Annotated in this window: 50 protein-coding genes and 1 pseudogene (1 of these 51 only partly in view); 36 read left to right on the top strand and 15 right to left on the bottom strand. The window is 65.8% G+C overall.

What is annotated here, in order from left to right; all coding sequences use genetic code 11:
• The 3 genes from styD to U5768_RS25410 all read right to left on the bottom strand — a co-directional run.
• On the bottom strand, positions 1-266 hold the start of the coding sequence (styD, locus tag U5768_RS25420) for a phenylacetaldehyde dehydrogenase StyD (RefSeq protein WP_322033141.1). It extends 1213 nt beyond the left edge of the window; 266 of the gene's 1479 nt are visible here — the first part of the coding sequence; its start codon is at positions 264-266; the stop codon falls past the left edge of the window.
• 13 nt (positions 267-279) lie between these two features.
• Positions 280-1137: a hypothetical protein gene (locus tag U5768_RS25415; RefSeq protein WP_322033140.1), complete on the bottom strand. Its 858-nt coding sequence runs from the start codon at positions 1135-1137 to the stop codon at positions 280-282.
• Between the two features lie 109 nt (positions 1138-1246).
• A complete protein-coding gene (locus tag U5768_RS25410; protein WP_322033139.1) occupies positions 1247-3229 on the bottom strand; it encodes a primary-amine oxidase in 1983 nt (660 codons plus the stop codon).
• Positions 3230-3444: 215 nt separating this feature from the next.
• Between U5768_RS25410 and U5768_RS25405 the strand changes: the two genes are divergently transcribed.
• From U5768_RS25405 to U5768_RS25365, 9 genes and pseudogenes are all read left to right on the top strand, one after another.
• Entirely contained in the window at positions 3445-4461 is a 1017-nt protein-coding gene (locus tag U5768_RS25405) for an AraC family transcriptional regulator (RefSeq protein WP_322033138.1), read from the top strand.
• A 316-nt stretch (positions 4462-4777) separates the two neighbouring features.
• A complete protein-coding gene (locus U5768_RS25400) occupies positions 4778-6229 on the top strand; it encodes an APC family permease (RefSeq protein WP_322033137.1) in 1452 nt (483 codons plus the stop codon).
• A 97-nt stretch (positions 6230-6326) separates the two neighbouring features.
• Positions 6327-7547 carry a porin gene (locus U5768_RS25395; protein ID WP_322033136.1) on the top strand — a complete coding sequence of 407 codons (1221 nt, stop codon included), beginning with the start codon at positions 6327-6329 and terminating at the stop codon, positions 7545-7547.
• Between the two features lie 121 nt (positions 7548-7668).
• The gene (locus U5768_RS25390) at positions 7669-8412 is read left to right on the top strand and encodes a (Fe-S)-binding protein (RefSeq protein ID WP_322033135.1); all 744 of its coding nucleotides are present in this window, start codon (positions 7669-7671) and stop codon (positions 8410-8412) included.
• Positions 8409-9803 (top strand): lactate utilization protein B, encoded by a 1395-nt coding sequence (locus U5768_RS25385; protein WP_322033134.1) that lies wholly within the window; start codon positions 8409-8411, stop codon positions 9801-9803. Before U5768_RS25390 ends, U5768_RS25385 begins: the two co-directional genes overlap by 4 nt.
• On the top strand, positions 9790-10377 hold the full coding sequence (locus U5768_RS25380) for a LutC/YkgG family protein (protein WP_322033133.1): 588 nt from the start codon (positions 9790-9792) through the stop codon (positions 10375-10377). Before U5768_RS25385 ends, U5768_RS25380 begins: the two co-directional genes overlap by 14 nt.
• Positions 10378-10389: 12 nt before the next feature.
• Positions 10390-12525, top strand: coding sequence for a cation:proton antiporter (locus U5768_RS25375; protein WP_322033132.1), 2136 nt, complete (start codon positions 10390-10392; stop codon positions 12523-12525).
• Positions 12522-13328, top strand: a complete 807-nt coding sequence (locus U5768_RS25370) for a hypothetical protein (protein WP_322033131.1) — start codon at positions 12522-12524, stop codon at positions 13326-13328. The genes U5768_RS25375 and U5768_RS25370 overlap by 4 nt, the downstream gene beginning before the upstream one ends.
• A gap of 43 nt (positions 13329-13371) precedes the next feature.
• Positions 13372-13605, top strand: a pseudogene (locus U5768_RS25365) (hypothetical protein); the annotation flags it as partial.
• A gap of 268 nt (positions 13606-13873) precedes the next feature.
• On the opposite strand, the gene U5768_RS25360 reads toward U5768_RS25365, so the two are convergent.
• The gene (locus U5768_RS25360; protein WP_322033241.1) at positions 13874-15223 is read right to left on the bottom strand and encodes an NYN domain-containing protein; all 1350 of its coding nucleotides are present in this window, start codon (positions 15221-15223) and stop codon (positions 13874-13876) included.
• A 333-nt stretch (positions 15224-15556) separates the two neighbouring features.
• Here U5768_RS25360 and U5768_RS25355 point away from each other — a divergent pair, with 333 nt between their 5' ends.
• A complete protein-coding gene (locus U5768_RS25355) occupies positions 15557-16876 on the top strand; it encodes an alkaline phosphatase family protein (RefSeq protein WP_322033130.1) in 1320 nt (439 codons plus the stop codon).
• 4 nt (positions 16877-16880) lie between these two features.
• Positions 16881-18206, top strand: coding sequence for a cytochrome-c peroxidase (locus U5768_RS25350; RefSeq protein ID WP_322033129.1), 1326 nt, complete (start codon positions 16881-16883; stop codon positions 18204-18206).
• On the opposite strand, the gene U5768_RS25345 is transcribed toward U5768_RS25350, so the two are convergent.
• Complete coding sequence (locus tag U5768_RS25345) at positions 18203-19090, bottom strand: IclR family transcriptional regulator (RefSeq protein ID WP_322033128.1); 888 nt, start codon at positions 19088-19090, stop codon at positions 18203-18205. The two genes, U5768_RS25350 and U5768_RS25345, sit on opposite strands and share 4 nt — an antisense overlap.
• Positions 19091-19248: 158 nt before the next feature.
• Here U5768_RS25345 and U5768_RS25340 point away from each other — a divergent pair, with 158 nt between their 5' ends.
• The 4 genes from U5768_RS25340 (at position 19249) to U5768_RS25325 (ending at position 25927) form a co-directional block, all read left to right on the top strand.
• Complete coding sequence (locus U5768_RS25340; protein WP_322033127.1) at positions 19249-21576, top strand: cytochrome P450/oxidoreductase; 2328 nt, start codon at positions 19249-19251, stop codon at positions 21574-21576.
• Between the two features lie 47 nt (positions 21577-21623).
• Positions 21624-22997, top strand: a complete 1374-nt coding sequence (locus tag U5768_RS25335) for an MFS transporter (RefSeq protein ID WP_322033126.1) — start codon at positions 21624-21626, stop codon at positions 22995-22997.
• Between the two features lie 170 nt (positions 22998-23167).
• Positions 23168-24700: a class I adenylate-forming enzyme family protein gene (locus tag U5768_RS25330; RefSeq protein ID WP_322033125.1), complete on the top strand. Its 1533-nt coding sequence runs from the start codon at positions 23168-23170 to the stop codon at positions 24698-24700.
• A gap of 69 nt (positions 24701-24769) precedes the next feature.
• Positions 24770-25927: an acyl-CoA dehydrogenase family protein gene (locus U5768_RS25325; protein ID WP_322033124.1), complete on the top strand. Its 1158-nt coding sequence runs from the start codon at positions 24770-24772 to the stop codon at positions 25925-25927.
• Positions 25928-25980: 53 nt separating this feature from the next.
• Here the strand turns inward: U5768_RS25325 and U5768_RS25320 are convergent, their stop codons facing one another.
• Positions 25981-26883: a LysR substrate-binding domain-containing protein gene (locus U5768_RS25320; protein ID WP_322033123.1), complete on the bottom strand. Its 903-nt coding sequence runs from the start codon at positions 26881-26883 to the stop codon at positions 25981-25983.
• Positions 26884-27216: 333 nt separating this feature from the next.
• Here U5768_RS25320 and U5768_RS25315 point away from each other — a divergent pair, with 333 nt between their 5' ends.
• The 13 genes from U5768_RS25315 (at position 27217) to U5768_RS25255 (ending at position 41164) form a co-directional block, all read left to right on the top strand.
• Positions 27217-28122, top strand: a complete 906-nt coding sequence (locus tag U5768_RS25315) for an SDR family NAD(P)-dependent oxidoreductase (protein ID WP_322033240.1) — start codon at positions 27217-27219, stop codon at positions 28120-28122.
• Positions 28122-29414, top strand: a complete 1293-nt coding sequence (locus U5768_RS25310; protein ID WP_322033122.1) for an acetyl-CoA hydrolase/transferase family protein — start codon at positions 28122-28124, stop codon at positions 29412-29414. Before U5768_RS25315 ends, U5768_RS25310 begins: the two co-directional genes overlap by 1 nt.
• A gap of 59 nt (positions 29415-29473) precedes the next feature.
• The gene (locus U5768_RS25305; RefSeq protein WP_322033121.1) at positions 29474-30673 is read left to right on the top strand and encodes an acetyl-CoA C-acetyltransferase; all 1200 of its coding nucleotides are present in this window, start codon (positions 29474-29476) and stop codon (positions 30671-30673) included.
• Between the two features lie 44 nt (positions 30674-30717).
• Positions 30718-31893, top strand: coding sequence for a hypothetical protein (locus U5768_RS25300; protein WP_322033120.1), 1176 nt, complete (start codon positions 30718-30720; stop codon positions 31891-31893).
• A complete protein-coding gene (locus U5768_RS25295; RefSeq protein ID WP_322033119.1) occupies positions 31890-33026 on the top strand; it encodes a lipoyl protein ligase domain-containing protein in 1137 nt (378 codons plus the stop codon). Before U5768_RS25300 ends, U5768_RS25295 begins: the two co-directional genes overlap by 4 nt.
• Positions 33023-33820: an enoyl-CoA hydratase/isomerase family protein gene (locus U5768_RS25290; protein ID WP_322033118.1), complete on the top strand. Its 798-nt coding sequence runs from the start codon at positions 33023-33025 to the stop codon at positions 33818-33820. Before U5768_RS25295 ends, U5768_RS25290 begins: the two co-directional genes overlap by 4 nt.
• A 21-nt stretch (positions 33821-33841) precedes the next feature.
• Positions 33842-34711, top strand: a complete 870-nt coding sequence (locus U5768_RS25285; protein ID WP_322033117.1) for a MaoC/PaaZ C-terminal domain-containing protein — start codon at positions 33842-33844, stop codon at positions 34709-34711.
• A gap of 32 nt (positions 34712-34743) precedes the next feature.
• The gene (locus tag U5768_RS25280) at positions 34744-35532 is read left to right on the top strand and encodes a citryl-CoA lyase (protein WP_322033116.1); all 789 of its coding nucleotides are present in this window, start codon (positions 34744-34746) and stop codon (positions 35530-35532) included.
• Between the two features lie 160 nt (positions 35533-35692).
• A complete protein-coding gene (locus tag U5768_RS25275; protein WP_322033115.1) occupies positions 35693-36538 on the top strand; it encodes an FAS1-like dehydratase domain-containing protein in 846 nt (281 codons plus the stop codon).
• A gap of 45 nt (positions 36539-36583) precedes the next feature.
• Positions 36584-37747, top strand: coding sequence for an acyl-CoA dehydrogenase family protein (locus U5768_RS25270; RefSeq protein ID WP_322033114.1), 1164 nt, complete (start codon positions 36584-36586; stop codon positions 37745-37747).
• Between the two features lie 15 nt (positions 37748-37762).
• Positions 37763-38941: a CaiB/BaiF CoA-transferase family protein gene (locus U5768_RS25265; RefSeq protein ID WP_322033113.1), complete on the top strand. Its 1179-nt coding sequence runs from the start codon at positions 37763-37765 to the stop codon at positions 38939-38941.
• A 43-nt stretch (positions 38942-38984) separates the two neighbouring features.
• A complete protein-coding gene (locus tag U5768_RS25260; RefSeq protein ID WP_322033112.1) occupies positions 38985-40364 on the top strand; it encodes an MmgE/PrpD family protein in 1380 nt (459 codons plus the stop codon).
• Positions 40361-41164 (top strand): CoA ester lyase, encoded by an 804-nt coding sequence (locus U5768_RS25255; RefSeq protein WP_322033111.1) that lies wholly within the window; start codon positions 40361-40363, stop codon positions 41162-41164. The genes U5768_RS25260 and U5768_RS25255 overlap by 4 nt, the downstream gene beginning before the upstream one ends.
• A gap of 86 nt (positions 41165-41250) precedes the next feature.
• On the opposite strand, the gene U5768_RS25250 is transcribed toward U5768_RS25255, so the two are convergent.
• The 4 genes from U5768_RS25250 to U5768_RS25235 all read right to left on the bottom strand — a co-directional run bounded on the left by U5768_RS25250 (position 41251) and on the right by U5768_RS25235 (position 44930).
• Positions 41251-42186, bottom strand: a complete 936-nt coding sequence (locus U5768_RS25250; RefSeq protein WP_322033239.1) for an electron transfer flavoprotein subunit alpha/FixB family protein — start codon at positions 42184-42186, stop codon at positions 41251-41253.
• 24 nt (positions 42187-42210) lie between these two features.
• Positions 42211-42960, bottom strand: coding sequence for an electron transfer flavoprotein subunit beta/FixA family protein (locus tag U5768_RS25245; protein WP_322033110.1), 750 nt, complete (start codon positions 42958-42960; stop codon positions 42211-42213).
• A 201-nt stretch (positions 42961-43161) separates the two neighbouring features.
• Positions 43162-44154 carry a ferritin-like domain-containing protein gene (locus tag U5768_RS25240; RefSeq protein WP_322033109.1) on the bottom strand — a complete coding sequence of 331 codons (993 nt, stop codon included), beginning with the start codon at positions 44152-44154 and terminating at the stop codon, positions 43162-43164.
• 158 nt (positions 44155-44312) lie between these two features.
• Positions 44313-44930: a LysE/ArgO family amino acid transporter gene (locus U5768_RS25235; protein WP_322033238.1), complete on the bottom strand. Its 618-nt coding sequence runs from the start codon at positions 44928-44930 to the stop codon at positions 44313-44315.
• Between the two features lie 143 nt (positions 44931-45073).
• Between U5768_RS25235 and U5768_RS25230 the strand changes: the two genes are divergently transcribed.
• Together U5768_RS25230 and U5768_RS25225 are read left to right on the top strand one after the other, a co-directional pair.
• Positions 45074-45982, top strand: coding sequence for a LysR family transcriptional regulator ArgP (locus U5768_RS25230; protein ID WP_322033108.1), 909 nt, complete (start codon positions 45074-45076; stop codon positions 45980-45982).
• Between the two features lie 759 nt (positions 45983-46741).
• Positions 46742-47215, top strand: a complete 474-nt coding sequence (locus tag U5768_RS25225) for a DUF3331 domain-containing protein (protein WP_322033107.1) — start codon at positions 46742-46744, stop codon at positions 47213-47215.
• 202 nt (positions 47216-47417) lie between these two features.
• Here U5768_RS25225 and U5768_RS25220 read toward each other — a convergent pair whose 3' ends face one another.
• The gene (locus U5768_RS25220) at positions 47418-48671 is read right to left on the bottom strand and encodes an MFS transporter (protein ID WP_322033106.1); all 1254 of its coding nucleotides are present in this window, start codon (positions 48669-48671) and stop codon (positions 47418-47420) included.
• A gap of 11 nt (positions 48672-48682) precedes the next feature.
• Positions 48683-49702: a PRC-barrel domain-containing protein gene (locus U5768_RS25215; protein WP_322033105.1), complete on the bottom strand. Its 1020-nt coding sequence runs from the start codon at positions 49700-49702 to the stop codon at positions 48683-48685.
• 462 nt (positions 49703-50164) lie between these two features.
• Here U5768_RS25215 and U5768_RS25210 point away from each other — a divergent pair, with 462 nt between their 5' ends.
• Positions 50165-51565 (top strand): NCS2 family permease, encoded by a 1401-nt coding sequence (locus U5768_RS25210; protein WP_322033104.1) that lies wholly within the window; start codon positions 50165-50167, stop codon positions 51563-51565.
• 117 nt (positions 51566-51682) lie between these two features.
• On the opposite strand, the gene U5768_RS25205 is transcribed toward U5768_RS25210, so the two are convergent.
• A complete protein-coding gene (locus U5768_RS25205; protein WP_322033103.1) occupies positions 51683-52102 on the bottom strand; it encodes a hypothetical protein in 420 nt (139 codons plus the stop codon).
• A gap of 121 nt (positions 52103-52223) precedes the next feature.
• On the opposite strand from U5768_RS25205, the gene U5768_RS25200 reads away from it, so the two are divergent.
• The 3 genes from U5768_RS25200 to U5768_RS25190 are packed head-to-tail and all read left to right on the top strand — an operon-like array spanning position 52224 to position 53799.
• Positions 52224-52676 (top strand): metalloregulator ArsR/SmtB family transcription factor, encoded by a 453-nt coding sequence (locus U5768_RS25200; protein ID WP_322033102.1) that lies wholly within the window; start codon positions 52224-52226, stop codon positions 52674-52676.
• Positions 52676-53014 carry an SRPBCC domain-containing protein gene (locus U5768_RS25195; RefSeq protein WP_322033101.1) on the top strand — a complete coding sequence of 113 codons (339 nt, stop codon included), beginning with the start codon at positions 52676-52678 and terminating at the stop codon, positions 53012-53014. The genes U5768_RS25200 and U5768_RS25195 overlap by 1 nt, the downstream gene beginning before the upstream one ends.
• Positions 53015-53058: 44 nt before the next feature.
• Complete coding sequence (locus U5768_RS25190; RefSeq protein ID WP_322033100.1) at positions 53059-53799, top strand: thioredoxin family protein; 741 nt, start codon at positions 53059-53061, stop codon at positions 53797-53799.
• A gap of 29 nt (positions 53800-53828) precedes the next feature.
• Here the strand turns inward: U5768_RS25190 and U5768_RS25185 are convergent, their stop codons facing one another.
• Both U5768_RS25185 and U5768_RS25180 read right to left on the bottom strand, forming a co-directional pair.
• Positions 53829-54011: a hypothetical protein gene (locus tag U5768_RS25185; RefSeq protein WP_110388606.1), complete on the bottom strand. Its 183-nt coding sequence runs from the start codon at positions 54009-54011 to the stop codon at positions 53829-53831.
• Between the two features lie 108 nt (positions 54012-54119).
• Entirely contained in the window at positions 54120-55025 is a 906-nt protein-coding gene (locus U5768_RS25180) for an NAD-dependent epimerase/dehydratase family protein (RefSeq protein WP_322033099.1), read from the bottom strand.
• 115 nt (positions 55026-55140) lie between these two features.
• Here U5768_RS25180 and U5768_RS25175 point away from each other — a divergent pair, with 115 nt between their 5' ends.
• Together U5768_RS25175 and U5768_RS25170 are read left to right on the top strand one after the other, a co-directional pair.
• A complete protein-coding gene (locus U5768_RS25175; protein WP_322033098.1) occupies positions 55141-56070 on the top strand; it encodes a LysR family transcriptional regulator in 930 nt (309 codons plus the stop codon).
• A gap of 123 nt (positions 56071-56193) precedes the next feature.
• Positions 56194-57156: aromatic amino acid lyase (locus U5768_RS25170; protein WP_322033097.1), on the top strand; the 963-nt coding region annotated here is incomplete at its 3' end.

Raw genomic sequence — 57156 nt, 5'->3', positions numbered from 1 at the left:
TGCTGTTCGACGAGATCGGCGAGCTTGAGCAGCAGGCGCTCGCGCGCGGCCGGCGGCATACGGCGCCAGGTATCGGCTTCGAACGCGCGGCGCGCGGCCGCGACGGCGGCGTCGATGTCGGCGTCACTGGCGTCGGGCACCTGCGCGAACTCGGCGGCCGTGGCGGGATTGAATACGGCGAACGTGCGGCCATTGCCGCTTTCGCTGAAACGTCCGTCGATGAACATCTGCGTGCGGATCGTGTGCGTGAAGTCCTGGCGGTCCATACCGTCTCCTGATTTAAGTAGTAATGCGAATTTTTTTCGTCGATCGATCCAGCGTAAATCGATCGCGCTGGTCAGCGAATGCATATGCGCATGCGAGATTGAGCGTGCCGCCCGCGAGAAACAGCACATGGAACCCTTGTCCAAAGCCCCATGACGTGGTGGCGAGCGCCGCGCCTGCCAGCATGCCCGCGTGATGCGCGAGGCCTGGGCAGCTTGCGCCCGATGCGCGGGTCGCTTGCCCGCCGCGCATGAGCGTCGGGAGCGTCAGATAGTCGAGCACGGCGAATGCGGGCGCGGCAAGCGCGGCCCACGGCGCGAGCGAATCGAACGTGAGCGCGGTGAGCAGCGCGCCGCGCAAGACGAAGAGCACAAGTAGCGCGCGCCGGTAATCGACGCGATCGGCGACCCAGCCTGCCATGCCTACGGCGGCGAGCGATGCCCCGATCTGTGTGGTGGAAATCGCAGTGCCGCCACAGAGGGCGAAGAACTGGAAGCGCGCGAGCACGCCGCTCGATAGTCCCGCAAGCAGCGCGGGTGCGATGAGCAGCATGCAGTTGCGCCGCGTTGGCGCGATTGTGTGCGTGTGCAACGATCGTGCCGCGTTATCGGGCGCTCGCCGCAAGTGCAGGCACGCCCCTGCGATCAGTGCGACGCCGCCGAACAGGAGCGGCGTTGTCACGCCCGTTGCGCCTGCGCGAGCGCCTTCGCCCATCGCCGCCATCGTGAGTACAAGTGCGCTCGCGATCGGCACGGTGGGGCGCTGTGCGAAGCAGCGCACGAGCGCGCCGGGAATCGACGCCATCGCAAGCAGGGCCAGCGCGCTCGCGGCGAATGCCGCAAACGGCGCGCCGGCCTGCATCGCCGTGCTCATGATGCCTGCGGCAAGCGCGCTGGCGCCAACCGTCACCGCCGCCCAGATACTTAAGCGGCGTGCCGTGTACAACGAGGCAAGGCGGCGCTCGCGCGACGTCATCGCGTGCTCACTGCTTGCCGTGGCAGCACGACTTCGCCTCGGGCGCGTTCGCGCCGTCCTGCACGCTGTGCGGATCGCGCCCGCCGGGCAGGTCCATTGCCGGATTGCCGTAAAAGAAGTTATTGGGTTTGAGCATGAAGCCCGCATACTCCACCGGCATCACGGGGAAATCCTCGGGCTTGCATACGTGCGTATGCCCGAAGCTGTGCCACAGCACGATGTCCTCGTTCTCCACGTTGCGGTTCGCCTCGATATAGCGCGGCAGGCCGTCGCCGCCCGCGTGCTGGTTCGGGTAATCGCCGCTCGCGTAACGCTGTGTCGTGTCGTACGGCGTGACCCACACATGGCGCGTGGCGAAGCCGCCGCGCTGGCGCACCTTCGAATTGGGATCGGCGAGCAGGAGCGGCGAATCGTTGATGATGAGCTTGTAGCCCGGATTCGCGCCCACGCGATTTCTCACGTTCGGATTCACGACTTTCCAGAAACGCCCCGTTCGACCGTTGGCGTTGCGCGCCGCTTCCTGCTCGGTCTTGAGCACGCGCTTCGTCGTATCGAACACGTTGCCGTACGGATTCTCCGCACCCATCGCGCGCGGCACGAATTCATGTTCGGTGACGGAGTTCTTCTCGCCGTCCACCATCATGTGCAGGCGCGCGTTGAAGAAGTGCTGATGCGTCGGGCCGCCCAGGTTTTCGGTGACCATGCCGCCCCAGGGGTACGTGTCGCCATCGGCCACCGCCGAGGTCTGGATAATGCCCGTTAGCTTGCATTCGAGCTGGATCGTGCCGTCCTGATAGAAGTACCAGTAAAAGCCGTAATCGTAGTTGCCCACGGTCGCGAAGAACGAGATCACGAGGCGTCGCGAGCGGCGCATCTCGAACACGCCGGTACGAAATTCGTAGTGCTTCCAGAGCGTGCCGTAATCCTCTTCGTGCAGGCACACGGCGTTTTTCATCGTGAAGCCGTTGCCGAAGTCGTCGGCGGACGGAATGTCGAAATAGCGGATCGTGCCGAGGCAATCGCAGCCCAGTTCAAGCTGGTTCGCGAGTTTGCCGAGTCCGTATTCGCCCGCGTCGAATGCGCTTTTCCAGTAGTGGTTCGTGGTGGGGTCCGAGTAGGGCACGCACATCTCGGTCACGCTCGCGCGGTAGACGATCGGGCGCGGCGCGCTCTTGCCGTCGTCCCAGGTGATCTGGTGCAGCACGAGCCCTTCGCGTGGCGTGAAGCCCACGCGGAATGTCCAGTTCTGCCAACTAACCTGCCAGCCGTCGATCGTGAAGCTCGGACCTTCGGGCTGGCTGATGGAGAGCGGTTTGACGGTGTTGCGCGGCTCGCCCAGGCTCGGCGTGTCGTAGTTGTGCTTTGTGCGCGGAATGGGAATGATGCGACCGTCGTCGATCAGATCGATCACCTTGTGCGCGAGCAGGTCCACCACGGCAACGACGCCTTCGATAGGGTGCGCGTAGCCGTTGTCGGTCAGGGACTCGCGGTAATAGCTCACGCAACGCACGAGGCGGCGGCCGTTTTCGTTCGGGCGGTCGAACGCGCCGGCCGAAAACGGATCGACCTGCACGCGCTCGAGTTCGTCGTCGGTGAGGCCGCGCTTCTTCACGGCCTCGCGCCACGCAGCGTCTTCCTTCACGATGCGTTCCGCATTCATGAAGTCTTCGATCATCACGGGCGGCTGGCCGAAGGGCGCGCTTTGCAGTGCGAGCGCCTTGCGCGATTCGACTTTCTTTTCGCGCAGGTCCACGACGAATTCGAGCGTTTGGGTGCGAGTGCGGTCTATCGCGATGACGAAGGCGCGGCGCGAATAATAATCGCCGTGCCGGTAGGCGAGCACCTCGGCCTTGGGCGGCTCATGCAGTTCGGTGACGGGAAAGCGCCCATATTCATCGAGTTGCTCGGCGGCTTTCACGATGTCACAGGCAAGCTGCATTTCGGCGAGGCTCAACGGGTCGAGCGGATGCGCGTTCGGATTCGTGTTCATAAGCATTTCGTAAGGATGACGTGGGCGCAACGTTGCGTGGGACGGTATGAAGAATCCGCATGCGTTTCACGCAATGTCGATGGGTCAATCGTAGAAACGCCGTATTTTTTTCGCGCTTGCAAAACGCGCCAAAGGGGCGATAGAGTGCGCCAGAGACGATCGATAGTTAAAAAAGCTAAAAACCTTGGCGCATACAGGCCCCAACGGAGAGAGACATGAAAAGAGTGCCTGTCAACAGCGGTTTTCCGATGATTCGGGGCGCCGTGATGGGTCCCATCGTGCGTGCGCTCGACGCCGCTGGTGCGGACTGCGATGCATTGCTGGCCGAGTTCGGCCTGAGTCGCCGGCAGCTTTCGAATCCCTATGAAATCGTGCCGCTCGGGCGCTACGCAGGTGCGTTCGAGCGCGCCGCGCAGGTGCTCGACGAGCCCTTTCTGGGCCTGCGTTTAGGCGCCGAATTGCAACTCACGGAACTGGGGCCGGCTGGCCTCGTATTCATGTCGTCGCCCACGCTCGGCTCCGCCATTCGTAAGTTCACCGATACGCTTGGCTCGTGGCAAAGCGCGACGGCCGTGGATCTCGTGACCGACAATGCATGGCCGATGTGGAGCTATCGCATCGCGCATACGCAAATCTGGCCGCGCCGGCAGGACGCCGAGTACAGCGTGTCCGCCATGTGCCACATGATTCGCCAGGTGCGCGGCGCGGCATGGACGCCGTGCGAAATTCATTTCGAGCACGCGGCCCCCGAGGATCTCAAGCCCTACATGCGCCTCTTTCGGGTGCCGGTACGCTTCCAGCAGCCGGCAAACGGCGTGGTCGTGCACCCGCACGATCTCGACACGCCGCTCAAGAGCGCCGACGTGCAGATGGCCCGGATGATGGAACGCCACGCCACCGACCTCATTTCGCGCGACACGATTCCGCATACGCTCGTGGACCAGGTGCGCGATCTCGTGACGCGCCGGCTCGCGCGCGAGAAGCTCGTGGTCGGCGATATCGCGAAGGACCTCGGGCTCTCGGACCGCTCCTTGCAGCGGCACCTCGCCGATGCGGGCACTTCCGTGCGCCAGATCATTCGCGAGGAGCGCGAACGCAGCGTGGCGGTGCTGCGCGAGCAGGAGGGCATGACCAACGCGGCCGTGGCCCGCGCGGTGGGTTATGCCGACGCCACGGTGCTATGGCGTGCGACGCGCAACTGGGGCCGTGCGGGCGGCAGGCGCACCCGATAGCGATCCAGAACAGCGAAAGCGGATTGACGGCTTTCGGTAAGTTTGTGGACTGAATAAAGTACGAATGCCCAGCCCGTCATATTGATAAGGATACCGAAGGTAATATCGACCGCTCTGACGCGCTTAAGTGAAAACCCGCTCCATCCCTGGCGCACTTTATCGAGTAATTGGCGCGTTGCGCCAGGTCGGCGAATTTATTAGCTGCCTACCATGCGCTCAATCCGAATCGCGAAATTCGATTCGTCGAGCGCCACGGGCACGCGATTGTTCATCGTGTCGTATGGCGAACCCAGAACAGACACCAGCAGAGGCAACGATGAACGAACCGTTTTCTCCCGCTCACCTCGTTGGCAACAACGCGGCAGCGGACTCGCAGCGCAGCCTGCTCGGGCTTTGGCAGATCGTCTTTCTCGTCATTTCCGCGGCGGCGCCGCTCACCGGCATGCTGGGTGCGGTGCCTCCGGCCATCAGTCTCGGCAACGGCGCGGGCATTCCAGGCGCGTTCGTGATTGCGGGCGCGGTATTGCTCGTGTTTAGCGTGGGCTTCGCTTCGATGAGCCGGCACATCGTGCGCGCCGGCGCGTTCTACGCATACATCACGGCGGGCTTCGGCCGTCCTGTCGGCATGGCTGGCGCGCTAGTCGCGCTGCTCTCGTACACGAGCATCCAGATTGCGCTGTACGGTTTGTTCGGCTTCTTCTGCACGGTGGTGCTCAAGCCGTTGATGCATGGGTCGCTGCCTTGGTACGCGTACTCGTTTGCGTGCCTCGTCGTCGTGCAGTTCACCGGCATTCGCGGCATCGACCTGAACAGCCGTCTGCTCGGCGTACTGATGTGTCTCGAACTCGGCATTCTGCTGCTGCTGAGCCTCGCGATCGTGATTCATCATGGCGGACCCGACGGGCTCACGCTCGCGCCGTTTTCGCCGCGTCACGTGTTGAGCGGGCATCCCGGCATCGCGGTCATGTTCGCGCTCGCGTCGTTCATCGGCTTCGAGGCCACGGCGATCTACGGCAAGGAGTGCCGCGACCCGAAAGTCACGGTGCCGCGCGCGACCTATGTTTCCGTCACGCTGATTCTCGTGTTCTTCGCGTTTGTCACGTGGGCCATTGTTTGCGCGTATGGCCTCAGCAACGTCGCGGACGTGGCGACGAAACAGCCGGGCGACTTCTGGTTCATCCAGTCGACGAAGTATCTTGGCGGCGCGATGACCACGACGATGAGCTTCCTGCTGCTTTCCAGCATCTTCGCGAGCCTGCTGTCGTTCCATAACACGATCGTGCGCTACATCCACGCGCTCTCGGGTGAGGGGATTCTTCCGGCCGTGCTCGATCGGCTGCATCCGAAGTATGGCTCGCCGTATCTCGCGAGTTATCTGCAGACGCTTTCGGTCGCCGCGCCGCTGGGCCTTTTCGTGGCCGCGGGCAGCGATCCGTTCAATATCGTGTTCAGTTGGGGCTCGGCGCTCGGCACCATCGGCATCGTCATGCTGCAGGCGCTCACGAGTTTCTCGGTGGCGGCATTCTTTCGCGCCACGAGGAAGGACACGCGCGTTTGGCACGCATTTCTCGCGCCGGTGCTCGGTGGCTTCGGTCTGCTTACCATCGGCATCGTGCTGATCGGCAACCTCGACGCGCTCGCCGGCTCGGATAGCCCGGTCGTGCGTGCGTTCCCGTGGATCGTGCTCGCGGTCGCGCTGATCGGCGTGGCGGTTGCGTTCGTCCTCAGGCGCTCGCGCCCGGACATCTACGCGCGGTTCGGGCAATAGGACCCCTCTACGCCGTCGATTCACGCAGTTCCCAGCGGTTCCAGACAAGGGCGGCGCGCTACGCGCGCGGCCCGCCTCTTTTCGAAAAGACAACGACATGGCAAATACCGTCAAGCGCACGGCGCTGGCGCTGGCTTCCTGCGCCCTCGCGATGAGTGCGCACGCGCAATCTTCGGTCACGCTTTACGGCACCGTGGACGCCGGCCTCATTTACTCGACCAACCAGCAGACCACGCACGCCGACGGCACCACGAGCGGCCACGCAAACTGGCAACTGAGCGGCGGCAACCTCGTGCCTTCGCGCTGGGGCATGACGGGAAGCGAAGACATCGGCGGCGGCACGAGCGTCAATTTCACGCTGGAAAACAGCTTCTTTTCGCAGAACGGGGCGCTGCTGCAAGGCGGCACGCTCTTTAACCGCAACGCGTGGGCAGGCGTTGCGAATAGCCGTTACGGCACGCTCACGCTGGGCCGCCAGTACGATCCATTCTCCGACGATCTGGGGGCTTACGTGTCGAGCAACAACTGGGCAACGCTATATGGCGCGCACTTCGGCGACGTGGATAACCTCAACGAGGCGTTCAACTTCAACAACTCGATCAAATACGTGAGCCCGAGTTTTGGCGGTTTCACACTGGGCGGCCTATTCAGTTTTGGCGGCGTGGCGGGAAATTTTTCGCAGAACCGCGGCTGGTCGCTGGCGGCGAATTACGCCAACGGGCCGCTTTCGCTTTCCGCCGGTTACCTCGAGTTGCGTAATCCGCTGCAGGCAGCGCTGGGCGGCGAGACCGGCTATATCGGCGACTTCAGTTGCAGCAATCCGAATGCGTCGTACTGCGAACTACAAAACGCGCAACGTATAAGCATATTTGGGGCAGGCGGGTCGTACGCGTTCGACAAGGTTAGCGTGGCGCTTAGCTATACGCATACGCGTCTCTCGCAAAGCCTCTATTTCGCGAGCGCCGCGCGACCGCAGGGCGCGGACATCTCGTTCGACATTGCCGAACTGAATACGTCGTGGCAATACTCGCCCGCGCTGCAGTTCGGCTTCGCGTATATCTTCAACGACGCGCATCCGGAAGGCGGATCGTCCACGCGGCTTCACCAGATCAACCTGGGCGCGGTCTATAGCCTTTCCAAGCGGACAGCAGTGTATGCAGTGGCGATCGGGCAGAAGTCGTCGGGAGCCGGTCTTGCTGTCGACAATGGGGACGCCACCAGCGGCGCGACGCAGAACCTCGCGCAAATCCCGAACCTCGTGAATTCGAACACCGACAAGCAACTCGCGGTGATCGCGGGCATTCGGCATAACTTTTAAACGCGCCGCCGCGGCGCGCCATGATGCGCCGCGGCAACCGGGGAGCGCGTGCACGCTTCACGCGCCGCCCGCGCCGTTCGGCAGTAGAATGTTCGGGTCCGCTTTTCGTGTGAGCCCGCGCATGAAAGTTGCCTTGTTCGTCCCTTGCTTCATCGACGCGTTCTACCCCGAAGTGGCCATCGCCACACTGGAACTGCTGGAGCGCTTAGGCTGCGAGGTCGACTATCCGCTCGAGCAAACCTGTTGCGGCCAGCCCATGGCCAATAGCGGCGCGCAAGCCGAGGCGGCGGGCGCGGAGCGCGTGTTCGCGCGCGCCTTCGAAGGCTACGACTATATCGTCGGACCTTCGGCAAGCTGCGTGAATCACGTGCGCGACCACTTCACCGCGATCGAGCAGACCGACGCCGTGCGCAAGGTGCGCGAACGCACGTACGAACTCGTCGAGTTCCTGCACGACGTATTGGGCGCGCGCGAATTCCCCTGGGCCGAATTTCCCTGGCGCGTAGGTTTGCACAATAGCTGCAGCGCGTTGCGCCATTTGAAGGAAGCGTCCGTTTCCGAAATCGCGGGTCCGGCATTCTCGAAGCCGCTCGCGCTGCTCGAAAACGTGAAGGGCATCGAGTTCGTAAAGCCGGCGCGCCCCGACGAATGCTGCGGTTTTGGCGGCACGTTCGCCGTTACCGAAGAAGCGGTGTCGGTGCGCATGGGCCAGGACAAGGTGGTCGATCACGTGAGCGCGGGCGCGCAGTACATCGTTTCCGCCGACATGTCCTGCCTCATGCACCAGCAGGGCTGCGCGGAGCGCATGAGCGCGGACATCCGCTTCATCCATATTGCCCAGGTGCTCAACGGAGCGCGCGAATGAAGCGGGTCGAACACGCGAAGCTCGCCGGCGAATTCCTCTCGCGGCCCGAGCATGTGGCTTTCCACGACAAGCGCCTGTGGGACTTGCGCTCGAAGCGCGACGCGCAGGCCCGCGCCATCCCCGAATGGGAAATGCTGCGCACGCTGGCCTCGCAAATCAAGGCGCATACGCTCTCGCATCTGGCCGACTACCTCGATCATTTCACGCGCATGGCGCAGGCGAATGGCGTGCAGGTCCATTTCGCCGATACGGCCGAGGAGCATAACGAAATCGTTCATCGCATTCTGAGCGAACGCGGCATGACCGCGCTCGTGAAGAGCAAGTCGATGCTCACGGACGAGTGCGAGATGCGCCCGTATCTGGAATCGCGCGGCATTTCGGTGATGGAAACCGACCTCGGCGAGCGCATCCAGCAACTGGACAGGCAGCCGCCCAGCCATATCGTCGTGCCCGCCGTGCACAAGCTGCGCGACGACGTGGCCGAGGTGTTCGGCCGCACCATCGGCACGGATCCGCATAACAACGACATTCACTATCTGGCGGAAAGTCAGCGCATGAATACGCGGCCGTGGTTCGTGCGCGAGAAAACGGCGGGCATGACGGGCTGCAATTTCGCGGTGGCCGAAACGGGCACGGTGGTGGTGTGCACCAACGAGGGCAACGCGGACCTCTCCGCCAACGTGCCGCCGCTGCATATCGTTTCGATGGGCATCGAGAAGCTGATTCCGCGTCTTTCCGATCTCGGCGTCTTCGTGCGCATGCTCTCGCGCAGCGCGCTCGGCTCGCCCATCACGCAATACACCTCGCATTTCCGCGCGCCGCGGCCCGGCGCGGAAATGCATTTCGTGCTCGTCGACAACGGCCGTTCCGAGCGGCTCGCCATGCCCGAGTTCTGGTACTCGCTCAAGTGCATTCGCTGCGGCGCGTGCATGAATACGTGCCCCGTATACCGGCGCAGCGGCGGCCTCTCGTACGGCAGCACCTATGCGGGGCCGATAGGCGCGATCATCAATCCGACCTTCGACCTCAAGCGCTTCAGCGCATTGCCGTTCGCTTCTACGCTCAATGGAAGCTGCACGAACGTATGCCCCGTGAAGATCAATATTCACGAGCAGATTTACCAGTGGCGGCAGGTCATCGCCGCTCAGCACGAAGTGCCGTTCGTCAAGCAGGAAGTGTTGAAGATGGCGGGGCGATTGCTCGGCAGTCCGACGCTTTATCGCGGCGCGGTGAAGTCGCTCGAAGGGGCGTTGCGGCGCTTGCCCAACTTCATGCTCTATAACCCGCTCAATATCTGGGGCAAACAGCGCGATCTGCCGCACGTGCCGCGCACGACGTTCCATGCGTGGTACCGGAAGAACCGCAAGGGAGGCGGCGATGGCGGATCGTGAGGCATTCCTCGCGCGCATACGCGCCGCGCAACCCCCGCACGAACCGTTGCCCGAGGTGCCGCTGTTCGCGGCGCCCGCCGGCGATCTGCGCGAGCGCTTTGGCGCCGCGCTCAAACTGATGGGCGGCGGCGAAACACAGGTGCAAAGCGCGGCCGAGGTGCGCGCCATGATCCTGCGCCGCTTCGGCAGCGAGGCGCGCATCGCGTCGGCCACGCCGGAGGTGCAGGGCACGCGCGAGATCAGCGCCGCCACGAACCCGGCCTCGCTCGAAGACGTCGACGTGGGCGTCGTGCGCGCGCGCTTCGGCGTGGCGGAAACGGGCTCGCTGTGGCTGAGCGAGCGCGAGTACATGGTGAACTCGCTCGGCTATATCGTGCAGCATCTCGTGGTGCTGCTCGATCCCGCGCACCTGGTGGCGGGCTTGCAGGACGCGTACCGGCGCGACGATTTTCGCGGCGCGCGGTATGCCGCGCTCGTCACGGGACCATCGGCGACGGCCGATATCGAAGGCGTGCTGATTCAGGGGGCACAGGGCGTGAGGTCGTTGACGGTGGTGTGGCTGCCGGCGCCGTGACGGTTGCACGCCATGGTCATCCACGTCCTTCTCCTGAGCGGCTTTCTGCTGGCGAGTATCGCGCTGGTTCAGGCGGTGAGCCTGCGCTGGTCGATTTCCGAATCGGTCCTGCTTGCCGCCTGGGGCTTCACGCTCGGCGGCATCTATCTCGTGAGCGGCGAGGCGTGGCCCACGCTCTCGGCGAACTTCGTGATTCCCGCGCTCGCGCCGCGGCTGCCGCCCGAGGCGTACCTGTGGATCTTCCTGCCGCCGCTGCTGTTTCAGGCCGCGCTCAGCGTGAACGTGCGCGAGATGCTCGGCGACGCCGCGCCCATTCTGCTGCTCGCCGTGGTGGCCGTGTTCGTCGCGACCGGCGTGGTGGGCGGCGCGGTCCGGCTCACGGGCCTCGGACCGCTTGCCGACGGCCTCCTGCTTGGCGCGATGATCGCGACGACCGACCCTTCCGCCGTGCTCGCCGTATTTCGCGAAGTAGGCGCGCCCGAGCGGCTCGTGCGCCTCGTGGAAGGCGAGAGCCTGCTCAACGACGCGGCCGCCATTGCCATTGCGGGCGCGCTGATCGCCGCGATCACGGGCGACGCCGCCCATATATCGGCCACGGCCGCGCTGCGTACGTTCGGCATCGCGCTCGGCGGCGGGCTCCTCGTCGGGGCGCTGGCCGGGCGCGTGTTCGCATGGTTGTTGCCGCTGCTCGGCGGGGAAGGCAAGGCGGAGATTTCGCTCAGTTTCGCGTTGCCGTATCCGCTCTATCTTTTCGCCGACCAGATGTTGCACGTCTCGGGCGTGGTGGCCGTGGTCGCGGCGGGGCTCGTCATTAGCGGCCTGGGGAGCACGCGGCTGTCTCCGGTGAACTGGAAGCATCTGCAACTGATCTGGGAACAGATCGCGGCCATGGCGGGCGCGGCGATCTTTCTGCTCGCGGCCATGCAGATACCGGCTACGTTGCGCGACGCGCGCTGGATCGATCTCGTGGCGCTCGCCGTGGTCGTGGTGGCGGCGTTCGTGGCGCGCGTCGTCGTGGTGTTCGGCATGCTGCCGCTCTTGAGCCGCCTGCGGCTCACCGAACCCGTGAGCGCCGCGTACAAGCTCGTGATTGCCTGGGGCGGGTTGCGCGGCGCGGTCACGCTCGTGCTGGCGCTCGGCCTCGCGCAGGACGCGGCGCTGCCCGAATCCACGCGCCGTTTCGTGGCGATTCTCGCGACCGGTTTCGTGCTCGTGAGCCTGATCGTGAACGGCACCTCGCTCAAGCTGCTGATTCGCCGCCTGCGCCTCGATCTGCTTTCGCCGCAGGAGCAGGCGCTCCAGCAAAAGGCGGTGCAGCTTTCGTCGATCGGCGTTTCCGAGCGCGTGCGCATGGCGGCGCGCACCTTTCATATTCCCGATGCGATAGCCGATCAGGCCTGTCACACGTTCCGGCGCAGCGTCGACATGAGCGCGACCGCGCTCGATTTCGATGCGGCGCTCTCCGACCGCGAGCGTCTTGTCATCGGCCTCGTCACGCTCGCGGCGAAGGAGCGCGACCTCATTCCGCAGTATGGCAGCGGCATCATTACCATCCGCAATCTGGACGCGATGATGCGCAACACCGAAGCCATGATCGACGAGGCGCGCGTGGGCGGGCGCCTCGGTTATCAGCGCGCCGCCGCAAAAATACTCGCGGATACGGCCGAGATGCGCGTCGCGCGATGGCTTTATCGCTGGCTGCGCGTGCGTCAGCCCTATGGCGACGCGCTCGTCGATCGCTTCGAACTCCTGATGTGTCGCCGCGTGGTGCTGCATCAACTGATCGTCTTCAACGATCGCAGTCTCACGCCGCTGCTCGGCGAGCGTCTCGCGGCGCTGCTCAAGACGATACTCAAGACGCGCATCGAGACGGCCGAGCACGGGCTTGCGGACGTGCGCCAGTGTTTCGGCCATGCTTCGGGCGTGCTCGAACGGCGCATGCTGCTGCTTTACGCGCTGCGCGAAGGGCGTGAGCGCGTGCAGGCCATGTACGAGGACCGCTCCATTTCGAAGGAGATCTACGATTCGATCCGGCGCGAACTGGACGCCGCATGGAAGCTCGCCGTGCCGCGGGCGCACCCCGATCTCGTGCCGGGCGAGGCGCAGCCGGAAAGTGCGGCCGCCGAAGAACAAAGGCCGTCGCCGTGACCGAATTCCAGTCGGCGTTGCTCGTGTTCGCGCTGCTGCTCGGGGGCACGGGCCTCGGCGTGCTGTTGCGGCCTCTTTTGCCCGAGGAGCATCGCAAGCATGAAACGGTGCAGCTCGTGCAGCTCGTGATCGGCATGCTGGTGACGTTCGCGGCGCTCGTGCTGAGCCTGCTCACCGCGTCGGCGAAATCGAGCTTCGATACCGCGACCAACGACATGCGCGCCTACGCCGGCGACCTGATCCAGCTCGATCAGCGCCTGCGCGACTACGGCCCCGACGCGGCCGCCGCGCGCACCTTGCTGCGCGCCTACACGGCAAGCGCCATCGCCTCGACCTGGACCCAGGAAAAGCCGCCGCCGGGCAACTACTACCCGCACGATCCAGGCGCGGGCAGCGGCGAACTCGAAAGCCGGCCGCTCGGCGCGCTGCTCGACTCGGTGGGGCACGAAATCGACACGCTCGCGCCGCGCGACGCCTACCACCAGGCGCTCGTGGGTCCGCTCTCGCAACTGTTCGACCGCGTGACCGATACGCGCTGGCGTCTCATCGAAGAAGCGCACGGCACGATCTCGCGGCCGTTCTTCACGATGCTCGCGCTCTGGCTGGTCCTGATCTTTCTGAGCTTCGGGCTCGTCGCGCCGCATAACGCGCTGGCGATCGTGCTGATCGTGCTGGGCGCGGTGTCCATTTCGTCGGCGGTCTATGTGATCGCCGATCTCGATACGCCGTTCACGGGGCAACTCGTGGTGCCGAGCGATTCGATGCGCGACGCGCTCGCGCACATGAATGAGCCGCTCACGTAGCGACGTGACGCGTGCCGTCACGCGTCAAGGAAAGGAGATTCGCATGTTGCGCAAGACACTCAATGCTTCCCGGCTGCAGGAGGAAGTGCACCGGCGCATTCACCGGCTGCAGGAAGTGGTCGACGACGGCGTGAAGATCGGCGTGCCGCGCCCGCAATTGCAGGAACCCGACCGCAGCGGCTGCAACTGGACGATGCAGCACTTCCACAACGCGGCCGGCTTCGAAGCGAGCGTCGCGCGCGTGCTGGAGCAGGTGCGCGCCGAGTACAACCTCGCGCAGGGCCAGGGCGAAGCCGCGCGGGACGATGCCGGTCAGCCGGCCGACCCGCGCGATCCGTTTGGCGGATCGAGGCCCGCTGCGGCCGCGAACCCGTTCGGCGATGGGAAGCCGTCGGGCAAGCCCGATCCTTTCGGGAATACCACGCCCGCGAGCGAGGAAACGCCGCCGGCCACGGGTAAGCGGCCCGCGAATCCATTCGGCGATTGATCGATGAAACCGATGCGCCGCACGCCGCCCGTCTGGCGCGGCGCGCGAGGCGCAATCCTCAGCTTTCTTCGGCGGCGGCTTTGCTGCGCGTTCGGCGCGCACGCGAGGGCGCTTTTTTTGCAGCGGGTTCGGCCGGCGCAACGACAGGGGCGCTCGCCGGTTCGTCCACGGCGCTCGACGCCGTTTCGGCCGCCTTCTTCGGCGCTCTTTTGCGCGCCGGGCTCTTGCGCGCGGCTGTCTTGCGCGCTCGCGCGGGGGCCGGCGTTTCGGCGTCGGCCGCCGGTTCGGACGCCACGCTTGCCTCGTGGGCCTCGTGGGCCTCGGGTGGTGCGTGGTGGCGCTCGTTCGAATCGAAGGGTTCGGCGGGGTAGTGCGGCGCGCCGTCGTGCCCGTGCGCTGCGTGCGCAAGCGCCTCGACAGGCTCGAACCGCATGTCGCCTTGCGACTCGACCGCTTGCTCTGCCCCGTGCTCGACCACGGCCTCTCGCGCATCCGCCGCGCCGCCGCCGCGGCCATTGCGCCGGCCTTTACGTCTTGCGCGCGACTCCTCGGCGCGCGCCGCCTGGTTTTCGAGCGCCGGCACGCTCGCTGCGGCCGTGGGAAGCGGCGGCGGGTTCAACCGCGACACCCACGTGCCTGACTTGTCGTCGCGGCCCACTTCGAGCAGGCCGCGCGACTGCGCCTCCTCCAGCAGGTTGCCGAAAGCGCGAAAGCCGTAGCGCGTTTCGTTGAAGTCGGGCCGGCGGCGCTTGATCGCGCTCTTGAGCACCGAGGCCCAGATCTTGCCGCTTTCGCCGCGCTCCAGCACGAGCGCGTCGAGCGTTTCGATCGCGAAGGCAACGGCTTTCGATTTGCGCTCTTCGCCGTCCTGCTTCGGTTGGCGCTCTTCGCCACCCGGGCGTTTCGCGCCGCCGTCCTTGTGCTTGCCCTTGCCGTGCGCCTGCTGATCGCGCACGAGATCGCGCACCAGGTCGTCGTAGAAGATGAATTCGTCGCAATTGGCGACGAGCAGGTCGGAGGTGGAGTGCTTCACGCCCACGCCGATCACCTTCTTGGCGTTTTCGCGCAGCTTCGAAACGAGCGGCGAAAAATCGGAGTCGCCGCTCACGATCACGAAAGTGTCCACGTGCGATTTCGTATAGCAGAGATCGAGCGCGTCCACGACGAGGCGGATATCGGCCGAGTTCTTGCCCGACTGGCGCACGTGCGGAATTTCGATCAGCTCGAAACTCGCTTCGTGCATCGCGGCCTTGAAGCCCTTGTAGCGCTCCCAGTCGCAATACGCCTTCTTCACGACAATGCTGCCCTTGAGCAAGAGCCGCTCGAGCACGGGCTGGATATCGAAGCGGTCGATCTTCGCGTCGCGCACGCCAAGCGCGACGTTCTCGAAGTCGCAGAACACCGCCATGCTGACGTTTTCCTGTGGGGAAGCCATGTGATTGATTCGTTCCATCTACCGTTTGAATCCACATGATAGCCGGTTGCACCGCGACGGGGCGCAATCGCGGTAGCGGCGGCTCGCACGGCGCGCCAGTTCGTTGTGTGCGCAAGCATGCTTCATTCGGGCCATTTTCGAACGTGCGGTCGTAAAACTCCCTTTCTTTCACGTAAGCGTCACAAAGACTTCGTAAGCTTGCGCCGCCCTGGCATATCGCATCGACTGGGTACAAAAGCCGCAACCGCTCCCAAGGCCCCATAGCGGCATAAAACCAAATACGACTCGACACACAGAGGACTTCCCATGGCTGTTCAATTCACCGGCAAGACCGGCGCGCGTTTTCCCGCGTCGATTGCCTCCATCTTCGCGGCGTTGTTCGTTTCCCTCTTCGCGTCGCTCTTCGTGAGCGCGTGCGGCTCGTCGACCAGCAGCCCGCAGACGGCCGGCACCGTGCAGGCCATCAAGCACGTCTTCATCATCACGCTCGAAAACGAAAACTACGCGACGACGTTCGGCGCAAACACGAAGTCGCCGTATCTCGCGACCACGCTCGCCTCGCAGGGCGCGCTCGTGCAGCAGTACTACGGCACGGGTCACGTGAGCCTCGACAACTACATTTCGATGATCAGCGGCCAGTCGCCCACGCTCCAGACCGACAACGACTGCACGACCTACGAGGATTTCAACCTGACGGGCATGACTCCGGACGGTCAGGCGATCGGTACGGGCTGCGTGTATCCGTCGAGCGTGAAAACGATCGCGGATCAGCTCACGGCGGCGCATTACACGTGGAAGGGCTATGAAGGCGACATGGGCAACGACCCGGCGCGCGAATCGGCCACCTGCGGCCACCCGGCGCTCGGCACCACCGACCTGACGAACACCCAGGAAGCGCCGAACGCGACGACCCCGGCCGGCGACTCGTACGCCACGCGCCACAATCCGTTCATGTACTTCCACTCGATCATCGACTCGATCGACTGCGGCAACAACGTGGTGAACCTCGACAAGCTCACGACCGACCTGCAGAAGGTGTCGACCACGGCGAATTTCAACTTCATCACGCCGAGCACCTGCGACGACGGTCACGATGCGCCGTGCGCGAACGGCGCCCCGGGCGGCCTCGTTTCCGCCGATGCGTTCCTGAAGAAGTGGGTGCCCATCATCACGGCCTCGCCGGCGTTCCAGCAGGACGGCCTGCTCATCATCAACTTCGACGAGAGCAGCTACGCGCAGGTGACGATGCCCAATGCGAGCGAAGTGGACTTCACGTTCTCGGGCGATACCTGCTGCGGCCAGCAGGAAGGCCCCAACCTCGGCACGTTCCCGCAAAGCGCGGCGATGGGCACGGTGCCCGCGGCCTACCTGTCGAAGCTCGGCATCAACGCGCCGGGGCTCACGGGCAACATCAACCTCGTGCTCAACAAGCAAAGCTACGGCGGCGACCGCACGGGCGCCGTGATGATCTCGAAGTTCATCAAGCCGGGCACGGTCTCGACGGTGCAGTACAACCACTATTCGATGCTCAGGAGCATCGAGGACATGTTCGGCCTGGGCTACCTCGGCTATGCGGGGCAGACCGGCCTCGCGAGCTTCGGCAAGGACATCTTCACGAATCTCTAAGCCGATGACCGTTCTTTTCGCAAGCCACACGGCGCGTCGCGCCGTGACCGCTGCGCTCGCCGTCGCCGCTGCCGCGGTGGCGGCGTTTTCCGTATCCGCAGCGGATGCGGCGCAGCCTGCCACCCGGCCCACCCCGACGAAACAGGGTGTGCCGAACGTGCCCTACAGCGACGTCGCCGCGCTCGGCAAACTGATTTTTAATGACCCGGCGCTTTCCGCATCGGGGCGCATGTCGTGCGCGAGCTGCCATAGTCCCGCGCATGCGTACGGGCCGCCCAACGGTCTCGCCGCGCAGTTCGGCGGACCCGATCTGCGCACGCAGGGCACGCGCGCGGTGCCCACGCTCGCTTACGTGCTCAACCGCACGCCGGTATGGACGCACGTGCAGGCCGCGAGCATCTACGAACGCTTGACGGATGCGGACAGCCCGCCGTCCGGCGGCTTCACGTGGGACGGGCGCTTCAGTTCGCTGCACGACCAGGCGCTGTTCCCGCTCTTCAACGCGAACGAAATGGCGAATCGCGACACGGGCGACGTGGTCGCGAAGCTCGAACGCGCGCCTTATGCCGCGCGTTTCAAGCAGGTGTTCGGCGAGACGATTTTCGTCTCGAAGGACACGGCGCTGCGCCAGGCGATGGCCGCTGTCGAGCGCTATGAACTCGAAGATCCGGGCTTTCGCCCGTACACGAGCAAGTTCGACGCGTATCTCGACGGGAAAGCGCAACTCACCGCTAGCGAAATGCGCGGCAAGAAGCTGTTCGACGATCCGAACAGCGGCAACTGCGCGTCGTGCCATATCGACCAGTCGGGCGCGAACGGCGCACATCCGCTCTTCACGGACTTCCAGTTCGAGGCGCTGGGCGTGCCGCGCAATCCCGAACTGCGCGCGAACCGCGATCCGAAGTATTACGACGAAGGCCTGTGCGGCCCGATTCGCACGGACGTGACGAGCAATCGCCTTTACTGCGGGCTCTTCAAGACGCCGACGCTGCGCAACGTCGCCACGCGCCAGGTGTTCTTCCACAACGGCCGCTTCCATACGCTGCGCGACGCGCTGCGCTTTTATGTCGAGCGCGACACGAATCCGGCGAAGTGGTATTCGAAGGACGCGCGCGGCCACGTGGTGAAATACGACGATCTGCCGCCGGAACTGCGCGCCAACATCGACACCGTGGACGAACCGCTCACGCGCAAGGAGGGCGGACGCCCGGCATGGAACGCGCGCGATATCGACGACGTGATCGCGTTTCTGAAGACGCTGAATGACGGCTATCTGCCCGCTGCGGCCAAACCGGCCGCCCCCGCGCCGGCCACCCTGACGAAGCGCTAGGCGCCGCGCGCCACGTAGCCGAGCAGGGCGCTCACGGCGTGTGCCTCGCGGCGCACGGCGCAGCCGTTCGGGCCCTCGGGCGCGGCGTCGAAGCCGCCCGTGGCGCCCAGCGCCGTGAGCACGCCGCAGAGCTTGCCTGTGTGATCGAAGAGCGGCGCCGAAACGGCGCTGATGCCCTTGAGATTCGTATCGCGTACGCTCGCGCAGCGCGCCGCCTGCACGTCGCGGCGCAGCGTGCCGATCGGATCGTTCCTGCTCAGTTGCGCGCGCAACGAAGCGTCGGCGTGCGCGAGTTCCTCTTCGGCTTGCGCGAGCACGCGCGTGTCGTCGAGCAGGCCGAGGAACACGCGGCCCGTGGACGACCATAGCAGCGACATCACCGACCCCACCCGCACGTTGACCGTCACGGGCAGCCCCGGCTCCTCGAAACGGATGATCGTAGGCCCCTTGTTGCCCATCACCGCGACGAACGACGTCACTTCGAGCGTCTCGCGCAGGCGCACGAGCGCGGGCTCCGCAATGCGCACCGGATCGGCCTGGCGCATGGCCGCCACGCCGATCATCATGGCCTCGGCGCCGAGCAGATACTGCTGCGTGGCGGTGTCCTGAGCGACGAGACCTTCCTCGATCAGGCTCACCAGATAGCGATGCACCTTCGCGGGACTTTCGTCCACGCAGGCGGCGAGGCCCGAAAGGCTCGCGCGGCCGCCCAGGCGCGCGAGTCCCTTGAGCACGGCCATGCCCGTTTGCGCGGACTGCACGCGCTGGCGGCGTTCGCGCGGCGCGGCGGCGGCTTTGGCCTCCCGCGCGATTTTGGGGGCCGTCGTGGCTTCGTCGGATTCGGCGGCTTTGGCCGAGGAGCGGCGGGTTTTCCTGCTTTCCATGCTGGGCGGGGGGATCGGGTTGAGGTCACGCCGGATTTTAGGGCGCGTAGGTGCGGCGAAGGGGCCGCCGTAGTTGCACGTTAACCCCAATCTCGTAATTACGCAATGCGTACTAAAGTTACGCAAAACGTAATGCATGCAGGATGCAGGAGAAGCCCATGAGCGAGACATCTTCCCAGCCGGCGGGCCGCTGCCCATTTCCCCACGGCGCGAGCGCCGCGCCGCGATGCCCCGTTAGCGCCAATGCCGCGGCGTTCGACCCCTTCAGCGACGGCTACCAGCAGGACCCGCCCGAATACGTCCGCTGGGCGCGCGAGCAGGAGCCGGTGTTCTACAGCCCGCAGCTTGGCTACTGGGTGGTCACGCGTTATGCCGACATCAAGGCGATCTTTCGCGACAACCTCACGTTCTCGCCTTCCATCGCGCTGGAAAAGATCACGCCCACGGGTCCCGAGGCGAACGCGGTGCTCGAGTCGTACGGCTTCGCCTTGAACCGCACGCTCGTGAACGAGGACGAGCCCGCCCACATGCCGCGCCGCCGCGTACTGATGGAGCCGTTCACGCCCGAGCATCTCAAGCACCACGAACCGATGGTGCGCCGCCTCACGCGCGAATACGTGGACCGTTTCATCGACGAAGGCCGCGCCGATCTCGTCGACCAGATGCTGTGGGAAGTGCCGCTTACCGTGGCGCTGCATTTCCTGGGCGTGCCCGAAGAGGACATGGACCTGCTGCGCAAGTACTCGATTGCGCACACCGTCAACACGTGGGGCCGGCCGCGCCCCGAAGAGCAGGTCGAAGTCGCGCATGCGGTGGGCAACTTCTGGCAGTTCGCGGGCAAGGTGCTCGACAAGATGCGCCAGAATCCGGACGGCCCCGGCTGGATGCAATACGGCATCCGCAAGCAGAAGGACCACCCGGAAGTCGTCACGGACTCCTATCTGCATTCGATGATGATGGCCGGCATCGTGGCCGCGCACGAAACGACGGCCAACGCGACGGCCAACGCGATGAAGCTGCTGCTCCAGCATCCGCACGCGTGGCGCGAGATATGCGAGGACCCGAGCCTCATTCCGAACGCGGTGGAAGAATGCCTGCGCCATAACGGGTCGGTCGCGGCCTGGCGGCGTCTCGCGACGAAGGACGTGCAGATCGGCGGCATCGACATTCCGGCGGGTTCGAAGCTGCTCATCGTGACGTCTTCGGCGAATCACGACGAACGCCATTTCGCCGATGCCGACCTGTTCGACATTCGCCGCGACAACGCGAGCGATCACGTCACGTTCGGCTATGGCTCGCATCAGTGCATGGGCAAGAATCTCGCGCGCATGGAGATGCAGATTTTCCTGGAGGAGTTCACGCGCCGCATGCCGCACATGCGCCTCGCCGCGCAGACCTTCACTTACGTGCCCAATACATCGTTCCGGGGTCCTGAGCATCTGTTCGTGGAATGGGATCCCGCGCAGAACCCGGAGCGCGCGAATCCCGCGTTGCTCGGCGCGCACGTGCCGGTGCGCATCGGCGAGCCATCGGCGCACTCGCTTTCGCGGCCCGTGGTGGTCGAGCGTGCGGATGCCGTGGCCGAAGGCATCGTCCGGTTGCGGCTCGTCGCGCCGGACGGCGGCGCGCTGCCGCGCTGGGCGCCGGGCGCGCATATCGACGTGGAATGCGGCGACACCGGCATCTCGCGCCAGTACTCGCTGTGCGGAAATCCCGCCGATACCGCCGCGTTCGAAATCGCCGTGCTGCGCGAAACGGAAAGCCGCGGCGGCTCGGCCTGGATGCACGACGCGCTGCGCCCAGGAATGCGCCTGAAGATTCGCGGCCCGCGCAATCACTTCCGGCTCGACGAGGAAGGGCGCCGCGCGATCTTCATCGCGGGCGGCATCGGCATTACGCCGGTGAGCGCGATGGCGCGCCGCGCGCGGGAGCTCGGCATCGACTACGAATTGCACTATAGCGGCCGCTCGCGCAAGACGATGGCGCTTGCCGACGAACTCGCGCAACTGCATGGCGGGCGTCTCTACATGCACGTGTCGGAAGAAGGCACGCGCAACGATTTTGCCGCGCTGCGCGTGGACGAACACACGCGCGTGTACGCTTGCGGTCCCGCGCGCATGCTCGAAGCGCTCGAGGCGTGCAGCATGGCATGGCCCGAAGACGCGCTGCGCGTGGAGCATTTCGCCGCGACCGGCGGCAAGCTCGACCCTTCGCGGGAGCGGGCGTTCGAAGTCGAGTTGAAGGACTCGGGGCTCGTGCTCCACGTGGCGGCGGACCAAACGGTGCTCGACGCGCTGCGCCGCGCGAACATCGACGTGCAAAGCGACTGCGAAGAAGGCTTGTGCGGCTCGTGCGAGGTGCGCGTGCTGGCGGGCGAGATCGACCATCGCGACGTGGTGCTCACGCGCGCCGAGCGCGACACGCAAACGCGCATGATGACCTGCTGCTCGCGCGCGAAAAGCGGGCGATTGATCCTCGAACTCTAGAATTTCGCGGTGCGAACGAAACGACAGGAAAAAGACAGGAGACACGCATGAACAAGGCGGTGGAGGTCACCGGCATCATCGACGAAAGCCGGTTCGGGCCGTATCAGTTACTCGTGGTCGCGCTGTGCGCGCTATGCCTCGTGATGGACGGCTTCGACGTTCAGGCCATGGGCTACGTGGCGCCGGTCGTGATTCGCGAGTGGGGCATCGCGAAGGAAACGCTCTCGCCCGTGTTCGGCGCGGGCCTCTTCGGCATGCTGGTGGGTTCGCTCACGTTCAGCACGCTCGCCGACAGGATCGGCCGCCGCCCCGTGCTGATCGGCGCCACGCTGTTCTTTTCCGCGTGCATGGTCGCGACGGGCTTCGCGCATTCGATCGCGCAACTGGTTGCCTGGCGCTTCGTCGCGGGCGTGGGCCTTGGCTGCATCATGCCGAACGCGATGGCGCTCGCGGGCGAGTACAGCCCGCGCCGCATGCGCGTCACGCTCATGATGATCGTCTCGTGCGGCTTTACGCTGGGCGGCGTGGTGGGCGGCCTCATTACCGCCGCGCTGATTCCGGCGTTGGGCTGGCGCGCCGTGTTCTTCGTGGGCGGCGCGATTCCGCTCGTGCTCGGCGTGCTGATGTGGCTCGCGCTGCCCGAATCGATCCAGTTCCTGCTGTTTCGCGCACGGGGCGACCGCACGCAGGCGCGCGTGCGCCGCAATCTCTCGCGCGTGGCGCCCGCGCTGCAACTGCCCGCCGACGCGCAGTTCACGACCGCGGAAACGCGCTCGCCCGGGGTGCCGTTCGTCGAACTGTTCAGGCAAGGGCGCGCGCGGGTGACGGTGCTGCTGTGGATCGTGAACTTCGCGAACCTGCTCGCCATGTACTTCCTTTCGAACTGGCTGCCGACCGTGATCCGCGACGCCGGTTATTCGACGCAGACCGCCGTGTTCGCCGGCACCGCGCTGTGGGGCGGCGGCGTAATCGGGACGCTGCTGCTCGGCCGCATCATCGACATGGCGGGCTTCACGCGCGTGCTCGGCACGACGTTCCTCGTCGCCATCGTCTCGACGGCGGCCATCGGCAATCCGGCGGTCATGGTTTCCGTGGCCGCGATGTTCGTCGCGATCTTCGTCACAGGGTTTACGATCATCGGCGGGCAGCCGGCGCTCAACGCGCTCGCCGCGACCTACTATCCGACCTCGCTGCGCTCGACCGGCATTGGCTGGAGCCTCGGCGTGGGGCGTATCGGCTCGGTCGTGGGCCCCGTTCTGGGCGGCGCGCTGCTGCACCTGCAATGGTCGTCCTCGTCGCTCTTTCTCGCGGCCGCCGTGCCGGCCTGCGTATCGCTCGCGGGCATCGTGGCGATTCATCGGGCGAATCATGGCTCAAAGGGAACGATGGGAGGCGAGCGTGCGGCGGCGCAGATGGAGTGACTGGCGGCGGCGTCTGCGCCGGGGCCGGTTCCGACTTCTCGGCTGACGAATGCCGGCTTTCTCGAAAACGAATTGTTGGCCGGCCGCGCCTGAACCACACTGATACCTGTCGCGATGCGGCGTGCCACGGCGCGCCGTACGCACTCGAAGAGCAACGACGGGAGGTGACGGTGGTGAGGCGAGCGGCGCGCAAGATCAGCGATATCGCGCGGCACTGGGCGCAGGTTTCGCCCGACGCGGTGGCGATACGCGAAGAAGCAAAGGTGACAAGCTTCGGGCAGCTATGGAGCGACGTCGAACAGGCGCAGCGGTTTTTGCGCGAGCAGGGCGTGGACGTGGGCGAGCGCGTGCTTGTCGTGGCCGAAAACTGTTCGGCCGTGATCACGCTGCTGTTCGCGCTTTCGGAAATCGGTGCGTGGCCGGCTGTCGTCAACGCGCGGCTCTCGGAGCGCGAGATCGAGTCGATCCGCGCGCATTGCGGGCCGCGTCTCATGCTGTTCACGCACGGCGCGTCGCCGGACGCGCTGCGCCACGGCGTGCGGTATCGCGCGCGCGAAATCGCGCCGGCCGGACTCGGTCCGCTGATGATGGCCGCGCCCGATCCCCAGACCGTGCGCGAGCCCGAAGCGCTCGCGCACGAGGTCGCGGCGCTCATCTATACGTCGGGCACGACGGGCCAACCCAAGGGCGTGATGGCGACGCATCGCGGCTTGCTGCATTTCGCGCGCGTCTCGGCCACCTCGCGCAGCATGACGCAGGCGGACTGCGCGTACGCGGTCATGCCGATGTCGCATATCTTCGGCCTCGCGACGCTGCTGCTCGCCACGTTCGAAGCGGGCGCGAGCCTGCATCTCGCGGCGCGCTTTTCGGCCGAAGAGGTCGTGAAGGCGCTCGGCGCGGCCGAAATCTCCATTCTTCAGGGCGTGCCCACGCTCTTCACGCGCATCGTCGCCTATGTGCGAGAGCACGGCGGCGCGGTGCATGCGCCGCGTCTGCGCTACCTCTATACCGGCGGCGGCCCGCTCGATCCCACGCTCAAGCAGCAGGTCGAAGGGCTCTTCGGCATGCCGCTGCATCACGGCTATGGCATGACCGAATACGCGGGCTCGCTTTTCATCACGCGCATGGAGCGTCCGCGCAAGGACGTGTCTTCGGGCGAGATCGTCGAGGGTGCCGAACTGCGCGTGGTCGGGCCCGACGGCGAGGACGTGCCGCGCGGCGAAGCGGGCGAGTTGTGGGTGCGCGGCCCCGGCGTCATGCACGGCTACTATCGCGAGCCGGGGCTCACCGCCGAAGTGCTCGACGCGCAAGGCTGGCTCAAGACCGGCGATCTCGGGCGGCTCGACGCGGACGGCGCGCTCTTCATCGTGGGCCGCTCGAAGGATCTCATCATCCGCTCGGGCTTCAACGTCTATCCCATCGAGGTCGAGTCGGTCATCAACACCTACGAGGCGGTGCGCCAGAGCGCCGTGGTGGGGCGTCGCGACGCCGAAGGCAACGAGGAAGTCGTGGCCTTCGTGGAAGCGAAGGAGGGCGCGACGATCGATGCCGCCGATCTCGCGCACTACCTGAGCGAGCGGCTCTCCGCCTACAAGCGCCCCTCGGAAATCGTGACCATCGACATGATCCCGACCACCGCGAGCGGAAAGCTGCAAAAGCAGCCGCTGCGCGAAATGGCCAAACGCGCCGTGCGCGCTCGCTGAGCATTCCTGAGTAATTTTTCCAAGCGGGCGGCGTCGTGCCGCCCGATCAACGATTGCAGGACACACACCATGATTCGCGACCAGGAAACGATGAACGTTCTGCTCGACAACGTCGCGCGCTTCGTGCGCGAGCGTCTCGTGCCGAATGAGGAGCGCGTAGCCGAAACGGATGAAATCCCGGCCGATATCGTCGACGACATGAAGGCCATGGGCCTTTTCGGCATGACGATCCCGGAGCAATACGGCGGGCTCGATCTCACGATGGAGGAAGAAGTGCTCGTGATGTTCGAGCTGGGCAAAACCTCGCCCGCGTTTCGCTCGGTCATCGGCACGACGGTGGGCATCGGCTCGCAGGGCATCGTGATCGACGGCACCGAAGAGCAGAAGGCGAAGTGGCTGCCGAAGCTCGCAAGCGGCGAGACCATCGCGAGCTTCGCGCTCACGGAGCCGGGCGCGGGCTCGGACGCCGCCTCGATCAAGACGCGCGCCGAGCGGCGCGGCGATCACTATGTGGTGAACGGCACCAAGCGCTTCATCACGAATGCGCCGCAGGCCGGCATGTTCACGCTGATGGCGCGCACCAATCCCGACGAGCCGCGCGCGGGCGGCATCACCTCGTTCATCGTCGATGCGAAAACGCCGGGCATCAGCTTCGGCAAACGCGACAAGAAGATGGGGCAGCGCGGCGCGCATACCTGCGATGTGATCTTCGAGGACGTGAAGGTGCCCGCGGAAAACATCATCGGCGGCAAGGAGGGCGTGGGCTTCAAGACGGCGATGAAGGTGCTCGACAAGGGGCGCATTCATATCGCGGCGATCTGCGTGGGCGTGGCCCAGCGCATGCTCGACGACGCGCTGCGTTACGCGATGGAGCGCGAACAGTTCGGCGAGAAGATCGCCGAATTCCAGCTCGTGCAGGCCATGCTCGCGGACAGCCAGACCGAACTCTACGCCGCGCGCTGCATGGTGCTCGACGCCGCGCGCCGCCGCGACGCCGGCCAGAACGTGAGCACCGAGGCCGCGTGCGCGAAGCTGTTCGCCTCCGAAATGTGCGGACGCGTGGCGGATCGCGCGGTGCAGATATTCGGCGGCGCGGGCTACATGTCCGACTATGGCATCGAGCGTTTTTATCGCGACGTGCGCATTTTCCGCATCTACGAAGGCACGAGCCAGATCCAGCAGATCGTCATTGCGCGCAACATGGTTCGCGCGGCTGGCGGGCGGTAAGCCGGAGGCGCGGCGCGCAGCACGCGCGCCGCGTGGTGATTTGATTCGCGGCTTTATTCGAGCCGGCCGATGCCGTCGGCCACGAGCAGATCGACGAGCTTGCGCGCGAAAAGCGGCAGCGCATCGCGATCGGCCACGCAAATCTGCAGTTTGCGCACGGCCCATTCGTCGGTGAGCGGCACGATCTTGAGCGCCATGGTTTGCGCGTGGCGGCGCGCGGTGCCCTCGGGCAGCACGCCAATGCCGATGTTCGCCTCGATCATGCGGCACGCGGCTTCGAAATTGCCGATCTGGATGCGCCAGCGTATCGTGCGCTGCAAATCCGATGAAGCGCGCTTGAGGAACGAGAAAATGGCGCTTTCGTCGGGCGGCCCGATGAAGTCGTAGTCGAGCGTATCGGCGAACGTCATTTCGCTCGCTTGCGAAAGCGGGTGGCTGAGCGCGGTGACGAGCACGAGGCGGTCGCGCCGGTACGGCAGCACCTGCAGGCCCTCGGTGCGCACGTTGCCGGCCACGATGCCGATATCGATCGTGCCGTCCTGCACGGCGCGCACGATGTCGGGCGATAGACGCTCGTGAATGTCCACGTACACGTCGGGATGGTTGATGAGGTAGGTGCGCAGCACGGCGGGCAGAAACTCGCTCATCGCCGTGGTATTCGCAAACACGCGCACGTGGCCCTTCACGCCCTGCGAGTACTCCTGCAGGTCTCCCGTGAGTTGTTCGAGCTGCTTGAGCACGCGGCGCGCGTGCGCGAGCAGCGTCTCGCCGGGCCCCGTTAGCGTGACTCCCTGGCTCGTGCGGCTCAGGAGCTTTACGCCCACCTGTTCTTCGAGATTCTTGATACGCGTGCTCGCCGCGGGCAGCGAGAGGTGCGCGCGTTCCGCGCCGCGCGTGAGGCTGCTCGCCTCGGCTACGTGGGTGAAGAGCTTCAGGTCGACGAGATCGAAATGCATGGTTGACTTGCCGTGACTCCAGTTTCCGCGGGTTTTGCTGTTGCGTTGCCGGCTCGTCCGTTCGAGGGATGCGCGAAACCTCGGCCCAGATTCGGGGACGGGCAGACTCTGCGCATTATTGCGCTGCAGCGCAATGCACGCCATTAGCGATAGTACGGGTTAATCCTGGCCGAAACGGGCGTTCGGCATATCCAAATTGTGCGCCCGTACCCGATGCGTCAAGCTGCAACACGACTGGCGAGTTCGCCCCGCGGCTCGCCCATAACGATCCACATGGAATGACCGCCCGGCGCAACACGGGCTGGAGGAGAGAAGACAATGACGACGCAACGAATGCTGGACGGCAAGGTCGTGGTGGTGACGGGATCGGGCGGCGGCATCGGCCGCGATATCGCGCTCATGATGGCGCGCCACGGCGCGAAAGTCGTGGTGAACGACGTGGGCGCCTCGCTCACGGGCGAGGGCCATAACGACGGCCCCGCGCAGGCCGTGGTGAACGAGATCGAGGCCTTCGACGGTCAGGCCACCGCGAACACCGACAGCGTGGCCGACGCCGCAGGCGCCGCACGCATCGTGCAGAACGCGCTGGACGTGTTCGGCCGCATCGATTGCGTGGTGAACAACGCGGGCATCCTGCGCGACCGGTTCTTCCACAAAATGAGCGAAGAAGAGTGGGACGCCGTGCTGAAGGTCCACCTCTACGGCTCGTATTACGTGTCGCGCGCCGCCGCCGAGCACTTCAAGGACCAGCGCAGCGGCGCGTTCGTGCATATGACGTCCACGTCCGGGCTGATCGGCAACCTCGCGCAGGCCAACTACAGCGCGGCGAAGCTCGGCATTGCGGGCCTGTCGAAATCCATCGCGCTCGACCTCGAAAAGTTCGGAGTCCGTTCAAACTGCATCGCGCCGTTCGCGTGGAGCCGCATGATCAATTCGATCAAGATCGACTCGCCGGAACAGGAAGCGCGCGTCGCCAAGATCAAGCAGATGACGCCCGCGAAGATCGCGCCGCTCGCCGTCTACCTCGCAAGCGAGCAGGCCGCCGACGTGACGGGCCAGATTTTCGCGGTGCGCAACAACGAAATCTTCCTGATGAGCCAGCCGCGCCCCGTGCGTTCCGTGCATCGCGGCGAGGGCTGGACGCCGGAGACGATTGCCGAGCACGCCATGCCGGCGCTGCGCAAGTCGTTCCACACGCTCGACGTTTCCGCCGACGTCTTTAGCTGGGACCCCGTGTGATGACGCGCGGCCCGCGCGCGGCCCGCATCGTCGACGCCGCGCAGCTCGATTTCGCGCAGTACGTGCGGCCGGGCGACACTGTAGCGTGGGGGCAGTGCGGCGCCGAGCCGTGTACGCTCACCGCGCTGCTGATGTCGCAGCGCAAGGCGATAGAAGGGCGCTTTCGCGTGTTCGTAGGCGCTTCGTGGTCCGAAACACTCGATCCCGCGTATGCCGATCACGTCGATTTCCTCGCGTATGGCGCGTCGGGGACCAACCGGCGGCTCGAACGCGAAGGCGTGCTCGATATTCTGCCGTGCCACTACTCGCAGTTTCGCAGCGCGCTGACGAGCGGCCCGAATCGCATCGACGTGCTGCTGCTGCAAGTGGCCCCCGCCAACGAAGCAGGGCACTACAGCCTTTCCATCGCACATGAATATCTCGTGCCGTTGATCGACAGCGCGCGCGTGGTGATCGCGGAAGTGAACGCGGCCGCGCCGTGGACCTACGGCGAGCGGATGTTGCGCGCCGAGGACTTCGACGCTCTGATCCATACCGAGTGCGCGCCGCTGGAAGCGCCGGCCACGCAGGCCGGCGACACCGAACGGCGCATCGCCCGGCACGCCGCATCGCTGATCGAAGACGGCTCGACCATCCAGCTCGGGCTGGGCGCGCTGCCCGAGGCCATCGTCGCGCAGTTGCGCGACCGGCGCGACCTCGGCGTGCATAGCGGCACTATCGGCGACGCCGTTGTCGATCTGATCGAAGCCGGCGCGGTGACGAATGCCCGCAAGTCGCGCGATCAAGGCGTGAGCGTGGCCGGCACGATGATGGGCACGCGCAAGGTTTACGCGCATGCGCACCGGAACGCGCGGATCCAGTTTCGCTCCACGGCTTATACGCATGATATCGACGTGCTCGGCAGCCTCGATCGCTTCGTGGCGATCAACTCGGCGCTCGAAGTGGATCTGACCGGGCAGATCAACGCCGAGGCCGCCGGTGGCCGTTATGTGGGCGCCGTGGGCGGCGCGCTCGATTTCATGCGCGGCGCGGCGCGCTCGCACGGCGGCGTCGCGATCGTCGCGCTCGCGTCCAGCGCGCGTCACGGCAGCCGTATCGTCGCGCGTCTTTCGGGGCCCGTCAGCACGCCGCGCAGCGACGCGGCGGTGATCGTGACCGAGCACGGCGTGGCGGACCTGCGGGGGCTCACGCTCGCACAACGCGTGGCCCGCATGCTCGCCATCGCGCCGCCCGAGTGGCGCGAACAACTGGTCGCCGAGCACCATGCGCGACGGGATACGCTCGCGGCTTGACGCAGCGTGAGCCGCGCGCGAAGCGACAGACAACCAGACAACATGCAAAGGAATCCGAAATGAGAAGAGCAGCGATAGTCGCGCCGGTGCGCACGCCGGTCGGCACGTTCGGCGGCAGCCTGCGCCCCGTTTCCGTCGAGACGCTCGCCGCCACCGTGCTGCGCGAAACCATCGCGCGCAGCGGCGTGGACCCGGCGCGCATCGAGGACGTGGTCTTCGCGCAGTCGTATGCGAATAGCGAAACGCCCTGCATCGGCCGCTGGGCCGCGCTCGAAGCGGGGCTGCCCGTGCAGGTGCCCGGCATGCAGCTCGATCGCCGTTGCGGAGGCGGGCTGCAGGCGGTGGTGACGGCCGCGATGATGGTGCAAAGCGGCGCGGCCGATGTGGTCGTGGCCGGCGGCGTGGAAAGCATGAGCAATATCGAGTACTACACGACCGATATGCGCTGGGGCGCCCGCGCGGGCTCGGTGAAGATGCACGACCGACTGGAGCGTGGCCGCGAACGCTCGCAGCCCGAAGCGCGCTTCGGCTACATCTCCGGCATGATCGAAACGGCCGAGAACCTCGCGAAGGAGTACGGCATCACGCGCGAGGAAGCGGACGCCTACGCCGTGCGCAGCCATCAGCGCGCGGCGGCCGCATGGGAATCGGGCCGCTTCGCCGAAGAAGTGGTGCCGGTTTCGGTGCCGCAGCGCAAGGGCGAGCCGGTCGTGTTCGCGCGTGACGAAGGCGTGCGCGCCGATGCAAGCGAAGCGTCGCTCGCAAAGCTCAAGCCGCTCATGAAAGGCGGCACGGTGACGGCGGGCAACGCGAGCCAGCAGAACGACGCGGCGGCCGCGTGCCTGATCGTCGCCGAAGATCAGCTCGACAAACTGGGCCTCACGCCGCTGGGCTACCTGACCGGCTGGGCGGCCGCGGGATGCGAACCCGCGACGATGGGCATCGGTCCCGTGCCTGCGGTGCAAAAGCTGTTGCAAAAGACCGGGCTCACGTTCGATCAACTCGATCTCGTCGAGCTGAACGAGGCGTTCGCGTGCCAGGTGCTCGCGGTGCTCAAGGGTTGGGGCTGGCACGACGAATCGCGGCTTAACGTGAACGGCTCGGGCATTTCGCTCGGTCATCCCATCGGCGCGACCGGCGTGCGCATGCTCACGACCTTGCTCTACGAACTGCAACGCCGCAAAGGCCGCTACGGCGTGGAAACGATGTGCGTGGGCGGCGGCCAGGGCATTGCGGCTATTTTCGAGCGCGCGGCCTGATTCCACACGATTCGTATTCCTGAAGAAAAACCATGGAGGAGACGATGCTCGATGCCCTCAACGCGCAGCTATCGCGCTTGCAAGCGCATCCGTTTCACGAAGGACGCCTGCCGCGCAGCGTAGCGAGCGCGGCGGAGTTCGCCGAGCGCGTGCCGCTCATGACGCGCGCCGAATTCGTGGCCGAAATGAACCGCCCGGGCTACGGCGCGTTTGCACCCGCCGTGCCGCCGGTTCGCGTGCATCTCACGCCGATGGGCGCATCGCTCGTGCCGATCCTGCACAGCGCCGCCGACCTGCGCGCAATGGAAGCCGCCTGCGGCCAGCATCTCGACGCGTGCGGCATCGGGCCCGGCGACGTATGCATGGTCACATTCGGCTATCACCTCTTCGTTGCGGGGCTGTTCTATCAGACCCAGATGGAAGCGCGCGGCGTGGCATGCATTCCGCACGGCCCTGGCGAGACCGAGCGCGCGGCGCGCGTTGCACGGCAATGCGGCGTGACGGTGCTCGCGGGCAATCCATCGCACGCGCTCAAACTCATCGAAGCGGGGTGCCCGGTGCCGCGCGTGTTTTTCGCGGGCGGCGAAGCGTTCACGGGCAATGCGGCGCTCTACGCGCGGGTGCGCGAAGCGATGCCGGGCACGTTGCTGATCGACAGTTACTCGCTTTCCGAATGCCTGCCTGTTGCGCGCACGTTCCCGGGCGGCACCGGCGTGCATGTGTTCGATGAACTGCTGTTCGCCGAAGTGATCGACCCGGATACCGGCGCGCCCGTCGCCGAAGGCGAGCGCGGCGAACTCGTGATCACGCATCTGAAGAAGGAATTGCAACCGCTCGTGCGTTACCGCACCGGCGACCTCACCGTGCTCGAACGGACCGCGCCCGTGCATGGGCGCACGGTGTCGTTGCCGCGCGTGGTGTTCGGCCGCGCCGATTCGATGGTGAAGATCAAGGGTGTGAAGGTCTATCCGTCCGAACTGAAAACGGTGCTGCTGGGCGTGGAGGGCGCGACCGGCGCCTACCGGCTCGTGGTCGGCACAAAGGATCATGGCGGCGACCATCTCACGCTGCAGGTGGAAGGCGCGGCGGATGAGGCGGCCGTCGAGGCCATTGCGGAGCGCTTCAAACGCCAGACGCTGATACACGCGGACGCGATCGAGATTGTCGGGAAGATCGAAGGCGCGGCGCTCGTGGAAGATAAACGGAGAGAGACAACATGAATGCAAGCGCAACGAATATTCAAGCGCCATGGCGCCTTGTCGTAGGCGGCCACAGTTACGCGGACTTTTCGATTTCGGTATCGCCGGCCGTCGAGCGCGCCGTGGCCGAGAATCTCGCGCCGCCCACGGTGTATCTGAATGTCTTCAACGAAGACAGCATCACCGTAGGCGTGAACGAAGACCCGAACCAGGTGCTCGATCTGCCATTCTGCCGCGATAACAACGTGCTCGCGCGGCGGCGCGTGAACGGCGGCGGGGCGATCTACGCGGGGCGAGGCTCGGCATTTCTCGCGTTCTATCTGCCGATCGGTTTGCCCGGCGTGCCGCAAACGGCGGCGCAGGCGTTTCCCACGATACTCGGCCACGTCGCCGATGCGCTGCGCGAGGTGTTCGGCCTGCAGGCCGCTTACCGCCCGCTGAACGACGTCGAGATCGACGGACGCAAGCTCGTCGCCACGTCGCTCAAGATCGAAGGGGGCGTGCTGACGTTCCGCATTCTGCTGAACGTGAAGGCGATCGACACGGCAATCGCGGCGCGCGCCATGCCGATGGCGCCCGAGAAGGTCAAGGACAAGAAGCACAAGGATCTCGGCTCGCGCTATACGTATCTGGAGCAGGAACTCGGCCGCGAAGTGAGCGCCGATGAGTTGCGCGCCTGGGTCGCGGCTTGCGTTCGACTCACGTTCGGCGACATGGTGCTCGAACCGGGCGCACTCGGCAGCGACGAACTCGTTCTCGCCCGGCAATACGAGCGCGAACTCCATGAGGAAAGCTGGTTCCACGAGAAAAGCGAGGCCACGCGTTACAGCCCGATAACGCTGGAGGGCGACCGTATCATACGCGGGCGCGAGAAAGCGCCGGCCGGGCTCATCTGGCTGAGCCTGCTCGTGCGTGACGGCGCGGTAGTCAAGGCGATCGTCAATGGCGATTGGCACCCGCGTCCGCTCGCTTCAGTCGCCTGGCTCGAAGACGGCTTCACCGGACTGGCCGCCACGCGCGAGGCATGTTCCGCGCATATCGAGGCATTTCTCGCGCGTCCCGACGTGGAGTTCGCGGGCGTCGAGCCCGTGCATCTCATCACGGCGCTCGACAAGGCGCTCGCCGAACTCGCGAACGCCGGGGTGAGCGCATGAGCGAAAAGACCTTGCTGGTGGAACAGGAGCAGGACGCGGGCGTCGCGACGCTCACGTTCAATCGCCCGGAAGCGAGGAACGCGCTCAACGGTGAAATGCGGGTGGAATTGCGCGAGGCCGTGCAGCGCATCCGTGCGGACCGCACCGTGCGCGCCGTTGTGTTGCGCGGCGCGGGAAACGACTTTTGCTCGGGCGGCGACGTGCGCGGCATGAACGTGACGAGCGCCGAGGCAGGGCGCGACCGGATCGACGACTTGCACGGCTGGGTGAGCACGCTGATCGACCTCGACCGCCCGGTGATCGCGGCCGTGGATGGCGTGTGCTACGGCGCGGGCTTCAGTTTCGCGCTCGCCGCCGATTTCGTGATTGCCAGCTCGCGCGCACGCTTTTGCATGCCGTTCATGAAAGTCGGCCTCGTTCCCGATTGCGGGGCGTTTTATACGCTTCCGCGCGTGGTGGGGCTCGCGCGCGCGAAGGACCTCGTCTTCACGGCGCGCGAGATTCGCGCGGCCGAAGCGAAGGAGATCGGCGCAGTGCTCGAAGTGGTCGAGCCCGAAACGCTTCATGCGCGCGCCGCGCAGGTTGCGGCGAGCCTCGCGGCGGCTTCTCCCGTGGCGTTCGGTCTTGCCAAGCGCGCGCTGAACCAGTCGCTTGGCAGCGACCTGCGCGCGATGCTTGAAATCGAGGCGGCGGCGCAGGGCATCGCGTTCACCACCGAATTTCATCGCGAAGCCGTGAAGCGTTTTCGCGAGAAGGCCGACCCGCTTTTCAGGTGGCCTGCCGCCGAAGCCTGATCTCCCATTGCCCACACCGACATGACGATCGACTATCACACCCTGCGCAACTGGCCGTTCAAGGACGTCGAGCAGACTTACACCGCGCGCGACGCGATGCTCTACAGCCTGGCCGTGGGATACGGCGCGAATCCCGTTGATTCGGACGACCTGGCATTCGTCTACGAAAAGGAACTGCGCGTGCCGCCCACGCTTGCCGTCGTGCTCGGCTTTCCCGGCTTCTGGGCGCGCGACCCGCGCTCGGGCATCGACTGGGTGCGGCTGCTGCACGGCGAACAGAGCCTCGTGATGCACAAGCCGCTGCCGCCGGCCGCGACCGTGATCGGCCGCTCGCGCATTACGCGCGTGGTCGACAAGGGCGCGGGCAAGGGCGCGCTGCTCGAAATCCAGCGTAGCATTACGGACAAGGCGAGCGGCGAGCTTTACGCCACGGTTACGCAACTCACGTTCTGTCGTGGCGACGGCGGCTTCAGCGCGAACGGCGGCTTGAGCGACGAAGCGCCGGCGCCGCCGCCGCCGATGCCCGAGCGCGCGCCCGATCATCAGTGCGATCTGCCCACGCGCCCGGAAACGGCGCTGCTTTATCGCCTGTGCGGCGACGACAACGCGTTGCATGCCGACCCGCAGGTCGCGCGCGCGGCCGGTTTCGAGCGGCCTATCCTGCATGGTCTCGCCACGTGGGGCGTGGCCGCGCACGCCGTGCTCAAGACGCTGTGCGCGAGCGACCCGCAACGCCTCGCGGCGTTTCATGCGCGCTTTACCGCGCCCGTGTATCCGGGCGAAACGATCCGCACCGAGATGTGGCGCGACGGCAACGAGGTGAGTTTTCGCGCGCGCGTGCTGGAGCGCGACGTGCTCGTGCTCAACAACGGCCGCGCGCAATTGCGCTGAACGCTATTCTGTATAACGAAGGAATCAGGACTATGGCCCGTCAACCGAAACCGCTCGTGCGCTCCGATATCGCGTACAGCACGCCCGATCGCATTGTCGTGCGCGGCAAGAGCCTGCCCGACGAAGTGCTCGGCCACATGAATCTCGGCGACTTCGCGTTCTTGCAACTCACGGGCAAGGCGGCCACGCCGCAGCAGTCCGCGATGTTCAACGCCATCGTCATCACGCTCGTCGAGCACGGCATGACGCCAAGCGCCATCGCCGCGCGCATGACCTATGCGGGCGCGCCCGAATCGCTGCAGGCAGCCGTCGCGGCGGGCCTGTGCGGGCTCGGCTCGGTGTTCGTCGGGAGCATGGAGGGCGCTTGCCGCATGCTCTCCGAAGCGCTGCCTTACGACGCCGGCTGCGAGGACCTGGAGAAACTGGCCGTCGATACGGTAGCCGCCTGGCGCGCGCGCGGCACGCCCGTTCCGGGGCTCGGTCATCCGCTGCACAAGCCCATCGATCCGCGCACGCCGCGCCTTTTCGAACTGGCCGCGCAAAACGGCATGTCGGGGCGCTATGTGAAACTCATGCAACTGATCGGCGCCGAAGCCGAGCGTGCATCGGGCAAGGCGCTGCCGATCAACGCCACGGGCGCCATCGGCGCGATTTGCTGCGAATTCGGCTTTCCGTGGCGCATCGTGCGCGGCTTCGGCGTGATGGCGCGCGCGATTGGTCTCGTCGGCCATCTGCTCGAAGAGGGCGAACGCCCCATGTCGTACGAGTTGTGGCAGCGGGTGGAAGACGAAGCCTCCGCGCATCTGCGCGGCGAGGGGTGAGGGGTGAGGGCGGCACGCGGGCGCTTCGAAAGCCGCGTGCAAGTCTCGCGCGGCACCGGCCAGGGGATTAACGAAAGCGAAAGGGCTGATTCGGCAAAGGCAACTTCGCGAAACCGCGCCGGCCGTTCATAGTGTGGCAACCCGTCTCAAGGAGAATGCCATGCCGGAATCGCAAACGCCATCGCTCGGTGCGTGGCTCGACAAGACCGAAACGCTGACCGACGACATCACCGCGTTTCCGTTGCGCGCGCTCGCGGCCACGCTCGACCGCGAAGCGCCCGATAGCGCCGTGCCGCCGCTGTGGCACTGGCTGTATTTTCTGCCTGTCGCGCCGCTCGCCGAAGCGGGTCCGGATGGACACCCCAAACGCGGCGGCTTCCTGCCGCCCGTCGAACTGCCGCGCCGCATGTGGGCCGGCGGGCGCCTGACTTTTCACGCGCCGCTGCGCGCGGGCAGCGAGGCCTCGCGCACTTCCACCATCGCGAACATCGAGGACAAAACGGGCCGCAGCGGCCGCCTCGTGTTCGTGACCGTGCAGCATCGCTATGAGAGCGGCGGGGCGCTTTGCATCGAGGAAGAGCACGACATCGTCTATCGCGACGCGCCGCAACCCGGTGCGAGCGCGCCGAAACCTGTCGCGGCGCCGCAGGGGGAAACATGGTCGCGCACGCTCACCGCCAGCGCGCTCCTGCTGTTCCGCTATTCCGCGCTGACCTTCAACGGCCATCGCATTCACTACGACTTCCCGTATGTCACGCAGGAAGAGGGCTATCCGGGACTCGTCGTGCATGGCCCGCTCATCGCGACGCTGCTGCTCGACCTCGTTCACCGCGAGCGGCCCGACGCCAGGATCGCGACGTTCGCGTTTCGCGCGGTACGGCCCACGTTCGCGGGCAACGCGTTCACGCTGTGCGGCAAGCTCGCGGACGACGCACGCTCGGTCGAACTCTGGGCGAAAGACCACGAGGGCTATCTGACAATGCAGGCCACCGCCACGCTCGCCTGAACGGCGGCACGAACAATCATTGCGAATTCAGAATTCATACCGATCATGCAAACCACGCAACAAGATTCGTTTCAGGACATCCGCGAAGCCGTACGCGATCTGTGCCAGCAGTTCTCCGGCGAATATTTCCGCAAGATCGACGAAGCGCGCGGGTATCCCGAGGAATTTGTCGATGCGCTGACGAAAGCCGGCTGGCTCGCCGCACTGATTCCTCAGGAGTACGGCGGATCGGGCCTGGGTCTGACCGAGGCCTCCGTCATCATGGAGGAGATCAATCGCGCGGGCGGCAATTCGGGCGTGTGCCACGGCCAGATGTACAACATGGGCACGCTGTTGCGTCACGGCTCCGCGGAGCAAAAGCGCAAGTATCTACCGAAAATCGCGAGCGGCGAACTGCGCCTGCAATCGATGGGCGTGACCGAGCCCACCACCGGCACGGACACCACGAAGATTAAAACGACTGCGGTGCGCAAGGGCGACCGCTACGTGATCAATGGGCAAAAGGTGTGGATTTCGCGCGTGCAGCATTCGGACCTCATGATCCTGCTTGCGCGCACCACGCCGCTCGCGGACGTGAAGAAGAAGTCCGAAGGCATGTCGATTTTCGTGGTCGATCTGCGCGAGGCGATTGGCCACGGCCTGACCGTGCAGCCGATTCTCAACATGGTCAATCACGAGACCAACGAACTGTTCTTCGACAACCTCGAAATTCCCGCTGAAAACCTGATCGGCGAGGAGGGGATGGGCTTCAAGTACATCCTTGACGGCCTGAATGCCGAGCGTACCCTCATCGCCGCCGAATGTATCGGCGACGGGTACTGGTTCATCGACAAGGTGAGCGCCTACGCGAAGGAGCGCATCGTATTCGGGCGGCCGATCGGACAGAACCAGGGCGTGCAGTTTCCTATCGCGCGCGCGTTCGTCAACGTCGAGGCCGCGAGCCTGATGCGTTTCGAGGCCGCGCGCCGTTTCGACGCCCACGAGGCCTGCGGCGCCCAAGCCAACATGGCGAAGCTGCTCGCCGCCGACGCTTCGTGGGAAGCCGCGAACGCGTGCCTGCAATTCCATGGCGGCTTCGGCTTTGCGTGCGAGTACGACGTGGAACGTAAATTCCGCGAGACGCGCCTCTATCAGGTCGCGCCGATCTCGACCAACCTGATTCTCTCGTACGTGGCGGAGCATGTGCTCGGCCTGCCGCGTTCGTTCTAAGCGGAGACGCGCGCCATGAGATCTCTCGACGGAATCAAGGTCGTCACGCTCGAACACGCGATTGCCGCGCCGTTCTGCACGCGCCAGCTTGCCGATCTCGGCGCGCGCGTGATCAAGATCGAGCGGCCCGGCGTGGGCGATTTCGCGCGCGGCTATGACGAACGCGTGAATGGACTCGCTTCGCACTTTGTGTGGACGAACCGCTCGAAGGAGAGCCTCTCGCTCGATGTGAAGCACAAGGAGGCCGCGCCGATTCTGGACGCGCTGCTGGCCGACGCCGACGTGCTCGTGCAGAATCTCGCGCCGGGCGCCGCGGCGCGCCTCGGGCTCGGTTATGAAGCGCTCAGCGAGCGCTTCCCGAAGCTCATCGTATGCGACATCTCCGGTTACGGCGACGACGGTCCGTACCGCGAGCGCAAGGCCTACGACCTGCTGATCCAGAGCGAGTCGGGCTTTCTCTCCATCACGGGGTCGCCCGGCGAGCCCGCGAAGGCGGGCTGTTCGATTGCCGATATCGCCGCGGGCATGTACGCGTATTCGAACATCCTGAGCGCGTTGCTGATGCGCGGGCGCACCGGGCGCGGTTGCCGTATCGACGTTTCGATGCTGGAGAGCATGGTGGAGTGGATGGGCTATCCGCTCTACTACGCGATTAACGGGCAAACGCCGCCGCCGCTTGCGGGCGCTTCGCACGCGACGATCTACCCGTATGGGCCGTTTCTCGCCGGCGACGGCAAATCGGTGATGTTAGGCCTGCAGAACGACCGCGAATGGAAGCTCTTTTGCGAGCACGTGCTGTTGCAGCCCGCGCTCGCGGCGGACGAGCGCTTCGCCGCGAATTCGCAACGTTCGGCGCGACGCGCGGAACTGCGCGAGCTGATCGTCGAGGCGTTCTCGAAGCTGAGCGCCGCGCAGGTGATCGAACGGCTCGACCGCGCCGGCATCGCCAATGCCCAGATGAACACGATGGCCGATGTGTGGGCGCATCCGCAACTGCAGGCGCGCGAGCGCTGGCGCGAAGTGCAGACGCCGGCGGGAACCGTTCCGGCGCTGTTGCCGCCGGGAGCGCCTTCCGCGTTCGACGCGCGCATGGATGCGGTGCCCGCACTCGGTCAGCATACCGAATCAATTTTGCGCGAGCTGGGCTTCGACGCGACGCGCATCGGCGCTCTGCGCGAAACCGGCGCCATCTGATTGCGCGTGGCGCCTCGCCAACCGACCTTACTGATACGTTGCCATGACAGATCATCCCAGCCGCGCACTCGCGGCCTTCGCCTCCCAACTGCGCTTCGATTCGATCCCGGCTCGGGTGGTCGAGCGCACCGTCAACCTCTACGTGGACTGGCTCGGTTCGGCGCTCGGCGGCAAGGGCGCGCGTCCGGTCGAGACGATCGCGCGCTTCGCCCGCGCGGCAAGCGGCGCGCCGGAAGCGCCGGGCCCGTGCGACGTCATCATCGACCGCACCCGCACCACGGCATATTTCGCCGCCATGACCAACGGCGCCGCTTCGCATTTCGTCGAGCAGGACGACGTGCATAACGGCTCCGTGCTGCATCCCGCGACCGTCGTGTTTCCGGTCACGCTGGCGCTTGCGCAGGCGCTCGGCGCTTCGGGGCAGGAGTTCATCGCGGCCTCGGTGGCGGGCTACGAAGTGGGCATACGGGTAGGCGAATTCATGGGTCGTTCGCACTACAAGATATTTCACACTACCGGAACTGTTGGCACGATCGCGGCGGCTGCCGCGGCGGGCCGCTTGCTGAAACTCACGCCTGAGCAGATGCTCGACGCGTTCGGTTCGGCGGGCACGCAGGCGAGCGGCTTGTGGGAGTTCCTGCGCGACGCCGCCGATTCGAAGCAACTGCACACGGCCATGGCGGCGGCGAACGGCCTGATGGCCGCGCAACTCGCGGCGGACGGCTTTCGCGGCGCGCAGCGCATTCTCGAAGGCGCACAGGGCATGGCGGCGGGCATGTCGAGCGACGCCGATCCCGCGAAGCTCGTCGATCGTCTGGGCGAGCGCTGGGCCACGGTCGAAACGTCGTTCAAGTATCACGCCGCGTGCCGCCACACGCATCCGGCCGCCGACGCGCTGCTTGCCGTGATCGAAGCGCATCGTCTGAACCCCGACGACATCGCGAGCGTGACGGCGCACGTGCACCAGGGCGCTATCGACGTGCTTGGCAGCGTGGTCGTGCCGAGCACCGTTCACCAGGCGAAGTTCAACATGGGGACCGTGCTGGGCCTCGTCGCGTATCGCGGCTATGCGGGTGTGAACGAGTTCGAGCGCGACTATTCGGCGGAGGCTATCGCCGCGTTTCGCGAACGCGTGACGATGGCGCTGGACGAGGAAGTGGACCGCGCGTATCCCGCCCGCTGGATCGGCAAGGTGACGGTCACGACGCGCGACGGCCGCACGCTGCAAGGCCGCGTGGATGAGCCCAAGGGCGACCCGGGCAACACGCTTTCGCGCGAGGAAATCGCGGCGAAGTTCGTGCGCCTCGCGGCGTTTTCGGGCGCGGCGAGCGAGAGCGAAGCGCAGCGCCTGCTCGACGCGGCGTGGAGCATTGCCGGGGCGCAGCGCGTGGGTGCGCTGTTCGGCGTGGGAGCGAGCGCATGAGCGCCGCGCTTTCGCGTTCGTATCTCTTCGTGCCGGGCAACCGGCCCGAGCGCTTCGAGAAGGCACGCGGCGCCGGGGCGGACGCCGTGATCGTCGATCTCGAAGACGCAGTGCCGCCGGCGGAGAAGGGCGCGGCGCGCTACGCCGTACTCGCGGCGCTGGACGCCACACGCCCCGTGTGGGTGCGCGTGAACGGTACCGACACGCCGTGGTTCGCCGACGACTGCGCCGCGCTCGCAGGACACGCGGGCGTTGCGGGCATCATGCTGCCGAAGGCGGAAAGCGCCGGGCAGATCGCCGCGCTGCGCGCAGGCGCGCACGGCGCGTTGCACGTGTTGCCGATCGTGGAAACGGCGCGCGGCATCGCGGGCCTGGATGCGTTGTGTGGCGCGCAAGGCGTGCTGCGCGTCGCGTTCGGCACGCTCGACTTCCAGGTGGACATGGGCATCGACGGCGATGGCGAGGAACTCGACACGTTCCGCTCGCAGATCGTGCTGGCCTCGCGGCTTGCGGGCATTGCGGCGCCCGTCGACGGCGTTTCGACCGTATTCGACGATGCGGGGGCGCTCGAACGGGAAGCGCGGCGCGGGCGGCGCTTCGGCTACGGAGGCAAGCTTTGCATTCACCCGAAGCAGATCGAGGCCGTGCACCGCGCGTACGCGTGGAGCGAGGCGGAACGCGCGTGGGCGCAGCGCGTGCTCGATGCGGTGCAGACGAGCGGCGGCGCGGCGGTGGCGCTTGACGGCAAGATGGTGGACCTGCCGGTGATCCTCAAGGCGCGGCGCATTCTGGGCGTGTAAATGCTTGTCGATGAGGTTGAAATAAGAAAGGCGCCTTTGTTTTCACAAAGGCGCCTTTGGTTTTTGCCGCTGGTTTCGCGGCGAAATTAGCCGATTGCGCCAGCGAGTTCGGGCACGACCGTGAACAGATCGCCCACGAGGCCGTAGTCGGCCACGCTGAAGATCGGCGCTTCTTCGTCCTTGTTGATCGCGACGATGACCTTCGAATCCTTCATGCCGGCCAGGTGCTGGATCGCGCCCGAGATGCCCACAGCCACGTACAGTTGCGGCGCGACGATCTTGCCGGTCTGGCCGACCTGATAGTCGTTCGGCACGTAGCCGGCGTCGACCGCTGCGCGCGACGCGCCGAGTGCTGCATTGAGCTTGTCGGCGAGCGGCTCCAGAACCTTCGTGTAGTTTTCGCCGCTGCCAAGTCCCCGGCCGCCCGAAACAATGATCTTCGCGCTCGTGAGTTCAGGGCGGTCGAGCTTCGTGACTTCGAGGCTCACGAACTGCGAAAGACCGCTGTCTGCTGCGGCTTCGATCTTTTCGACCGTTGCGTTGCCGCCTTCGGCCGCGACGGCGTCGAATGCAGTGGTGCGGACCGTGACGACCTTGATCGCATCTTGAGATTGCACCGTCGCAATGGCGTTGCCCGCGTAGATCGGGCGCTCGAACGTATCGGCGCCATGCACGGCGGTAATGTCGCTGATTTGCGCGACGTCGAGCTTCGCGGCAACGCGTGGCGCGACGTTCTTGCCCGATGCCGTTGCGGGCGCCAGGATATGCGAGTATTGCTTCGCGATACTGACGATTGTTGCTTCGACGTTTTCAGCCAGCCCCTGTTCGAGTTGCGGCGCATCGGCCAGAAGGACCTTCGCCACACCTGCGATCTTTGCTGCCGCGTCGGCGGCGCTCTGCGCGTTGTGGCCCGCGATCAGCACATGCACGTCGCCGCCAATTCTCTGAGCTGCTGCGACGGTGTTCAACGTCGCCGTTTTGATCGACTGATTGTCGTGTTCCGCTACGACCAGATTCACCAGATTAGTCACTTTAAAATCACTCCTTTACCGCACTTTGGCTTCGGATTTCAGCTTCTCGATCAGCGCCGCCACGTCCGGCACCTTCACGCCTGCGCTGCGCCTGGGCGGCTCGGCAACTTTCAGCATCTTCAGACGCGGCGCGACGTCGACACCGAGATCGGACGGCTGAATCGTTTCCAGCGGCTTCTTCTTCGCCTTCATGATGTTCGGCAGCGTCACGTAGCGCGGTTCGTTCAAACGCAGATCCGTCGTGACGACCGCGGGCAGCTTCAGCGACAGCGTTTGCGCGCCGCCATCCACTTCGCGCGAAACGGACGCTTTGCCGTCCGCAACGACAATCTTCGATGCGAAAGTGGCCTGCGGCAAGCCGGCCAAGGCCGCGAGCATTTGTCCCGTCTGATTCGAATCGTCGTCAATGGCCTGCTTGCCGAGAATGACGAGCGACGGCTGTTCCTTGTCGACGAGCGCTTTCAAAAGCTTCGCGACAGCGAGCGGCTGCAGATCGTCGTTCGACTCGACCAGCACGGCGCGGTCCGCGCCGATAGCGAGGGCGGTGCGCAGCGTTTCCTGGGCCTGCGAAACCCCGCACGAAACGGCGACGACCTCGGTCGCCACGCCGGCTTCCTTCAGACGTACCGCTTCTTCCACCGCAATTTCGTCGAAGGGATTCATCGAGAACTTCACGTTGGCGATATCGACCCCCGTGCCGTCCGACTTCACTCGAACTTTCACGTTGTAATCGACCACGCGCTTGACGGGCACCAGAATTTTCAAGCTCTTTCTCCTCGATAAGGGCAATGCTTTCGTCGCTGACGAAGACCTTCGTCACTGTGACAGACGCGTGAGCGGCGCGGAATTCAGCTTTGCCAAAGGCGTTCTTCGAGCGCGCTGAAGCAGTGCGCGCAGCCTGCGTGGGCGCGAAGCGTCGCGCGAAAAGCGCCGTTCGAATGAGAGAGCCCGGCGTGGAGGGAAGCGTCAGTGCTTTTTGTCGCGCACGAAGCGCAGGGCGAAGCGCACGAGCCGCGGCATCGTTTCCGGCCGCAACAGCCGCGCGTCGTAACCCGAAAAGCGCCGGTCGTTTTCGGCGAGGCACAGGCGCATGAGTTCAGGCACGCCGATGTCCACGTTCGTCACCTGCTGCGCGCCGTTCATCGTGAAGTTGTTGTCATGCTGGTGCTCGTTGCCTTCGGCATCCATGGCGCGCGCGAGGCCGACGCGCTCCCACGCGAGAAAGGCCCACACGCCGGCCACCTTGAGTTCGAAGCGAATGCGTTGCCACCATGAGAGCCGTGCGCGGTGCCACGCTACCCAGTTCGCGAACAGCAGGATATGCCGGCATTCTTCCTGCATGACGGGCTCGAACGTCTCGATGAGTGCGGGCGGAAAGAGGCCCGAGCGGCGCGCCACTTCGAAGAGGCCGAACGCGAAGAAACTGTCCACGCATTCGCTATAGCCCGTCACGAGATAGGCCCATTCGGCGTCCCTGGGATAGACGTAGGGCGGCTCGCTCGCGAGCTTGATGCCATACGCCGCCACCATGCGCGAGAGCACTTCCTTGTGGCGGTTTTCTTCCCATGCGTTGAGCGCGAGCGCGTCGCGCATGACGGCGTCTTCGAGCGAGGCGGCGTAGGCGGCCATGCGCAGACGCGCGCGGCCTTCCGTTTGCACGGCGATGTCCCAGATCGGCAGATCGGTAATGCGCTTGAGCGCCGCGGGTTCGAGCCGCGGCCAATCGAGCACCGAGGGCCGGTACGGATTGAAGGTCTCGCGGAACATGCGGCACATTTCGTCGCGGTGAACGTCGGTGCCGGGCGTAAGCGCGCCGCTTGCACGGCTCGTCCAGTGGCGCGTGTTGCGTTCGGCCGCCTCGAGCGTCTCGCAGTCCGGGCGCTCGACGGGCAACGTCGGCGCGCTAAAGCCGGGAATGAGTTGCGACGCATCGAAAGCGTCGAATATCCGGTCGTCCATCTGGCTGTGCCTTGCTGTCGTCGCACGAGCTTACTTCGAAGCCGGGAAAATGGCGACCCGCGCAGGGTTTAGTCGAATCGTTAGCTATCCTTTGTGCTCGACTGCAGCAACGGAAGGCGAAGGGCGCCGCGCAGTAGGGGATCCGCGCGGAATGACTTCTAGCGCAACTGCGCAAACGCGATCAGCAGCACCATGCCGCCGATGGCGCCGTCGAGCACGCGCCACGCCCCTGCGCGCCGGAACAGCGGCGCGAGCACGCGCGCACCGTAGCCGAGCGCGACGAACCATATCGCGCTCACGCACATCGCGCCGATCGCGAAGGCGAGGCGGCTGCCTTGTGGTTCGCGCGCGCCGGCCGTGCCGATCAGCAGGAAGGTGTCGAGATACACGTGCGGATTGAGCCAGGTGAACGCGAGCGTCATGAGGATGATCGGCCAGGTGCGCTGATCGCGCGCGAGCGTCCCGGCCTGGCTATCCAGCACCGCATGCGAAGGACGCATCGCGCGCCGCAGCGCGCCAATGCCGAACCACACGAGCCAGGCGAGCCCCACGTACAGCACGATGTGCACGAAGGTCGGATAACGTTCGACGAGCGCCGAGGCGCCGCCCACGCCCGCGCCGATCAGCACGAAGTCGGACAGGGTGCAGAGCAGGACGATCTTGCCGACGTGCGAGCGCAGGATGCCCTGACGCAGCACGAACGCGTTCTGGGCGCCGATGGTGACGATTAGCGAGGCGCACAGCGCCGCGCCGTGAGTGAAAGCGAGCCAGTTCATGATGGTTGCGAACAAGGTGAGAACGCAGGCGGCGCGGTGCGCGGCGGCTGCGGTCATTGGACATCGACAGGGAATGGCGCTAGTCTGCCGCCAGGAGCCGCCTAAGCAAAGCTCATTTTCATTAACCGGATTAAGGAACGCTAATGCTCGACTATGCCTTGCTCGATGCGCTCGCCGCCGTCGTGCGGCATGGTTCGTTCGATCGCGCTGCGGGCGCGCTCAACGTCACGCCCTCGGCGGTCTCGCAGCGCGTGAAGCTGCTGGAGGAGCGCGTGGGCACCGTGCTCGTCAAGCGCGGCCAGCCCTGCGTGGCGACCGCTTCGGGCGCGCTGCTGTGCCGTCACACGGAGCGCGTGCAGTTGCTCGAGGCGGAACTGGGCGGCGCCATGCCGACCTTCACGGGCGCGCTTGGCGCGGCGCGGCCGACGCTGCGCGTGGCTGTCAACGACGACAGCGTGGGCACCTGGTTCATCGACGCCGTGGCGGGCTTTTGCGTCGAGCGTGGCGTGCTGCTCGACCTGGTGATCGACGATCAGGACCACACCGCGCAGCGCATGCGCGATGGCAGCGTGCAAGGCGCCGTCACGACGCAGGCCGAGCCCGTGCAGGGCTGCCGCTCGACGCGCCTCGGCCGCATGCGTTACCTCGCGGTGTGTTCTCCGGCGTTCTTCGAGCAGTATTTCGCGCCAGGCGTGACGCGCGAGACGCTGCGCCACGCGCCGTGCGTCGAGTTCAATCCGAAGGATCAACTGCAAAAGCGCTTCATTCGCCGCGTCACGCGCGCGCAGATCGATCCGCCGCTGCACTGGATCGCGCACGTGGCCGGTTTTCTGCGTTGCTGCCTCAACGGGCTGGGCTGGGGCATGTGCCCCGAGCGCATGATCGCGCCGCATCTCGCGCGCGGCGAACTTGTCGAACTCACGCCCGGCCGCGCGCTAGACGTCGAACTCTACTGGCAGAGCTGGCGGCTTTCCATTGGCTGGCTCGACGACTTCGGCGCCATGCTCAAGGCGCGCGCCGCCGAATTTCTCGATCAGGGCCGCGGCACGTGAGACTCGCCGCGCGATACGCCATTCGTTTGTCTTTATCGCCGGATTCAATCGCGCTTTAGCGTGCATGCTTTTGGTGCGGATGATCTCGCCTGTCACATCACCGCTTTGTTTGCCATTCGTATGTCACCAGTTGCACAATGACGGCATTGCCGGGCAGGAAAGCCCCTTAAAGGAATATTCAAAATCCATTAATTGCTATTCCGAATAGTGGAATGGCGCGATATTGGATACGCATGACGGGCGTGTGCCTCGTGCGCGAATAGGGCGGTCAATAGACTGACGTTTAGTATGTGAAATGCCCGATGGCCCTATGTCAATCAGGGTATTGCGTTTCATTGATTGGTCACGTCTTCTGTGTAAGAGTGGAGCCCCTATGATGTAGGTAAAGTCCTTCGGAAAGGCCATGGGCGGGCTTTCCGGGCGTCATGCGTCCCGCGGACGCATCGTGGGCTGTAACAATTCACTTATGTGAAAAGCCCTGCTGCGCGTGACATCAATACGTAAAACGGTTATTTTTTCCGCAGTGAGTTTGTTAAGTATCATCGAATCGGCAAAAAAGTTGTAGATGTAAAGAAACCAACATTGGAGGCTTACAGTCGGAACTGAAAGCTCCACCGTCACGTTTTTTGCATTTGGCATTATCGTGTGAAAATTGCGTTTTTCCTGTGGATTGCGAGTTGGACACGCTATAATCCGGACGTGGCAGAGTGCTTATTCGACCGGCATATTTGAATCGTTTCCACGTGCACGAGGTGCATTATGACGAAATTAGATACCGGCAGCGTTTGGCAACAAACCATTGACCTTCTGTCCGCGGCTTCCGAGCCGCTCAGCCTGGAAAGCGAATTCGAAGGCGGCAGAAGCTGCAAACCGGTACCCATCACACGCGGCGCTTCGGAGGCGGCCAACCGGCGGCGCGCCACCGTGCGTTCGTGGGATGCGCAGGGCATCACCTTGATCCGGCGGCATGATCCGGACAGCATCACGGTCTGCTGGAGCGACGCCACCTACGGCCGCTACTCCGACCAGTTGTGGCGGGTCTGTACGGCGCGCCGCAGCGCCGTCTGTGCGTTGACCGGCGAGAAGATCCGCCGCGGCGACGCCGTGTTCCGCCCGAGCCCGAATCGCCGCCATCGCCCGGCCAATGCCGACGCGATGATCCTCGCGAGCAAGCTCGACAACCTTCCCAACGCCGTCGTCGCGGCGCGTCTGGACGAGGCGCTGGCCGCCTGAGCGTTTGCCCGGGTTTATCTGGGTTTGCCTGGGTTTGTCTGGACCCGCTCGCTTCGGCTTCGTTATCTCAACGTCATGAAACTGCGCGAACCGGCGCCCTGAGGGGCGCCGCGGTTCGCGCGGAAAAAGCCGGGTTGCCACCACGTGCTTTCGCAGGCGCAACCCGCGCCCGCGAAAGCGGTGCACCTTCGTGCATGACTTCCTACACCTTGGCGTCGCGGGCGTTCTCTTCTTCGAGCGCGTCGCGCGTCTCGGGCATGGCCAGCCACACCATCAGCACCGAAGCGGCGCCGGCGCTCGCGAGCGCGAGAAAGCTCACCGTGTTGCCCAGGTGATCGGCAATGAAGCCGGCCAGCGCCGTCGAAAGCGTTGCGCCTATCCCCGCCGAAAGTCCGAAGAGCCCGATACAAAGGTTGTAGCGGCCTTTGCCGCCCGCCACGTCGGCGGCGATGAGCGGCAGCATCACGCCGAACACGGCGGCTGACAAGCCGTCGAGCATCTGCACCGGCACGAGGAAGTACGGGTTGGCGACGGCGGCGAACAGCAAAGCCCGCAGCGGCAGTGCGCTAAAGCCGAGAATCAGCACGGGGCGGCGTCCCCAGGCCTGCGCGGTGCGCCCGACCCACGGCGACATCAGCGCGACGATGGCCTGCGGCACGATGATGCACGCCGCAATCACGAGCTGAACGTTGTCGCCCATGCCGGCCGTGACTTCGCCGGCGGCCAGGTTGAGCATCGCGGCGTTCGAGAGGTGGAACAGCACCACGCAGGCCGCGAAGATCAGCATGCGCCGGTCGCGCAGCAGGTCGAAGATCGTTTCGCGCGGCTCGTCCGGGGCCGCCGCGGCGCGGGCCTTGCCGGGCTTGACCGCGGGTTTGGCGTAGGCGGCGTTCTGGTCGTACCTGATCATCGCGAGCGCGACGAGCGCGGGCAGCGCGAGCGCGGCCGTCAGCCAGAACACGGAGCGCGGCGACCAGTACTCGCCGCACAAGCCCATCAGCCCGGCGGCCACCGCGCTGCCGATCGAGGCCCAGCGCGCGTTGCGCCCGAGCCGGTCGCCCAGGTTCTGGCGGCCGACCAGCGCGAGCGCGAGTGCGGCCATGGCCGGCACGAGCATGCAACTGGCGAAGCCGTGGAAAACCTCGGCGGCCATGACCGCCACGACGGTCGGGCTCGACGCGAGCAGCACGGCCGAGATGATGATTGCGACGATCGCCCACGCGGCGGCCGCTTTCTTGTTGCGCAGGGCGTCCACTGCGGCGCCGCCCGGCACCTGGCTCACCATCGCGCTGATCGTGCCCACCGAAAGCGCGAGGCCGATCTCGCCTTGCGTCCACTTGTGCGAAGCCAGATACGACGCGATGAACGGCCCGAAGCCCGTTTGCACGTTCGCGACGAAGAAGTTCAGCCAGTCGAGCGCGCGTACGCTGCGCAGGTCGGGATTGCGTTGTTGCATGGTGCCGTCCGTCATTTGGCACCGTGGGCATTGGCTGCCGAGGCGACCGGCGAGGCAGCGGGCGCGGCCTGCGCAGCCGGGGCGGCGGGCGCCTGCGCGGCCGCAGGCGTCACGGCGCGCACCGGTTGGTCGGGGGCGTAGGGCGGCGAGGCGTCGACCTGCTGATCGCTCATTTCGAGCTGCGCTTCGAGTGCATTGTTCTTCGTGACGAAATGCAGCGCGGACCAGTCGGCGGCGATCGTGTGGCGCTTTTCGAGCGTGCCGCTCACGTCGAGCACCACGGCCTGCGGGGCCGCGCTGCCGTCGATCAGCACGTCCACCACGCGGCCGACCTTGGCGCCGTTGGCGCGCGCCACGTCGGCGTCGAGCATGGGCAGGCGCGTCGCGCTCGCCTCGGGGTTGCCGGGCTGGGGCGCGCCGGCCTTGGGCCGGTCGGGCACCTGCAACTGGCTTGCGGGCAGGGCGAGCGTGATGGCGGGCGTCTTAGGCTGGGTATTCACGCGCACGCCGCTCCACGGGAAGTTGGCCTTGCGGTCGCCAATGCCCATGAAGCCTTGCAGATTCACCACCACGTCGACAGGCTTGCCGCCGGGGCCCGTGACCATGTCGACGGCGCGGCCGACGACCTTGCCGTCGGTTTTTTGCACTTCGCTGTCGAGCAGCGTTCGGAAGGTGCCGCGCTGGAGCGTGCGCACCTGCACGATCGGCGCGGGGGGCGGCGCGCTCGGGGCGCTGGCGGGCGCGGGCGGCGGCGGCGCCGGCGGGCGGCGGTGCACCGGCGCGGGTCGCGGCTTCCTTGGCGCGGGCTTGATCGTGCTCTCCGTTTCCGGCTCGCTCGCGGCTTCGGGCGCCGAAGCGGCCTCGGGCTCGCTCGCGGCAGGCTCCGGCTCGACGGCCACGGGCGCCTCCGGCTCGGGCGGCGGGGCCGGCCGGAACAGGCTGCAGCCCGAAAGCGCGAGCAGCATCAGCAGCGTCAGGGCGTACGGAAAGGGGAAAGCAGGACGTGCGCAACGCAAGATGCCGCGTCTCATCTACAGAAACTCCTTGGAGCAACCGGCGCGAGGCGCGCGGCTGGGGGAAACCGGGTCGGGATGCGTGAGTGTAACCCGCGCGCCGGGCCGATCCGCGTAATGAAGGCGCGCTTCGACGACGCGCGTCGGGCGCCGCAAGCGCCGAGCCGGGCCTCGACGCGCCCGGCTGCACCCCGCGGCGCCCAGGTGTAAACGCGAGGGGCGCCCGCGCGCCGCGCCCTGTTCATGGGCATATAAGCATCGCGGCATGAACTCAATGCGACTCGTGCGATGGGAGCGCATATCGGGTTCGCCTAACCTTCGCTCCATTCATAAAGAGATGTCAAAACCATGAGCGCCGGGAAGTAGAACAAGGCGGCGGCAACGCGTCGACACGACTAAATCATTCGAGACAAACCTGATGGCGGATCGGGCCGGTGAGCCGCGAACCGTTTCAGCATGCTGATAAAGGAGGCACTCACCATGATCGAACCCCACGCGCAGCCGCTTGCCGGTGCGACCGCCGCCGAAGTCGAACCCATCGAACTGGGCCGGGCCTCGGGCTTCATCGACCGCTATTTCGACATTGCCGCGCGCGGCAGCTCGCTACGTCAGGAGGCGATTGCCGGCGTCACGACCTTCCTCGCGATGGTCTATTCCGTGTTCGTCGTGCCGGGCATGCTCGGCAAGGCGGGCTTCGATACCAGCGCCGTGTTCGTGGCCGTGTGCCTGACCACGGCGTTCGGCTCGCTCCTCATGGGCCTGTGGGCGCGCCTGCCGATCGCGATCGGCTGCGCGATCTCGCTCACGGCGTTCACGGCCTTCGGCCTCGTGCTCGGCAAGGGGCTGAAGCCGGAAGTGGCGCTCGGCGCGGTGTTCCTCATGGGCCTCGTGTTCACGGGCATTTCGGTGACGGGCGTGCGCTCGTGGATCCTGCGCAACCTGCCGCACGGCATCGCGCATGGCACGGGCATCGGCATCGGCCTTTTCCTGCTGCTGATCGCCGCCAATGACGTGGGCCTCGTCGTCAAGAATCCCGGCGCGGGCCTGCCGGTCTCGCTCGGCCATATCACGTCGCTGCCCGTGATTCTTTCCGTGGTCGGGCTCGCCGCGATCTTCGGTCTCGTGCGCCGCCGCGTGCCGGGCTCGATCCTGATCGTGATCGTCGCGATCTCGGCGCTCGGCCTCGCCATCGATCCGGCCGTGAGCTTTCACGGCGTGTTCGCGTGGCCTTCGCTGTCGGCGCCGGGCCATGCTTCGCTGATCGGCGCGATGGACGTCAAGGGCGCGCTTTCGCTCGCCGTCCTGCCGAGCGTGCTGGCTCTCGTGATGACGGCCGTGTTCGACGCCACCGGCACGATCCGCGCCGTGGCAGGGCAGGCGGGCCAGCTCGACGCCAACGGCCGCATCGTCAACGGCGGTCGTGCGCTCACGGCCGACTCGGTCAGCTCGATCTTCTCGGGTTTCCTCGGCGGCGCGCCGGCGGCGGCCTATATCGAATCGACGGTGGGCGTGGCCGCGGGCGCGAAGACGGGCCTCGCCGCCGCCATGGTGGGCGTGCTGTTCCTCGCGGTGATGTTCTTCGCGCCGCTCGCGGGCCTCGTGCCCTCGTACGCCACCGCGCCCGCGCTGATGTACGTGGGCCTCATGATGCTGTCGAGCGTGAGCCGCCTCGACATGGCCGACATGGTCGATTCGATGTCGGGCCTCGTCTGCGCGGTGTTCATCGTGCTCACGGCGAACATCGTCACGGGCATCATGCTGGGCTTCTGCACGCTCGTGATCGGCCGCGTGGTGAGCGGCGAGATCCGCAAGCTGAACGTGGGCACGGTTGTGATCGCCGGCGTGCTGGCCGCGTTCTACCTGGGCGGCTGGGCCATCTGATGGCTGGATGAAAATCGGATGACCCGGTCTTCGCCCGGTGGCCACGGCGGCACGACCGGGCGGCTGCACGGCCCGCGTCGCTTAACTGCGGCGCGGGCCGTGTGGCTTTCGCGGGCGTTATTCCGGCAGCACGCTGTTGCGTCTGCTGTTACGTCCGCTGTTGTGTCCCTTCGCCGCTTTGCGCGGCTTGCGCGGTTTGGGCTCCACGCCGATGCGCGGGTCGCGCGCGAGCACGAGCGCGCTCAACTGCGCGGCGGTATCTTCGAACGCCGCATCGGCTTGCGGCACATAGAGCCATTTGCCGAGCACGGGGTGCGCTCGCAACGCCGGGAGCGCTTCGACGAGCGCTGCATGGTGGTCTCGCGAGGTGCAGACGAGCACGCCGTTGAACGGCGGATCGCGATCGGCGGCGACGAGGCACAGCGAGCCGTCCAGATACGCGGCGTCGCAGCCGAACATGGGCTTGCGGACATAACCGGGCTCGCGCTCGAAGGCGTCGAAGATCCAGAGCAGCGAATTGCGGATTTTGGACGGCATGGCATGACATGGCGGCGGCGAAACGGCCATTCTAGTGTCGCGAGCCCGGCCGTGCGCGCCGTTGCTCGCCCATGCCGACGCTTTCCTTGACATCGCGCTTTCGTCGCCTATGCTAAACCACATGGTTAAGTATGAAGACGTTGCCCTCGACCGCACCTTCGCCGCGCTCGCCGATCCCACGCGCCGCGCGTTGCTCGCGCGCCTCGCGCAGCACGACGAACTTTCGGTGAGCGCGCTCGCGCAGCCGTTCGCGATGTCGCTGCCCGCGGTCATGAAGCATCTGGACGTGCTTGCTCAGGCGGGCCTCGTCACGCGCGAGAAAACCGGCCGCACGGTGGCGTGCCGGCTCGCCGCGGGGCCGATGGAGGACGCGATGCAGTGGCTCGCGCACTATCAACGCTTCTGGAGCGAAACACTCGACCGACTCGCCGCTTTCGTGGAGGAAGATGCATGTCTACCCAACCCGCAGCCGACCCAGGCAGCGCTCAGCAGGCGCCGACCCTCACCATCCGGCGACGCCTCAACGCCGGCGCCGCGAAGGTCTACGCCGCGTGGACGCAACCGGCGCAACTAATGCGCTGGATGCAGCCGCTCGACACGACCTGCATCCACGCCGAAGCGGACGTGCGCGTGGGCGGGCGCTTTCGCGTGATCATGCGCGGCGCGAACGGCGAAGAGCACGATGTGAGCGGCATGTATCTCGAAGTCGTGCCGGACGAAAAGCTCGTATTCACGTGGGCGTGGCGCAGCACGCCGGAGCGCGAATCGCTCGTCACGGTGACGCTGCGCGCCGACGGCCCCGCTACGGACCTCACGCTCAGGCACGAACGCTTCTTCGACGAAGCAGCGCGCGACGCGCACAACGAGGGCTGGACGAGCGCGCTCGACAAGCTGGCGGCGCTGTTCGACTGAACGGCGCTCACAGGCGCCGACGCAAACACAAGGAGGATTCGACGATGGAACCGCACAAGATCGTTTCGGAGACCGAATGGCTTGAGGCGCGCAAGGCGCTGCTCGCCGAAGAGCGCGCTTTCACGCACGCGCGCGATGCGTTGGTGGCGAAGCGTCAGGCGCTGCCGTGGGTGAAAGTCGGGAAGACGTATACGTTCGAAACGCCGCAAGGCCCGCGCACGCTCGCCGAGCTGTTCGGGCCGCGCAGCCAGTTGATCGTCTATCACTTCATGCTCGGGCCGGACTGGGAAGAAGGGTGCACCGGCTGCTCGTTCCTCTCCGACCACGTGGACGGCATGCTGCCGCATCTGGAGCATCACGACGTGACATACGTGGCAGTTTCGCGCGCGCCGCTCGCGAAGATCGAGGCGTTCAGGCGGCGCATGGGCTGGCGTTTTCCGTGGGTGTCGTCGAATGGGAGCGACTTCAACTTCGACTATCGCGTATCGTTCAGCGAGGCCGACAAGGCGCGCGGCAAGGCGATCTACAACTACGCCGAGCAGGACTACGTGAGCGACGAGTTGCCTGGCGCCAGCGCTTTCTACCGCGACGAAGCGGGCAACGTGTACCACACCTATTCGACTTACGCGCGCGGCGCCGAAATGTTGATCGGCACGTATGCGATGCTGGAACTCACCGCGAAGGGGCGCAACGAAGAGAAGGACATGCGCGAGTGGATGCGCCACCACGACCGCTATGAGGACGCGCCCGCGCAGTCATCGTGCTGCGCGCACGAGAAGCAATAGGCGGCTGCGCGATTCGCAAAAACATCGCGCTACAGCGACATATCGAACGCAGGGCGCAGCAGCACTTCGATCGCCATCACGATGAGTCCCATCGCGCCGGCGGCGAGCGTCAGCGTGCCATATTCGTCGTAGCGCGCGTCGTAGAGGCACGCGACCACGAACAGAATGGCGAGCAGATTGGTCAGCCAGTCGAAGTTCAGCGCGAGGAGCATCGGCGTATCCGGGCCCGGCGCGTGACGTGCGCCGGCGAGTAGTGCAAACCGCCCGGATTCTAGCGGAGCGACCTTACGGATACGCAACAATAGCGTGCTCTACAGCACTTATCTTTGCGGTTTCGGCATCTCGTTGCGGATCCAGTCCGTGACCGAGGTGCGCCGCGGCTGCCAGCCGAGCAGCTTGCGGGCGCGCTCGCCGCGCACGCGGCTGTTCGAGCCGAGGCCGTACGACGCCATCTCGTAACCCCATTCCTCGATCGCGGCTTCGAGCGGCCAGTCCTGCGGCGCGCCGAGACCCATCGCTTCGGCAAGCGCCGCGGTCATGGCGCGGAAGTTCGCTTCGCCGCTCTCGACGAAGTAGAACGTGCCCGCCGGCGTGTTGTCGAGCGCGAGGCGATAGAGTTCGGCCACGTCGTCGACATGCACGTTCGACCAGATGTTCAGGCCGCGCCCAACGTGGCGCATCACGCCGCTCTTCTGCGCCTGGCGGATGAGCCGCGGCAGTTGCACGCTCGCGGCGCCCGGCACCGCGCCCACGCCGTAGATCAGCGTGTTGCAGAGCACGGCGCTTTTCACGCCGCGCGCCGCCGCCGCGAGCACGAGATTGTCGATGGCCACGCGCGCCGCCTTGTCGGCGGTCGGCTCGGGCAGGGCGTCTTCGTAGTAGATGCGTTCGGTCGCCTCGCCGCCCGACGCGTCGCCCACGATGCTCGATCCGCTCGTGTGCAGGAAGGTCTTGCCGGAGCCTTCGAGCGCTTCGATGAGCGCCTCGACCGCGCCGCGGTGGTCGCTGCTGGCGGCGTTGATCACGGCGTCGGCGGCGCGCGCTTGCGCCATCAGCGTCACGCGGTCGTCGAGATCGCCCTGGATGGGCACGATGCCGAGCTTTTCGAGGTCGGCGAACTGCTCGGGCCGGCGCACGAGGCCGCGCACCTCATGTCCCGCGCGCACGAGATGCGCCGCGATCGTTCCGCCGATAAATCCACCCGCGCCTGTCACGAATACTTTCATGGGTTGCTCCTGGTCCTGTTCCGATTGCGATGGACGCCAGTATCGGCGCATTCGGGCTTTGCAAAAACCGTGTTAGTCTCAAATGAATCTTGACTACAAATCAACAATAGCCACGATGAAGACGTCGACCGACGAACTGCTCGTATTCGTCACGGTGATCGACGCGGGGTCGATCACCGCCGCCGCCGAAAAGCTCCAGCAAACCGTATCGGGCGTGAGCCGCGCGCTCTCGCGGCTCGAAAAGCAACTGGGGGTCGCGCTGATTTTGCGCACCACGCGGCGCTTGCAGCTCACGGAAGAGGGCGAACTTTTCCTCGATCGGGCCCGCGCCATTCTCGCGGCGATGGCCGACGCCGAGGAGGCCGTCATGCGCCACCGCGAGCGGCCTTCGGGGCGGCTGCGCGTGGATGCGGCCACGCCGTTCATGCTCCACTGCATCGTGCCGCACGTCGCGGCGTTCGCCGACGCCTATCCCGAGATCGAACTCGAACTCACGAATAACGAGCGCATCGTCGATCTGCTGGAGCAGCGCGTGGATATCGCCATTCGCATCGGCACGCTGCAGGATTCCACGCTGCATGCGCGCGCGCTCGGCACGAGCCGTTTGCGCATTGTCGCGAGTCCCGGCTATCTCGCGGCGCACGGCACGCCGCGCAGCGTGGCCGCGTTGCGCGAACATCGGCTGATCGGCTTTACGGCGCCCGCGCATCTCAACGGCTGGCCTTTGCGTGGGGCCGGCGGCGAGGCGCTTGCCGCAACAAAGACGCAGGAGACCGAGCCGGGCTACGCCATCGCGCCCGCGCTTACGGCATCGAGCGGGGAGACGATACGCCAGCTCGCGCTTGCCGGAAGCGGCATCGCGTGCCTTTCCGACTTCCTCACCACGGCCGACCGGGACGCGGGGCGTCTCGTCACCGTGCTCGACGACGCGCTGATCGAGTCGCGCCAGCCGATCCATGCCGTGTACTACCGCAGTGCGGCGCTCGCGGCGCGCGTGCAATGCTTTCTCGCGTTTATCGGGGGCAGGCTGCAACTGGAAGCGTGACGGCGGTTTGCGCGTTCTCGTGGATAGTCCCAGGTTCCGGAAGCCGCAAACGGGAGTTGTATAGACAGGCGCGCCAGGCTAGACTTCGCCCACTTTCGCGACTTGTATAGACAGGATTCGACCATGCTCCCGACCCTTCGCCTCACGCCCGGCCATCTGACCCTGCCCCAACTTCGCCAGATCGCGCGCGAGGCGGTGCGGCTCGAACTCGATCCGGCCAGCTTCGACGCCATCGACGCGGGCGCGCGCGCCGTGGCCGAGATCACCGCGAAGGGCGAGCCCGCGTACGGCATCAACACGGGTTTCGGGCGTCTGGCGAGCACGCATATTCCCAACGACCAGCTCGAACTGCTGCAGCGCAATCTCGTGCTCTCGCACGCCGTGGGCGTGGGCGAGCCGATGTCGCGTCCGGTCGTGCGTCTCCTCATGGCGCTGAAGCTGTCGAGCCTGGGACGTGGCTATTCGGGCATCCGCCGCGAAGTGATGAACGCGCTCATCACGCTCTTTAACGCCGACGTGCTGCCGCTCATTCCCGTGAAGGGCTCGGTGGGCGCTTCGGGCGACCTCGCGCCGCTCGCGCATATGTCGGCGGTGCTGCTTGGCATCGGCGAAGTGTTCATCCGCGGCGAGCGCGCCAGCGCCGAAGCGGGTCTCGCCGCTGCGGGCCTCAAGCCCCTCGCGCTGCAGGCGAAGGAAGGTCTCGCGCTGCTCAACGGCACGCAGGCTTCCGCCGCGCTCGCGATCTACAACATGTTCGCGATCGAAGACCTCTACCGCACGGCGCTCGTTTCGGGCGCGCTCTGCGTGGATGCGGCGGCAGGTTCGGTGAAGCCGTTCGACGCGCGCATTCACGAACTGCGCGGCCATCGCGGCCAGATCGACGCGGCCGCGGCCTACCGCGCGCTGCTCGAAGGCTCGGCGATCAACCTCTCGCACCGCGACTGCGGCAAGGTGCAGGACCCGTATTCGCTGCGTTGCCAGCCGCAGGTGATGGGCGCGTGTCTGGACCAGATGCGCCACGCGGCGCAGGTGCTGCTCGTCGAAGCGAACGCGGTGTCGGACAATCCGCTGATCTTCCCCGAAACG

It is taken from the genome of Paraburkholderia sp. J76, from assembly GCF_905220295.1.
Taxonomy (GTDB): domain Bacteria; phylum Pseudomonadota; class Gammaproteobacteria; order Burkholderiales; family Burkholderiaceae; genus Paraburkholderia.
The sequence above is the reverse complement of the archived record's forward strand: the minus strand, read 5'-3'. Positions and strand labels throughout refer to the sequence as shown.

What these genes read in the sequence shown, in the direction of transcription:
- U5768_RS25415 (WP_322033140.1), bottom strand. Translation starts at nt 1,137, where the DNA reads ATGAGCACGGCGATGCAGGCCGGCGCGCCGTTTGCGGCATTCGCCGCG.
- U5768_RS25410 (WP_322033139.1), bottom strand. Translation starts at nt 3,229, where the DNA reads ATGAACACGAATCCGAACGCGCATCCGCTCGACCCGTTGAGCCTCGCC.
- U5768_RS25405 (WP_322033138.1), top strand. Translation starts at nt 3,445, where the DNA reads ATGAAAAGAGTGCCTGTCAACAGCGGTTTTCCGATGATTCGGGGCGCC.
- U5768_RS25400 (WP_322033137.1), top strand. Translation starts at nt 4,778, where the DNA reads ATGAACGAACCGTTTTCTCCCGCTCACCTCGTTGGCAACAACGCGGCA.
- U5768_RS25395 (WP_322033136.1), top strand. Translation starts at nt 6,327, where the DNA reads ATGGCAAATACCGTCAAGCGCACGGCGCTGGCGCTGGCTTCCTGCGCC.
- U5768_RS25390 (WP_322033135.1), top strand. Translation starts at nt 7,669, where the DNA reads ATGAAAGTTGCCTTGTTCGTCCCTTGCTTCATCGACGCGTTCTACCCC.
- U5768_RS25385 (WP_322033134.1), top strand. Translation starts at nt 8,409, where the DNA reads ATGAAGCGGGTCGAACACGCGAAGCTCGCCGGCGAATTCCTCTCGCGG.
- U5768_RS25380 (WP_322033133.1), top strand. Translation starts at nt 9,790, where the DNA reads ATGGCGGATCGTGAGGCATTCCTCGCGCGCATACGCGCCGCGCAACCC.
- U5768_RS25375 (WP_322033132.1), top strand. Translation starts at nt 10,390, where the DNA reads ATGGTCATCCACGTCCTTCTCCTGAGCGGCTTTCTGCTGGCGAGTATC.
- U5768_RS25360 (WP_322033241.1), bottom strand. Translation starts at nt 15,223, where the DNA reads ATGGCGGTGTTCTGCGACTTCGAGAACGTCGCGCTTGGCGTGCGCGAC.
- U5768_RS25355 (WP_322033130.1), top strand. Translation starts at nt 15,557, where the DNA reads ATGGCTGTTCAATTCACCGGCAAGACCGGCGCGCGTTTTCCCGCGTCG.
- U5768_RS25350 (WP_322033129.1), top strand. Translation starts at nt 16,881, where the DNA reads ATGACCGTTCTTTTCGCAAGCCACACGGCGCGTCGCGCCGTGACCGCT.
- U5768_RS25345 (WP_322033128.1), bottom strand. Translation starts at nt 19,090, where the DNA reads ATGGAAAGCAGGAAAACCCGCCGCTCCTCGGCCAAAGCCGCCGAATCC.
- U5768_RS25340 (WP_322033127.1), top strand. Translation starts at nt 19,249, where the DNA reads ATGAGCGAGACATCTTCCCAGCCGGCGGGCCGCTGCCCATTTCCCCAC.
- U5768_RS25335 (WP_322033126.1), top strand. Translation starts at nt 21,624, where the DNA reads ATGAACAAGGCGGTGGAGGTCACCGGCATCATCGACGAAAGCCGGTTC.
- U5768_RS25325 (WP_322033124.1), top strand. Translation starts at nt 24,770, where the DNA reads ATGATTCGCGACCAGGAAACGATGAACGTTCTGCTCGACAACGTCGCG.
- U5768_RS25320 (WP_322033123.1), bottom strand. Translation starts at nt 26,883, where the DNA reads ATGCATTTCGATCTCGTCGACCTGAAGCTCTTCACCCACGTAGCCGAG.
- U5768_RS25315 (WP_322033240.1), top strand. Translation starts at nt 27,217, where the DNA reads ATGCTGGACGGCAAGGTCGTGGTGGTGACGGGATCGGGCGGCGGCATC.
- U5768_RS25310 (WP_322033122.1), top strand. Translation starts at nt 28,122, where the DNA reads ATGACGCGCGGCCCGCGCGCGGCCCGCATCGTCGACGCCGCGCAGCTC.
- U5768_RS25305 (WP_322033121.1), top strand. Translation starts at nt 29,474, where the DNA reads ATGAGAAGAGCAGCGATAGTCGCGCCGGTGCGCACGCCGGTCGGCACG.
- U5768_RS25300 (WP_322033120.1), top strand. Translation starts at nt 30,718, where the DNA reads ATGCTCGATGCCCTCAACGCGCAGCTATCGCGCTTGCAAGCGCATCCG.
- U5768_RS25295 (WP_322033119.1), top strand. Translation starts at nt 31,890, where the DNA reads ATGAATGCAAGCGCAACGAATATTCAAGCGCCATGGCGCCTTGTCGTA.
- U5768_RS25290 (WP_322033118.1), top strand. Translation starts at nt 33,023, where the DNA reads ATGAGCGAAAAGACCTTGCTGGTGGAACAGGAGCAGGACGCGGGCGTC.
- U5768_RS25285 (WP_322033117.1), top strand. Translation starts at nt 33,842, where the DNA reads ATGACGATCGACTATCACACCCTGCGCAACTGGCCGTTCAAGGACGTC.
- U5768_RS25280 (WP_322033116.1), top strand. Translation starts at nt 34,744, where the DNA reads ATGGCCCGTCAACCGAAACCGCTCGTGCGCTCCGATATCGCGTACAGC.
- U5768_RS25275 (WP_322033115.1), top strand. Translation starts at nt 35,693, where the DNA reads ATGCCGGAATCGCAAACGCCATCGCTCGGTGCGTGGCTCGACAAGACC.
- U5768_RS25270 (WP_322033114.1), top strand. Translation starts at nt 36,584, where the DNA reads ATGCAAACCACGCAACAAGATTCGTTTCAGGACATCCGCGAAGCCGTA.
- U5768_RS25265 (WP_322033113.1), top strand. Translation starts at nt 37,763, where the DNA reads ATGAGATCTCTCGACGGAATCAAGGTCGTCACGCTCGAACACGCGATT.
- U5768_RS25260 (WP_322033112.1), top strand. Translation starts at nt 38,985, where the DNA reads ATGACAGATCATCCCAGCCGCGCACTCGCGGCCTTCGCCTCCCAACTG.
- U5768_RS25255 (WP_322033111.1), top strand. Translation starts at nt 40,361, where the DNA reads ATGAGCGCCGCGCTTTCGCGTTCGTATCTCTTCGTGCCGGGCAACCGG.
- U5768_RS25240 (WP_322033109.1), bottom strand. Translation starts at nt 44,154, where the DNA reads ATGGACGACCGGATATTCGACGCTTTCGATGCGTCGCAACTCATTCCC.
- U5768_RS25235 (WP_322033238.1), bottom strand. Translation starts at nt 44,930, where the DNA reads ATGAACTGGCTCGCTTTCACTCACGGCGCGGCGCTGTGCGCCTCGCTA.
- U5768_RS25230 (WP_322033108.1), top strand. Translation starts at nt 45,074, where the DNA reads ATGCTCGACTATGCCTTGCTCGATGCGCTCGCCGCCGTCGTGCGGCAT.
- U5768_RS25225 (WP_322033107.1), top strand. Translation starts at nt 46,742, where the DNA reads ATGACGAAATTAGATACCGGCAGCGTTTGGCAACAAACCATTGACCTT.
- U5768_RS25220 (WP_322033106.1), bottom strand. Translation starts at nt 48,671, where the DNA reads ATGCAACAACGCAATCCCGACCTGCGCAGCGTACGCGCGCTCGACTGG.
- U5768_RS25215 (WP_322033105.1), bottom strand. Translation starts at nt 49,702, where the DNA reads ATGAGACGCGGCATCTTGCGTTGCGCACGTCCTGCTTTCCCCTTTCCG.
- U5768_RS25210 (WP_322033104.1), top strand. Translation starts at nt 50,165, where the DNA reads ATGATCGAACCCCACGCGCAGCCGCTTGCCGGTGCGACCGCCGCCGAA.
- U5768_RS25205 (WP_322033103.1), bottom strand. Translation starts at nt 52,102, where the DNA reads ATGCCGTCCAAAATCCGCAATTCGCTGCTCTGGATCTTCGACGCCTTC.
- U5768_RS25200 (WP_322033102.1), top strand. Translation starts at nt 52,224, where the DNA reads ATGGTTAAGTATGAAGACGTTGCCCTCGACCGCACCTTCGCCGCGCTC.
- U5768_RS25195 (WP_322033101.1), top strand. Translation starts at nt 52,676, where the DNA reads ATGCGCTGGATGCAGCCGCTCGACACGACCTGCATCCACGCCGAAGCG.
- U5768_RS25190 (WP_322033100.1), top strand. Translation starts at nt 53,059, where the DNA reads ATGGAACCGCACAAGATCGTTTCGGAGACCGAATGGCTTGAGGCGCGC.
- U5768_RS25185 (WP_110388606.1), bottom strand. Translation starts at nt 54,011, where the DNA reads ATGCTCCTCGCGCTGAACTTCGACTGGCTGACCAATCTGCTCGCCATT.
- U5768_RS25180 (WP_322033099.1), bottom strand. Translation starts at nt 55,025, where the DNA reads ATGAAAGTATTCGTGACAGGCGCGGGTGGATTTATCGGCGGAACGATC.
- U5768_RS25175 (WP_322033098.1), top strand. Translation starts at nt 55,141, where the DNA reads ATGAAGACGTCGACCGACGAACTGCTCGTATTCGTCACGGTGATCGAC.